Source organism: Photobacterium sp. OFAV2-7 (genome assembly GCF_022347985.1).
In the GTDB taxonomy this organism is placed as follows: Bacteria; Pseudomonadota; Gammaproteobacteria; order Enterobacterales; family Vibrionaceae; genus Photobacterium.
On the sequence record NZ_JAKRFQ010000005.1, the window covers coordinates 1 to 54,252 of the forward strand.

Annotated in this window: 51 protein-coding genes and 1 pseudogene; 18 read left to right on the plus strand and 34 right to left on the minus strand. The window is 51.6% G+C overall.

What is annotated here, in order from left to right; genetic code table 11:
- On the minus strand, positions 1-249 hold a 249-nt coding region (gene zapE, locus MHN01_RS01230), incomplete at its 3' end, for an AFG1/ZapE family ATPase (RefSeq protein WP_239409669.1).
- Positions 250-487: 238 nt separating this feature from the next.
- Between zapE and zapG the strand changes: the two genes are divergently transcribed.
- The 3 genes from zapG to degS all read left to right on the plus strand — a co-directional run bounded on the left by zapG (position 488) and on the right by degS (position 3,729).
- Positions 488-907 (plus strand): Z-ring associated protein ZapG, encoded by a 420-nt coding sequence (gene zapG, locus MHN01_RS01235; protein WP_239409670.1) that lies wholly within the window; start codon positions 488-490, stop codon positions 905-907.
- A gap of 133 nt (positions 908-1,040) precedes the next feature.
- The gene (locus tag MHN01_RS01240) at positions 1,041-2,408 is read left to right on the plus strand and encodes a Do family serine endopeptidase (RefSeq protein ID WP_239409671.1); all 1,368 of its coding nucleotides are present in this window, start codon (positions 1,041-1,043) and stop codon (positions 2,406-2,408) included.
- Between the two features lie 253 nt (positions 2,409-2,661).
- Positions 2,662-3,729, plus strand: coding sequence for an outer membrane-stress sensor serine endopeptidase DegS (gene degS / locus MHN01_RS01245; protein WP_239409672.1), 1,068 nt, complete (start codon positions 2,662-2,664; stop codon positions 3,727-3,729).
- 81 nt (positions 3,730-3,810) lie between these two features.
- Here degS and murA read toward each other — a convergent pair whose 3' ends face one another.
- The 7 genes from murA to mlaF all read right to left on the minus strand — a co-directional run bounded on the left by murA (position 3,811) and on the right by mlaF (position 8,502).
- Positions 3,811-5,067 (minus strand): UDP-N-acetylglucosamine 1-carboxyvinyltransferase, encoded by a 1,257-nt coding sequence (gene murA, locus MHN01_RS01250; protein ID WP_239409708.1) that lies wholly within the window; start codon positions 5,065-5,067, stop codon positions 3,811-3,813.
- A 10-nt stretch (positions 5,068-5,077) separates the two neighbouring features.
- Positions 5,078-5,335, minus strand: a complete 258-nt coding sequence (gene ibaG, locus MHN01_RS01255; RefSeq protein ID WP_239409673.1) for a BolA family iron metabolism protein IbaG — start codon at positions 5,333-5,335, stop codon at positions 5,078-5,080.
- Between the two features lie 19 nt (positions 5,336-5,354).
- A complete protein-coding gene (locus MHN01_RS01260) occupies positions 5,355-5,666 on the minus strand; it encodes a lipid asymmetry maintenance protein MlaB (protein ID WP_160652260.1) in 312 nt (103 codons plus the stop codon).
- Positions 5,659-6,303: a phospholipid-binding protein MlaC gene (gene mlaC / locus MHN01_RS01265; RefSeq protein WP_239409709.1), complete on the minus strand. Its 645-nt coding sequence runs from the start codon at positions 6,301-6,303 to the stop codon at positions 5,659-5,661. Before mlaC ends, MHN01_RS01260 begins: the two co-directional genes overlap by 8 nt.
- Before the next feature lie 11 nt (positions 6,304-6,314).
- Entirely contained in the window at positions 6,315-6,791 is a 477-nt protein-coding gene (gene mlaD / locus MHN01_RS01270) for an outer membrane lipid asymmetry maintenance protein MlaD (protein WP_239409674.1), read from the minus strand.
- A 33-nt stretch (positions 6,792-6,824) separates the two neighbouring features.
- On the minus strand, positions 6,825-7,607 hold the full coding sequence (gene mlaE / locus MHN01_RS01275) for a lipid asymmetry maintenance ABC transporter permease subunit MlaE (protein WP_239409675.1): 783 nt from the start codon (positions 7,605-7,607) through the stop codon (positions 6,825-6,827).
- Positions 7,608-7,692: 85 nt separating this feature from the next.
- Entirely contained in the window at positions 7,693-8,502 is an 810-nt protein-coding gene (mlaF, locus tag MHN01_RS01280; protein WP_239409676.1) for a phospholipid ABC transporter ATP-binding protein MlaF, read from the minus strand.
- Positions 8,503-8,904: 402 nt separating this feature from the next.
- On the opposite strand from mlaF, the gene MHN01_RS01285 reads away from it, so the two are divergent.
- The 12 genes from MHN01_RS01285 to mgtE all read left to right on the plus strand — a co-directional run bounded on the left by MHN01_RS01285 (position 8,905) and on the right by mgtE (position 18,394).
- Complete coding sequence (locus MHN01_RS01285) at positions 8,905-9,870, plus strand: calcium/sodium antiporter (RefSeq protein ID WP_239409677.1); 966 nt, start codon at positions 8,905-8,907, stop codon at positions 9,868-9,870.
- Positions 9,871-9,884: 14 nt separating this feature from the next.
- Complete coding sequence (locus tag MHN01_RS01290; protein ID WP_239409678.1) at positions 9,885-10,856, plus strand: KpsF/GutQ family sugar-phosphate isomerase; 972 nt, start codon at positions 9,885-9,887, stop codon at positions 10,854-10,856.
- Positions 10,856-11,407 carry a 3-deoxy-manno-octulosonate-8-phosphatase KdsC gene (kdsC, locus tag MHN01_RS01295; protein ID WP_239409679.1) on the plus strand — a complete coding sequence of 184 codons (552 nt, stop codon included), beginning with the start codon at positions 10,856-10,858 and terminating at the stop codon, positions 11,405-11,407. The genes MHN01_RS01290 and kdsC overlap by 1 nt, the downstream gene beginning before the upstream one ends.
- Entirely contained in the window at positions 11,404-11,967 is a 564-nt protein-coding gene (lptC, locus tag MHN01_RS01300; protein ID WP_239409680.1) for an LPS export ABC transporter periplasmic protein LptC, read from the plus strand. The genes kdsC and lptC overlap by 4 nt, the downstream gene beginning before the upstream one ends.
- A complete protein-coding gene (gene lptA, locus MHN01_RS01305; protein WP_075762393.1) occupies positions 11,948-12,451 on the plus strand; it encodes a lipopolysaccharide transport periplasmic protein LptA in 504 nt (167 codons plus the stop codon). Before lptC ends, lptA begins: the two co-directional genes overlap by 20 nt.
- A 9-nt stretch (positions 12,452-12,460) precedes the next feature.
- A complete protein-coding gene (gene lptB, locus MHN01_RS01310) occupies positions 12,461-13,186 on the plus strand; it encodes an LPS export ABC transporter ATP-binding protein (protein ID WP_239409681.1) in 726 nt (241 codons plus the stop codon).
- Positions 13,187-13,296: 110 nt separating this feature from the next.
- Complete coding sequence (locus MHN01_RS01315; RefSeq protein ID WP_239409682.1) at positions 13,297-14,784, plus strand: RNA polymerase factor sigma-54; 1,488 nt, start codon at positions 13,297-13,299, stop codon at positions 14,782-14,784.
- A 27-nt stretch (positions 14,785-14,811) separates the two neighbouring features.
- A complete protein-coding gene (gene hpf, locus MHN01_RS01320) occupies positions 14,812-15,099 on the plus strand; it encodes a ribosome hibernation promoting factor (RefSeq protein ID WP_075762396.1) in 288 nt (95 codons plus the stop codon).
- 2 nt (positions 15,100-15,101) lie between these two features.
- A complete protein-coding gene (ptsN, locus tag MHN01_RS01325) occupies positions 15,102-15,551 on the plus strand; it encodes a PTS IIA-like nitrogen regulatory protein PtsN (RefSeq protein WP_239409683.1) in 450 nt (149 codons plus the stop codon).
- Positions 15,552-15,591: 40 nt separating this feature from the next.
- Complete coding sequence (gene rapZ, locus MHN01_RS01330; RefSeq protein ID WP_239409684.1) at positions 15,592-16,443, plus strand: RNase adapter RapZ; 852 nt, start codon at positions 15,592-15,594, stop codon at positions 16,441-16,443.
- Entirely contained in the window at positions 16,440-16,715 is a 276-nt protein-coding gene (locus MHN01_RS01335; RefSeq protein ID WP_239409685.1) for an HPr family phosphocarrier protein, read from the plus strand. The genes rapZ and MHN01_RS01335 overlap by 4 nt, the downstream gene beginning before the upstream one ends.
- Positions 16,716-17,035: 320 nt before the next feature.
- A complete protein-coding gene (mgtE, locus tag MHN01_RS01340; protein ID WP_239409686.1) occupies positions 17,036-18,394 on the plus strand; it encodes a magnesium transporter in 1,359 nt (452 codons plus the stop codon).
- A 154-nt stretch (positions 18,395-18,548) separates the two neighbouring features.
- On the opposite strand, the gene pmbA is transcribed toward mgtE, so the two are convergent.
- Entirely contained in the window at positions 18,549-19,892 is a 1,344-nt protein-coding gene (gene pmbA, locus MHN01_RS01345; protein WP_239409687.1) for a metalloprotease PmbA, read from the minus strand.
- A gap of 228 nt (positions 19,893-20,120) precedes the next feature.
- Between pmbA and yjgA the strand changes: the two genes are divergently transcribed.
- The gene (yjgA, locus tag MHN01_RS01350; RefSeq protein WP_160652297.1) at positions 20,121-20,645 is read left to right on the plus strand and encodes a ribosome biogenesis factor YjgA; all 525 of its coding nucleotides are present in this window, start codon (positions 20,121-20,123) and stop codon (positions 20,643-20,645) included.
- An 84-nt stretch (positions 20,646-20,729) separates the two neighbouring features.
- Here yjgA and tldD read toward each other — a convergent pair whose 3' ends face one another.
- The 24 genes from tldD to csrD all read right to left on the minus strand — a co-directional run bounded on the left by tldD (position 20,730) and on the right by csrD (position 50,957).
- Positions 20,730-22,175: a metalloprotease TldD gene (gene tldD / locus MHN01_RS01355; RefSeq protein ID WP_239409688.1), complete on the minus strand. Its 1,446-nt coding sequence runs from the start codon at positions 22,173-22,175 to the stop codon at positions 20,730-20,732.
- A 22-nt stretch (positions 22,176-22,197) separates the two neighbouring features.
- Positions 22,198-23,016 (minus strand): carbon-nitrogen hydrolase family protein, encoded by an 819-nt coding sequence (locus MHN01_RS01360; protein ID WP_239409710.1) that lies wholly within the window; start codon positions 23,014-23,016, stop codon positions 22,198-22,200.
- A 39-nt stretch (positions 23,017-23,055) separates the two neighbouring features.
- Positions 23,056-26,961, minus strand: coding sequence for a YhdP family protein (locus MHN01_RS01365; RefSeq protein WP_239409689.1), 3,906 nt, complete (start codon positions 26,959-26,961; stop codon positions 23,056-23,058).
- 21 nt (positions 26,962-26,982) lie between these two features.
- Positions 26,983-28,452 carry a ribonuclease G gene (gene rng, locus MHN01_RS01370; RefSeq protein ID WP_239409690.1) on the minus strand — a complete coding sequence of 490 codons (1,470 nt, stop codon included), beginning with the start codon at positions 28,450-28,452 and terminating at the stop codon, positions 26,983-26,985.
- A gap of 8 nt (positions 28,453-28,460) precedes the next feature.
- A complete protein-coding gene (locus tag MHN01_RS01375; RefSeq protein WP_239409691.1) occupies positions 28,461-29,039 on the minus strand; it encodes a nucleoside triphosphate pyrophosphatase in 579 nt (192 codons plus the stop codon).
- 89 nt (positions 29,040-29,128) lie between these two features.
- A complete protein-coding gene (gene mreD / locus MHN01_RS01380) occupies positions 29,129-29,617 on the minus strand; it encodes a rod shape-determining protein MreD (RefSeq protein WP_075762407.1) in 489 nt (162 codons plus the stop codon).
- On the minus strand, positions 29,607-30,467 hold the full coding sequence (mreC, locus tag MHN01_RS01385) for a rod shape-determining protein MreC (RefSeq protein WP_239409692.1): 861 nt from the start codon (positions 30,465-30,467) through the stop codon (positions 29,607-29,609). Before mreC ends, mreD begins: the two co-directional genes overlap by 11 nt.
- 40 nt (positions 30,468-30,507) lie before the next feature.
- Positions 30,508-31,551, minus strand: coding sequence for a rod shape-determining protein MreB (mreB, locus tag MHN01_RS01390; RefSeq protein ID WP_075762409.1), 1,044 nt, complete (start codon positions 31,549-31,551; stop codon positions 30,508-30,510).
- Between the two features lie 117 nt (positions 31,552-31,668).
- Positions 31,669-35,604 carry a polymer-forming cytoskeletal protein gene (locus MHN01_RS01395; RefSeq protein WP_239409693.1) on the minus strand — a complete coding sequence of 1,312 codons (3,936 nt, stop codon included), beginning with the start codon at positions 35,602-35,604 and terminating at the stop codon, positions 31,669-31,671.
- A complete protein-coding gene (locus MHN01_RS01400; RefSeq protein ID WP_239409694.1) occupies positions 35,597-36,040 on the minus strand; it encodes a hypothetical protein in 444 nt (147 codons plus the stop codon). Before MHN01_RS01400 ends, MHN01_RS01395 begins: the two co-directional genes overlap by 8 nt.
- Positions 36,030-36,749: a PilW family protein gene (locus MHN01_RS01405; RefSeq protein ID WP_239409695.1), complete on the minus strand. Its 720-nt coding sequence runs from the start codon at positions 36,747-36,749 to the stop codon at positions 36,030-36,032. Before MHN01_RS01405 ends, MHN01_RS01400 begins: the two co-directional genes overlap by 11 nt.
- Complete coding sequence (locus tag MHN01_RS01410) at positions 36,749-37,459, minus strand: prepilin-type N-terminal cleavage/methylation domain-containing protein (protein WP_239409696.1); 711 nt, start codon at positions 37,457-37,459, stop codon at positions 36,749-36,751. Before MHN01_RS01410 ends, MHN01_RS01405 begins: the two co-directional genes overlap by 1 nt.
- Positions 37,446-37,967, minus strand: coding sequence for a Tfp pilus assembly protein FimT/FimU (locus tag MHN01_RS01415; protein ID WP_239409697.1), 522 nt, complete (start codon positions 37,965-37,967; stop codon positions 37,446-37,448). The genes MHN01_RS01410 and MHN01_RS01415 overlap by 14 nt, the downstream gene beginning before the upstream one ends.
- Positions 37,968-38,060: 93 nt before the next feature.
- Entirely contained in the window at positions 38,061-38,567 is a 507-nt protein-coding gene (locus MHN01_RS01420; protein ID WP_239409698.1) for a type II secretion system protein, read from the minus strand.
- Between the two features lie 13 nt (positions 38,568-38,580).
- Positions 38,581-39,159, minus strand: a complete 579-nt coding sequence (locus MHN01_RS01425; protein WP_239409699.1) for a type II secretion system protein — start codon at positions 39,157-39,159, stop codon at positions 38,581-38,583.
- Between the two features lie 406 nt (positions 39,160-39,565).
- Positions 39,566-40,786, minus strand: coding sequence for a type II secretion system F family protein (locus MHN01_RS01430; RefSeq protein WP_075762418.1), 1,221 nt, complete (start codon positions 40,784-40,786; stop codon positions 39,566-39,568).
- Positions 40,787-40,807: 21 nt separating this feature from the next.
- The gene (locus MHN01_RS01435) at positions 40,808-42,553 is read right to left on the minus strand and encodes a GspE/PulE family protein (RefSeq protein WP_239409700.1); all 1,746 of its coding nucleotides are present in this window, start codon (positions 42,551-42,553) and stop codon (positions 40,808-40,810) included.
- 5 nt (positions 42,554-42,558) lie between these two features.
- Positions 42,559-43,809 carry a tetratricopeptide repeat protein gene (locus tag MHN01_RS01440; RefSeq protein WP_239409701.1) on the minus strand — a complete coding sequence of 417 codons (1,251 nt, stop codon included), beginning with the start codon at positions 43,807-43,809 and terminating at the stop codon, positions 42,559-42,561.
- A 2-nt stretch (positions 43,810-43,811) separates the two neighbouring features.
- Positions 43,812-44,654 (minus strand): ExeA family protein, encoded by an 843-nt coding sequence (locus MHN01_RS01445; protein ID WP_239409702.1) that lies wholly within the window; start codon positions 44,652-44,654, stop codon positions 43,812-43,814.
- Between the two features lie 3 nt (positions 44,655-44,657).
- Complete coding sequence (gene mshL / locus MHN01_RS01450) at positions 44,658-46,325, minus strand: pilus (MSHA type) biogenesis protein MshL (RefSeq protein WP_239409703.1); 1,668 nt, start codon at positions 46,323-46,325, stop codon at positions 44,658-44,660.
- 18 nt (positions 46,326-46,343) lie between these two features.
- Complete coding sequence (locus tag MHN01_RS01455) at positions 46,344-46,718, minus strand: MSHA biogenesis protein MshK (RefSeq protein ID WP_239409704.1); 375 nt, start codon at positions 46,716-46,718, stop codon at positions 46,344-46,346.
- A complete protein-coding gene (locus MHN01_RS01460) occupies positions 46,711-47,346 on the minus strand; it encodes an MSHA biogenesis protein MshJ (RefSeq protein ID WP_239409705.1) in 636 nt (211 codons plus the stop codon). The genes MHN01_RS01455 and MHN01_RS01460 overlap by 8 nt, the downstream gene beginning before the upstream one ends.
- Positions 47,343-48,860, minus strand: a complete 1,518-nt coding sequence (locus tag MHN01_RS01465; RefSeq protein WP_239409706.1) for a PilN domain-containing protein — start codon at positions 48,858-48,860, stop codon at positions 47,343-47,345. Before MHN01_RS01465 ends, MHN01_RS01460 begins: the two co-directional genes overlap by 4 nt.
- Positions 48,861-48,989: 129 nt before the next feature.
- Positions 48,990-50,957, minus strand: a complete 1,968-nt coding sequence (csrD, locus tag MHN01_RS01470; protein WP_239409707.1) for an RNase E specificity factor CsrD — start codon at positions 50,955-50,957, stop codon at positions 48,990-48,992.
- 264 nt (positions 50,958-51,221) lie between these two features.
- On the opposite strand from csrD, the gene MHN01_RS01475 reads away from it, so the two are divergent.
- Positions 51,222-52,103 carry a LysR family transcriptional regulator gene (locus MHN01_RS01475; protein ID WP_239409711.1) on the plus strand — a complete coding sequence of 294 codons (882 nt, stop codon included), beginning with the start codon at positions 51,222-51,224 and terminating at the stop codon, positions 52,101-52,103.
- Positions 52,104-52,185: 82 nt separating this feature from the next.
- On the opposite strand, the gene MHN01_RS01480 is transcribed toward MHN01_RS01475, so the two are convergent.
- A complete protein-coding gene (locus MHN01_RS01480; RefSeq protein ID WP_075762426.1) occupies positions 52,186-52,746 on the minus strand; it encodes a single-stranded DNA-binding protein in 561 nt (186 codons plus the stop codon).
- A gap of 326 nt (positions 52,747-53,072) precedes the next feature.
- On the opposite strand from MHN01_RS01480, the pseudogene MHN01_RS01485 reads away from it, so the two are divergent.
- A pseudogene (locus MHN01_RS01485) lies at positions 53,073-54,252 on the plus strand (excinuclease ABC subunit UvrA); the annotation flags it as partial.

Genomic DNA, 54,252 nt, shown 5'->3' on the forward strand with positions numbered 1-54,252 from the left:
AAAAGTATCAACCAGGTAGGTCTTGCCCCGTCCGACACCGCCCCAGAAATAAATCCCCTTCACCGGGGTAATAGGTGCTTGCGGCTCACGCTTCAATAACCGTTGCAGCAAAGAGGTTTTCACTTCCGGCTTAGGGGCCAGCATTCGGTGGTAGAGCGCTTCGAGGTAAGAGACCGCCATGGCTTGCGCCTGATCGGCGATAAAGTCAGGCTGCTGAAGATCGCGTTGATATTGTTGTTGTGGAGTCATCCTTTACTGTTGCCCAATTCATCCCATCTTTGGCATCAGATAGTACCATGGCAACGTTTGTGCATGTATAGTAACTATACGAAACAAATTTGTTGGCGGGTATTCAGCGCCAATTAAACAAACTGGGTTACAAAAGAGAGACCACAGGCCTGAGCATGCCATAACCAAGCGGCATGCCGCCACACTGTCTTTGACCGACACAAACAACTTGGTATTCATAAAGTCACAAGGAGTTTTCATGGCTTGGATCTATGCGCTACTCATTTTTGCCGCAGGTGCAATTGTAGGGGCCTTTGCTGCCCGCCTCGGTAACAAGAGTCTCAAACAACAAAAAGAGCTAAAGAAAGACCTGGATAAGTCAAAATACGAGCTGGAACAGTACCGTCAGGAACTTGTTGACCATTTCGCCTGTAGCTCGGAGCTACTCGATAACATTGCCAAAGACTACAGCAAGCTCTATGAGCACATGGCAAAAACGTCCAGCGAGCTAATGCCGAACCTGCCGGATCAGGACAACCCGTTCGCGCGCCGGATCAGTACGCTGGAAGCCGTCACAGATACTGGTGACATCCAGGATCAGCCACGCGATTACGCCAACGGCGCAACAGGGCTGCTAAAGGACGAACCAGAAAAAGTCGAAGAGCCAAAAGCGAGCTAATTCTTTTTTCTGGAACTAAACCCCGGTTTTCAAGTCAGAGCTAATACCGCTTTCCAACATTGGTTATTGATTCTTAGGTGTTTATAACTGCAATGGAATGGTACTACTACTTGTAAACCGGAGTTTAGTAATAATGAAAAAACCTTTGCTTGTATTCAGTGCACTGGCACTCGGCATCAGTTCTGTTATTACCCCAATCACGGCAACTGCTGCATTACCTCTATCAACGAATAGCCAACAGCTACCTAGCCTCGCGCCGATGCTAGAACAAGTCACCCCGGCAGTTGTCAGTATTGCCGTCGAGGGCAAGCAGGTTTCCAGGCAACGTCTTCCTGAGACCTTCCGCTTTTTCTTTGGCCCTGAATTTCCAGAAGAACAACTGCGTGAGCGCCCATTCCGCGGGCTGGGTTCCGGTGTGATCGTCGATGCGGACAAGGGCTACATTGTTACCAACCACCATGTCATCAACGGTGCCGATAAGATCATGGTTCAGCTCCATGACGGCAGAGAGCTTTCGGCCGAGCTGATCGGCAGCGACGAGATGTCCGATATCGCACTGCTCAAACTCGACAAGACCAAAAACCTGACTGCAATCAGCCTGGCTGACTCCGACAACCTGCGGGTAGGTGATTTCGCGGTTGCCATCGGTAACCCGTTCGGACTGGGCCAAACCGTCACCTCGGGCATTATTTCCGCCCTTGGCCGCAGCGGACTCAATATCGAAAACTTCGAGAACTTCATTCAGACCGATGCAGCAATCAACAGCGGTAACTCGGGTGGTGCACTGGTTAACCTCAACGGTGAGCTGGTCGGTATCAATACCGCCATTCTGGGTCCTAACGGCGGTAATGTCGGCATCGGCTTTGCCATCCCGGTCAATATGGTGAAAAACCTGACCGAGCAAATCATCGAGTTCGGTGAGGTTAAACGAGGTATCCTGGGTGTTCAGGGCGGCGAGCTAACCTCCGAGCTGGCAGAAGCCTTCGGCTATGAAACCAACCATGGTGCCTTCATCAACCAAGTCATGCCTGACTCCGCGGCAGAAAAGGCCGGGCTGAAAGCCGGGGACATCATTGTCTCGGTTAACGGCAAGCAAATCCGTACCTTCGGTGAGCTCCGCGCTAAAATCGCCACACTGGGTGCAGGCAAGAAAACAACCTTGGGTATCGTACGCGACGGCAAAGAACAAACCGTATCGGTGGTCCTGCAGGAAGCTAGCCAGAGCAAGGTCAAGGCTGAAAACCTCCACTCCGGTCTGGCCGGCGCTGAATTTGCCAATACAACCGCCAATGACGGCGTCAAAGGCGTGAAGGTCACCAGCATTGACGAGAAATCCCTGGCAGCACGTTACGGCCTTCAGAAGGATGACATCATCCTAGGCCTCAACCGCCAGCCAATTCGCAACCTTGGTGAGCTTCGCAAGGCACTGGAGCAAGAGCCGAATGTATTGGCGCTCGAAGTGAAGCGTGACAACAATATCCTGTACCTAATCATCCGCTAACGCCGTATATCGGGCCAGCAATGGCCCGATTTCCCGCCCTATCGCCTCACAATATATCCTCTGTATGAAACAACTATTCCCAACACTACTTCCCTTTGAAAAGAAATACCATCACAGTACAACATTGCCAGTACCGCCGTCTAAGTGCCTGGTAGGGTTTGGTATCTAGTCGTTGTAGTGATATCCTCGTGCGAATAATTCATAGAATGCACGCTTCGTGCACAGGCGCTATTTTCATTTCAGGGGAGCAAGCATGCTGGCTTTTATTCGTCGGTCCATTTTACTTGGCGTCGTGACAGCTATTGCCTTACTCGTTGTTTTCCCTGAACTTCGTACCCAGATGATCCAGCCGCCGGTATCACTGGCCCCAGCTCCGACTGATCAGATCCAGCTGTCCTATAACTTTGCGGTTCGCCGGGCTTCCCCTGCCGTCGTCAATATCTATAACCGCCGCTACAATGCAGAGGACCGACTCAAGCTGAGCACCCAGGGACTGGGCTCGGGCGTGATCATGAGCGACAAGGGATACATAGTAACCAACTATCATGTTGTAGCCGAAGCCGATCAGGTTATTGCCGCCCTGCAGGACGGCCGCATTTTTACCGCCCAGCTCATCGGTAAAGATCAGCGAACTGATCTGGCCGTGTTGAAAATCCAGGCTGAAAACCTGCCGGTTATTCCGCTGAGCCCGGATTACAAGCCCGCTGTCGGGGATGTCGTGCTGGCCATTGGTAACCCGTACAACCTGGGCCAGACGACGACCTATGGGATCATTTCTGCTACTGGCCGCGCTGGCATGAGTTTCTACGGCCGCCAGGATTTTCTCCAGACCGATGCCGCAATCAACGAGGGCAACTCCGGCGGAGCACTGGTCAATACCCGTGGCGAGCTGGTCGGCATCAATACCGCCTCTTTCCAGCAGGCAACGGATATCGAAACCTACGGCATCTCCTTTGCGATCCCTTACGAGCTGACCCAGAAGATCATGAACAAGCTGATCGCCGACGGCCGGGTGATCCGCGGCTATATCGGCATTGAAGCCAGGGATATCAATCCGGTGATGGCTCGCCTGTACGATGCCGATCAGGTCAGCGGGATCATTGTTATGGGGATGGATCCGAATGGCCCGGCAGCCAAGGCCGGATTCAAAGTGCAGGATATTCTGATCGAGATTGACGGCAAGAAGGTAACTGACCGGCGCAATGTTCTGGATATTGTGACCGAACTTCGCCCAGGCAATGCCGTCGAGATGAAAGTACTGCGAAACGGTGCGCCAATAACGCTGTCTGTCATGATTGCCGATGAGCCCAACCAGTACTAGTTATTCTCACAACGAGTTACGGACAACAAAAAAAACCTCGCAATGCGAGGCTTTCTTCCAGCAATTAAACGCTAGCAAACTCTATTCGCTAAACCGCTCAATCTTCATACCCAGCGCACTGAACTTGTCTTCAATGTGCTCATAGCCACGATCAATGTGGTAGATACGGTCAACAATCGTTTCGCCTTCGGCAATGCTGCCGGCAATCACCAGGCTGGCAGAGGCACGCAAGTCTGTTGCCATTACCTGGGCACCACTAAGACCATCGGTGTCACCGCAAATGGCCGTATTGCCTTCGATTTCGGCATGAGCGCCCATACGGATCAGCTCAGGAATATGCATAAAGCGGTTTTCAAAAATCGTCTCGGTGATAATACCCGTGCCCTTGGCAATAAGGTTCAGCAACGAGAACTGCGCCTGCATATCAGTCGGGAAACCCGGGTGCGGAGCCGTGCGGATGTTTACCGCTTTCAGCTCTCGGTCTGTCATATCCAGGCTGATCCAGTCTTCGCCGGTTTCGACAAGCGCACCCGCCTCTTCCAGCTTGGCCAGCGCCGCTTCCAACAGAGACGGCCTGGTATGACGACACATGATCTTGCCGCCGGAGACAGCTGCGGCTACCAGGAATGTACCAGTTTCAATACGATCGGCAACCACTTCGTGGTAACCACCACCCAGTCGTTCAACACCTTCAATCGTGATTGTATCGGTGCCGGCTCCGGTGATCTTGGCACCTAGCGTATTCAAGAAATCGGCGGTATCAACAATCTCTGGCTCGCGGGCAGCATTTTCAATGACGGTTTTACCGTCCGCCAGCGTTGCCGCAGACATAATGGTCACCGTCGCGCCAACACTGACCTTGTCCATCACGATATGCGCGCCTTTCAGGCGACCGTCTACCGACGCTTTGACATAGCCTTCTTCCAGTACAATCTGGGCACCCAGCTGCTCAAGGCCATGAATGTGCAGGTCAACCGGACGGGCACCAATCGCACAACCACCAGGCAGAGAAACCTGCCCTTCACCAAAACGCGCCACCAATGGCCCCAGCGCCCAGATAGACGCACGCATGGTTTTTACCAACTCGTACGGGGCACAGAACTCATTCACACCACTGGCGTCAACATGCACCGAGCCATTGCGGCTTACCTTGGCGCCCAGACGGCTAAGCAGCTCCATCGTGGTATCGATATCACGGAGCTTGGGTACATTGGCGACTTCAACAGGCTCTTCAGCCAGCAAAGAAGCAAACAAAATCGGTAATGCTGCATTCTTAGCACCAGAAATGGAGACTTCGCCACTTAATGGGCCACCGCCCTGGATTCGAAACTTTTGCATCATTAACCTCTTAGGACAGCGACATCAGCTTTTTATCACGCGCCCACTCTTCCGGCGTGAATGTCTTGATGCTCAGGGCGTGAATATCATTCGCCGCAATCTGTCCCATCAGCGGGCCATAGATAGCCTGCTGTTTCTTAACGCGGCTCATGCCTTCAAACATGGCACCAATAGCAATCACTTCGTAGTGGCTGCCCTCGCCTTTAACAATGATTTCATCAAGTTCTAAGGCATTTTCAAGAATTTGTTTAATTTCGGAGATTTCCACAAGCTATCCTCTCTGCCACTTAGTCAATACAAGCAGCTAACATTGATTCGACATGGCTCAAGCGAAGCAAGGTAACCAGCTGTTCCGGCACGTTCAATAACGTCAGTTCACTGCCATTACTGCTGAGCTGTTGATATACATGAAGCAACATCACCATGCCCGCCGAGTCTACCCGCGATAAAGCAGCAAGATCGAGCTTTACCCTGGCATCCTGTGGCATCCATTCATGTCTTTGCTGCCAAAAGGCTGGAACTGTGTCACGTTCCAGTGCCCCTGACAAGCAATAATACCCATTTTCCTGAGCTCGCCACTCAATCTTAGGCTTACTCATTGTTTTTGTCCTCACGGCGTATTGGTTTCGCCGCAAGTTCTTTCAAGTTCGCTGTTACTGCATCAATCCCTTCGCTACGTAGCTGACCGCTCCATTCACTCTGTTTGGTCGAGATCATGCTGACGCCTTCGGCCACCATATCGTAACCCTGCCACTCGTTGGTCTTCTTGTTCTTGCGCAGCTTGAAGTCCAGACGGATCGGCGGGCGCTTGGTATCAAGAATGTCGACCCGAACCGACACGATTTTGCGACTGGCCGGCACCGACTTCGGTGACTCTATCTTGATATCCTGATCGGTATACTGAGTCAGCACTTGGGCGTAGGACGCAACCAGATAATTGGTAAACGCGCTGACAAAGTTGTTTCGTTGCTCTGCTGTCGTTTTTTTCAGCTGTGGTCCCAGCACTTTATAGGCCGCATAGCGGGTATTGATATACGGCAGCAGTTCCTGCCGGACAATACTGCGCAGCAATTCCGGGTTGCGCTGGATCTGATTCTTTTCCGCTTTCAGGCGATCAAACGTATTCTGGGAGACCGTCTGCATCATCAGATAAGGATCCGTTCGATTTACCGTATCAGCCTGGGCAACCAGTGGAAGCGATAGCAGCATTACCAATATATATCGAAAGAGTTTCATCATATCCCCTATTAATTACTGTCACCGCCGATGCTGTACAGCACCTGGCCAATCATATCTTCCAGAACCAATGCCGACTTGGTGTCTTCGATCAAGTCACCGTCGCCGAGCATATCGATATCTTCGTCAATAAACCCAGGCTCAATGCCCAGATATTGCTCGCCCAGCAGCCCTGATGTAAGGATGGCAGCCGAACTGGTTTCTGGAAAGTAACCGTACTTTTTCTCGATAGACAGCGTGACGACCGGAACATAGCTTTCCGTATCTAGCGTAATATCGGTGATCTTGCCGACGGTCACGCCACCGACTTTGATCGGCGAGCGAACTTTCAAGCCGCCGATATTATCGAAATGCGCTTGCAGGGTATAAGACTCATTGCCGCCGATGTTCTGCACATCCGCTACTTTGAACACCAATACCAACAAGGCAGCAAATCCGGCCAGTACAAAGCTACCAACCCACAATTCTAATTTTTTTATCTGTTGCATCCGTTTATTCCCAACGTTCCGCTGATCGCTTGCTTAATTGCCAAACATCAATGCTGTCAGCACAAAATCCAATCCCAATACCGCCAGTGACGAGTTCACCACCGTGCGTGTTGTTGCCCGGCTGATCCCTTCCGATGTCGGTATCGCATCATAACCATTGAACACCGCAATCCAGGTCACCGTGATCGCAAACACGACTGACTTGATGATACTGTTGCCAATGTCATAGCCTAACTCGACCGATGACTGCATCACCGACCAGAAACTACCGTGATCGATACCCTTCCAGTCCACACCAACCAGCTGCCCGCCCCAGATACCCACGGCACAAAATAGCAGCGACAACAGCGGCATCGAAATCACACCGGCCCAGAAGCGAGGGGCAATCACCCGGCGTAACGGATCCACGGCCATCATTTCCATGCTCGATAGCTGCTCGGTTGCCTTCATCAAACCAATCTCAGCCGTCAGTGCCGAACCGGCCCGGCCGGCGAACAACAGTGCCGTTACCACTGGCCCCAGCTCGCGCAGCAGCGACAGGGCGACCATTTGTCCCAGGCTCGTTTCGGCACCGAAGTCAATCAGCACAATGTAGCCCTGCAGGCTCAGTACCATGCCGATAAACAGGCCGGACACCAAAATAATGGCAACCGACAGTACCCCGACCGAATACAGCTGCTTAATCAGCAGCGGCAGCATTTTCCTCGGCTGTGGCTTGCTGACCAAGGCCCCGTACAGCAACAAACTCGCACGCCCGACAGCCTGACATTTATCGATGCCCCGCCGTCCTTGCCGTGCAACAAAATCCGCTATCATTCTTGATAATTACCTTATTTGTTATGTTATTCCCGTCACGTTCTCACGCATCACGGCCACCAGGTAGCGATGGCACTTTCTCGCTTTATTCCGTCATGCCAAACAGATCTTCGCTCAGAGCCTGAGCCGGGTATTTGAATGGCACAGGCCCGTCGGCATCCCCATCCAGAAATTGTCGGATCTGCGGATCAGGGTTTGCCCGCAGCTCGTCAGGGGTCCCCTGGCCGATGACTTTGCCTCCCGACAACAGATAGACATGATCGGCAATACTCATCACTTCCGGAACATCATGAGAGACGATCACCGAGGTGATCCCCAGCGCCTGGTTCAGGCTCCGGATCAGCGTCACCAGCACACCCATGGTGATCGGATCCTGGCCAACAAACGGCTCATCATACATGATCAAGTCAGGGTCAAGGGCAATAGCTCGTGCCAATGCCGCCCGGCGCGCCATCCCACCAGACAGCTCATTCGGCATCAGTTGCGCGGCACCGCGCAGGCCAACGGCCTCAAGTTTGAGCAATACCAGCGTGCGCAATAAATCTTCCGGCAGATCCGTATGTTCCCTTAGCGGAAAGGCAACATTGTCAAACACCGTCATGTCCGTGAACAACGCCCCGGACTGAAATAACATGCTCATCTTATTGCGAGCCTGATACAGTTCGCGGCGGCTCAGCGTCGGTATATTCCAGCGCTCAAACCACACCTCGCCGCTATCTGGCTGGATCTGTCCGCCGATAAGCCGCAGCAAGGTGGTTTTCCCAATTCCGGACGGCCCCATTATGGCCGTTACTTTTCCCTTGGGCACATCCAGAGACACATCATCAAAAATTTTGCGTTCACCACGCGAAAACGTCATATTTTTGATCGAAACGAGTGCTTCAGTCGGTTCCATAGCCATCCTGTCGGCCTATCCGGCCTTAATTCGAAATCCACGTCCCCTGCTTTGGGACAATATGGTTGATATAATTCATGATTTAGACGCCAAGCATCGATCATAGGTACATTACGCAACCAACTCAAGACGAGAACTGTAAGATCTGTGCAATTTCATTGTCTCGCCCTAAGTTCATAATATGGCGCCCAACATATTGTTTTTTGCTATTGCTGGCAACTATATAAGACATATTGCGACATTCGCTTACCCGGCTATTTTGGGTGAATAATGGGACAAGGTACGACAAGAACTTCTTGCTCGGCTCAATTTGTCGCGGCTTTTCCTTTCTTTTTAGTCAACGAACCGTCAAAATTGCCCCCTTAACCTCTTATATAAAGATTGACGAAAAAAGGGATAAGAATGCTCGAAGCCATTGTGTTGCTCTGTATCGGTTTGGCTCTACTGGTATGGAGTGCAGACCGACTTGTTTTTGGCGCCGCTGCGTTGGCAAGAAATCTCGGTGTAGCACCATTAGTCATAGGGATGACCATTCTTGCAATGGGCTCTTCGGCACCTGAAATGATGGTTTCGGCAACAGCAGCACTTGACGGTAAAACCGACACCGCCGTCGGTAATGTGCTGGGATCAAACATTGCCAACATCGCACTTATCCTTGGTCTGACAGCTATTCTTAAGCCACTGGCTATCAGTTCCGGCATTATCCGTCGCGAGCTTCCTCTGATGATGGTGGTCACTCTATTGGCGGGTGCTTTGCTATGGGACAGCCACCTTGGCTTCATCGAGGGTGTCCTGCTCGTGGTGCTGTTCGTCATCTTCCTGCTGGTAATGCTAAAAATCAGCCGAAACGCCAAAGACGCCGGTGACCCGCTTGCCGATGAGCAAGAATCAGAAATCCCGGAAGGCGTCAGCAACAAAGCCGCAATGGTTTGGGTTGCGATCGGCCTAGTACTGCTTCCTTATGCGGCGAGCATGCTGGTCGACTCTGCCGTCACCATTGCCAAGTACTTCGGCATGAGCGATCTGGTCATCGGTCTGACCATCATTGCAATCGGCACCAGCCTGCCGGAACTGGCCGCGTCTATCGCCAGCATCTACAAAGGCGAGGACGACATGGCCGTCGGTAATATCATCGGCTCCAACGTATTCAATATTCTTGCCGTCATGGGTATCCCGGGGCTGCTCAATCCGTCCGTCCTCAGTCCGCTGGCGATGGGGCGCGATTTTTACGTCATGCTTGGCGTATCTGTTCTTTTGGTGTTGATGGCATTAGGAAAACGTCGCAGAATCAACCGAGTGGAAGGCGCTGTGCTGGTTTGTTGCTTTGTCGCCTATCAAGTTTATCTGTTTTATAATCTAGCGGCTTAACGGAGACCCGAGCTATGCCTGATACGTTTGATTATTGCGATTTTGGCCGCAAAGTTATCGACATCGAAACCAAAGCCTTACAGAACTTGGCCCAATACATCAACGGCAGCTTCAGTGAAGCCTGCCACCTCATTGCCAGCTGTACCGGAAAGGTCATCGTGATGGGAATGGGCAAATCTGGCCACATCGGCAACAAAATTGCCGCAACGCTGGCCAGTACCGGCACTCCGTCATTCTTTGTTCACCCGGGAGAGGCCAGTCACGGCGATCTGGGTATGATCAAAAAAGGCGATGTCGTGCTCGCGATTTCCAACTCGGGCGAAGCATCAGAAATTCTGACCCTGCTGCCGGTTATCAAACGTTTAGGGATCCCGTTAATCAGTATGACGGGCAAACCTGAGTCCAGCATGGCCAAACTGGCGCAAACCCACCTGCAAATTACCGTTGAGCAGGAAGCCTGCCCGCTGAACCTGGCCCCGACATCCAGTACAACCGCGACACTGGCCATGGGGGATGCTCTGGCAATTGCCCTGATGGAAGCCCGTGGCTTTACCGCCGACGACTTCGCGCTGTCCCATCCGGGCGGTGCTCTTGGCCGAAAGTTGCTGCTGCGGATTGCCGATGTGATGCACACCGGTGAGATGCTACCAATTGTCACCGAGCAGGCGACAATTAAAGACGCCTTGCTGGAAGTCTCCCGCAAGGGGCTGGGAATGACGGCGATTATCGACAGCGAGAACAAGCTCAGCGGCGTATTTACCGATGGTGATTTGCGTCGCCTGCTGGATAACCGAGTCGACATCCACAATACCACCATCGGCGAGGTTATGACCCGCAACCCGGCAACAATCTCGCCCCAAGTCCTGGCCGCAGAAGGATTGAAGCTCATGGAAGATCGTAAAATCAGCGGTCTGCTGGTTACTGAAGACGAGCGCCTTGTTGGCGCCTTTAATATGCACGATCTGCTAAAAGCCGGAGTCATGTGATGCAAATCGAAACTATTTATGGTCCGGTCTGTCAAACCGTCTATCAGCAGGCAAAAAATATCCAGTTATTGATCTGCGATGTCGACGGTGTCTTTTCCGATGGCAGGATTTACATGGGCAATGACGGCGAAGAGTTGAAAACGTTCCATACTCGTGACGGATACGGCATCAAATCGCTAATGGCCGCCGGGGTCGAGATTGCCATTATTACCGGCCGCAAGTCAGCCATTGTCGAAAACCGTATGTCGGCACTGGGTATCAAGCACGTATACCAGGGGCAGGACAACAAACTGGCCGCCTATGCCGATATCGAGAAAAACCTGGGTATAGACCCGGCCCATACCGCCTATATCGGCGATGATCTGATAGACTGGCCGGTCATGGAAAAAGTCGGATTGTCAGTGTGCGTAGCAGACGGACACCCGCTGCTCGCTCGCCGGGCTGACTTTGTCACCCGGATCCAGGGCGGATTTGGCGCCGTACGAGAGGTCTGTGACTTGATCCTTGAAGCAAAAGGCGATTTAGATAAACATAAAGGCTTAAGTATATGACCTTGAAAAGGCTATTCTATGCATTGCTATTGCTTTCATGTGCATGGACTGGCTACTACCTGCTGGAAAAGCAATGGCGGGATGATGTTCAGGTGGAGCCCGACGCAGAAAAGCCGCTGTTCACCGGCAATGCCGTCGTCAACACCTCGTTTAACGAATCTGGTCTGCGCAGCTATCAGATAGATTCTGAGTATTTGGAACATTTTAGCAAAAGTGGCGATACCGACTTTGTCGAACCCGTACTGTGGGTGTATCGCGATGGTACCGAAACCGAATGGCGTATCAGCTCAAACACCGCCAGGCTGGACAAGAACCAGGTACTGCAAATGACGGGCAATGTCCGTATTTTTAACCTGTTGCCAGAATCTGCCGTCAAGACAATCCAGACGGAAACCCTACGGCTTGACCTGATCAGCAAAGATTTCGACACTCCCGACCCAGTACTCATTACCGGTACGGCCTTCCAGAACCAAGGCACGGGGATGAAGGGAAACATTGAGCGCAGTGTGGCGACCTTATTAAAAAATGTAAAAGGTAGATATGAAGCTTTACAAAATTAGTACCCTGCTCTGCCTTTGTATCAGTGCATCAAGCTGGGCATTAAGTAACGATACAGAGCAGCCGATTTATATTAACTCGGACAATCAACAGCTCGATATTCAGAAAAATATCGTTACCTTCACCGGCAATGTGGTGTTACGCCAGGGCAGTATTGATATCCGCGCCGACAAGGTCGTGGTAACACGTCCGGCAGGCACCGAAGGCAAAGAGACCATCGATGCCTATGGCAACCCTGCAACCTTCCACCAGGTGATGGATGACGGCAAGCCTATTGACGGTGCCGCCCGTAAAATGCGCTACGAAACGGCGACCGAATTTCTCAAGATGACTGACGAGGCTATCTTGATCCAGGAAGGCAGCGAAATTCAGGGCAAAGTCATCAGCTACAAGATTGACGAACAGAAGCTCGTTGCAGAAAGTGGCAAGAAGAAGCGCGTTACCACCATTTTGCAGCCTAACCAGCTGAACAGTAACAAGAAATAAGCGACAATTATGGCAACGTTAAAAGCAGAACACTTAGCTAAAAGCTATAACGGCCGTAAAGTCGTTTCAGACGTCAGCCTGGAAGTGCATTCAGGCAAGATCGTCGGCTTGCTGGGCCCGAACGGTGCAGGTAAAACCACGTCTTTCTATATGATCGTCGGCTTGGTTGCGCGTGACGAAGGCACCATTACCATTGATGGCAACGACATCAGCCTGCAGCCGATGCACAACCGCTCGAGAATGGGGATTGGCTACCTGCCGCAGGAGGCCTCTATTTTCCGCAAGCTGACGGTTCACGATAACCTGATGGCCGTCTTGCAGACACGCAAGGAGCTCAGCAAGAGCGAGCGACAAGATAAATTAGAAGAATTGTTGGATGAATTCCACATCCAGCACATTCGTAATAGCCTAGGCATGGCATTATCAGGGGGTGAGCGTCGTCGGGTTGAAATCGCCCGAGCTCTGGCCGCCAACCCTAAGTTCATTTTGCTTGATGAACCTTTTGCCGGGGTCGATCCGATATCTGTGATCGACATCAAAAAGATCATCGAACATTTACGTGATCGCGGGCTAGGTGTACTGATCACCGATCATAATGTCAGAGAGACACTTGATGTCTGTGAACATGCCTACATCGTTAGCCAGGGCCAGCTTATCGCCCACGGTTCGCCGAGTGATGTTCTTAACGATGAGCACGTAAAACGAGTCTATCTGGGCGACCAGTTCCGTCTATAGTTATTTATAAGGACGTACCAGGGGCCAATGGGTAAAGGCTTGATGACTGCAGGTGTTAAAGCCGTCGTTGGCACCACAACAAAAGATAACAACAAGGTACATACGCATATATGAAAACCTCGCTCCAGCTCAAACTAGGTCAACAACTGGCAATGACGCCACAGTTGCAACAAGCCATCCGCCTGTTGCAATTATCCACCTTGGATCTCCAGCAGGAGATTCAGGAAGCACTGGACGCAAACCCGCTGTTGGAGCTGGATGAGAATAGCAATGAAGCCACGCCGACCACCGAGGAAAGCAAGGCGGACGGACAGGACAGCGGTGAGATCTCAGCTCAGGAAGGGGAATCAGGCAACGATCCGGAGCCTTTTGATACCTCGGAAGTCATTGAGCAACGCGAAATGCCGGAAGATCTCCCTGTCGATACCACCTGGGATGATGTCTACAGTGCCGGCACCGGCAGTACCGGCATCGCCATCGATGATGATATGCCCGTCTACCAGGGCGAAACCACCGAGAGCCTGCAAGACTACCTGATGTGGCAGGTACAGCTGACACCTTTCACCGAGACCGACTTGACTATCGCCACGGCAATTATTGACGCGGTTGATGACAAGGGCTATCTCACCTGCTCCGCCGACGAGATCCTCGAAAGCCTGGGCAATGAAGAGGTTGAGCTTGATGAAGTCGAAGCCGTCCTAAAACGGGTACAGCAATTTGACCCGCTCGGGGTTGCCTCGCGCAACCTGCAGGAGTGCCTGTTGCTGCAGCTCGCCACTTTCCCTGAAGACACTCCCTGGTTGAGTGAAGCCAAAACCCTTCTCAACCAGCATATCGATTTGCTGGCAAACCGAGACTATCGCCAGTTGATGCGCGAGACCAAGCTCAAAGAAGCCGAGCTGAAAGCGGTCATGCAGTTGATCCATGATCTGGACCCTCGTCCGGGCAACCGGGTTGTTGCCTCCGAAACCGAATATGTGGTGCCGGATGTTTCCGTCTTCAAGGATCACGGCAAATGGATCGTGACCATCAACCCCGATAGCGTGCCGCGTATCCGTGTTAACCAACAGTATGCGGCCTTGAGCAAAAACACCCGCAACAGTGCTGACAGCCAGTTCATTCGAACGCATCTGCAGGATGCCAAATGGCTGATCAAAAGTCTGGAAAGCCGCAATGAAACACTGCTGAAAGTCGCCCGCTGCATTGTTGAACACCAGCAGGACTTCTTTGAATATGGCGAGGAAGCCATGAAGCCGATGGTGCTCAATGATATTGCACTGGCAGTGGACATGCATGAATCGACGATCTCCCGTGTGACGACGCAAAAATATATGCACACCCCACGCGGGATCTTTGAATTGAAGTATTTCTTCTCAAGTCACGTTAGTACGGATAATGGTGGAGAGTGCTCTTCGACCGCTATTCGGGCACTGGTGAAGAAACTGGTTGCCGCTGAAAATCAGGCGAAGCCACTAAGTGACAGTAAAATTGCGACATTGCTGGCGGAACAGGGCATCATGGTAGCGCGGCGAACTATCGCCAAATACCGTGAATCGCTAGGTATTCCGCCGTCTAATCAGCGAAAACGTCTGCTCTAGCCAGACGCCAACAGAAGGAAGATGTCTATGCAAATTAATCTCACAGGGCACCATGTCGAAATTACCCCGTCTTTACGTGATTACGTAAATACCAAGTTCGATAAGCTGGAACGCTTTTTTGATAAGATTAATAATGTCCATGTGATTCTGAATGTTGAAAAATTGCAGCAGGTCGCAGAAGCGACCTTGCACATTAACGCAGGGGAAATCCACGCGAAAGCGGATTCAGAAAATATGTATGCCGCTATTGACGCATTAACTGATAAACTGGTCCGTCAATTAAATAAACACAAAGATAAACTCAATAGCCACTGATCATGCAACTGAGTACTGTATTGAGCCTGGACTGCACCAAGAGTGCAGTTCACTGCTCCAGCAAAAAACGCGCTCTGGAAATCATCAGCGAAATTGCCGCCGAGCATCTAGACCAAAATCCCCAGCCACTGTTCGAGTGTATGCTCAGCCGTGAAAAGATGGGGAGTACGGGCATCGGCAACGGTATCGCGATTCCCCACGGACGGATCAACAACAGTGATCAGGCCATTGCCGTCCTGATCCAGTGCCAGGATCCGATCCAGTTCGATGCCATAGACAACCAGCCGGTCGATTTGCTCTTTGCCCTTCTCGTTCCGGATGCCCAATGCAAAGAGCACCTGAAAACCCTGTCTAGCATGGCTGAAAAGCTAAGTAACAAACAAGTCTGTAAACAGCTACGCACCGCAAAAAGCGATGAAGAGCTTTATCAAATCCTCACCTGTGATTCATAATGATCACCACTTCACTCCCGTTATTTAAGGTATGCCAGCCATGAAGTTAATGGTCGTAAGCGGACGTTCCGGCTCAGGAAAATCTATTGCCCTGCGGGTATTGGAAGATCTGGGCTATTACTGTGTTGATAACCTACCAGTCAACCTGCTGCCCCAGCTTGTCAGCACGGTGAATAGTGACCAGCAGGATATCGCAGTGAGCATCGATGTTCGCAATATGCCCGATGAGCCTGAAGAAATCCGTAAAACACTGGATTCTCTCGGTGACAAGCTGGACGTCAATGTGATCTACCTGGATGCCGATGACAAAGAGCTGGTTAAGCGCTACAGCGAAACCCGCCGCCTGCACCCGTTATCCCGGGACAACATGAGCCTGGAGCAGGCCATTCAATCGGAGAGTGAGCGCCTGGCTGAGCTCAAGGCACATGCCGACCTGGTCATAGATACCACCAACCAGTCCATTCACGATCTCAGCGAAACCGTTCGTTCCCGTGTCCTGGGCCGCGATGCGCGTGAGCTGATCATGGTATTTGAGTCGTTCGGCTTCAAGCACGGTATACCGACAGATGCCGACTACGTCTTTGATGTGCGCTTTTTGCCCAACCCCCACTGGATCCCCGAGCTCAAACCTTTGACCGGCCTGGATCAGGGCGTAAAAGAGTATCTCTCCGGGCACCCGGAGGTGACCCAGCTGACTTATCAGATACGTAACTTTATTGAAACTTGGCTACCGATGCTGGAAAAGAACAACCGTAGCTACCTGACGGTTGCCATTGGTTGTACCGGCGGTCAGCACCGTTCTGTCTATATCGCCCAGCAGTTAGCAGAGCATTTTCGCTATGAAGGCCACCAGATCCAGATTCGCCACCGCACACTGGAAGCAAAGTCATGACCGTCCTAAGCCGGCAGTTATTTATCAAAAACCGCTTGGGCCTGCATGCGCGGGCCGCTATCAAACTGGTTGAGCTGGCACAAAGCTTCGAGTCCACTGTCACTATCAGCAATGACGAAAAAAGTGCGACCGCCGACAGTGTGATGGGACTGTTGATGCTCGAATCGGCCCAGGGCCAGCAGATCTGCGTCAGCGCTGATGGCGATGATGCTGAAGCCGCATTATCAGCGGTTTCCGAGCTAATAGAAGCAGGCTTTGACGAAGAAAGCTAGTTGCCCCGGTGAAGTTAACTTCGCCAATTGGGCTGTGAACAAGAATGATTGTGAGTGCATTTAATCCGAACTAAACCATAATCATTCTTTTCCTGCCAATCCCTGCTATTCCTCCTGCAGATTAAATCTTTATTTCCTCTCAGATCTGGTGAGACAACCACTACACTATTACGTTAAAATTCAGCTTATTGCGCCGTCAGACCAAACTAAGCAGACCAAGCTAAACAGTCAGCAATGCCCTCTTGGCATTCTCTGTTCACCTCAATCACCAGTTCAGGGTATGGCGGCCGGCATCAGAGTAATTTGGGGTACCACGACCAATGGCGGATGTATTAGAACAAGATCAGACGCATCAGACGCTGCAAGAAGTTAATCAAGCGCTTGAAAACGGCATGTTTGTCCATGTCCGCCGAATGCTCCAGGATATGGAGCCGGAGGATATCGCTCACCTGCTGGAAGCCTCTCCGCCCAAAGAACGCCAGGTCTTATGGCAGCTGACCGATCCCGAAGAGCAAGGTGAAATCCTCGATGAACTGTCGGAAGATGTAAAAGACGGCATCGTCGCTCAGATGGAGCCAGAAAAACTGGCGGCCGTCACCGAGGGGATGGAAACCGATGACGTTGCCTATGTCCTGCGTAGCCTGCCTGATGACAAGTATCAGGAAGTACTGGCGCAAATGGATGCCACCGACCGTCACCGGGTAGAAAAGGCCCTTGCCTACCCGGAAGAAACGGCCGGCGGTATGATGAGCACCGACTTTATCACCATCCGCGGCGATGTTACCGCCGATGTCGTCTTGCGCTACCTGCGCATGAAGGGAGAACTCCCTGAAGCCACAGATGCCCTGTATGTTGTTGACCAAACTGAACAGCTCATCGGTAGCCTGTCGTTATCAACGCTGATCACGACCCAGCCGGATACTGAGATTCAGGAAGTCATGGATGATGCCGACGAGGCCATCTCGGTCGAGATGGATGACAGCGAAGTAGCCAATCTCTTTGAACGTCGTAACTGGCTGTCAGCCCCGGTCATCGATACGGACAACCACCTCGTCGGTCGTATCACCATTGATGACGTCGTCGATATCATCCGTGAAGATGCCGAACATACCATGATGAGTATGGCGGGTATGGAAGATGACGAAGACACCTTTGCTCCTGTTATGAAGTCCGCCCGGCGCCGTAGTATCTGGCTGGGCGTCAACGTACTGGCAGCTCTGGCCGCGGCTTCCGTGTCCAATATGTTCGAAGACACGCTGGATAAAATGGCAGCCATCGCGATCCTGATGACAATCGTACCGTCAATGGGCGGTGTCGCCGGTAACCAAACCGTCGCCCTGGTGATCCGGGGCCTGGCCGTCGGCCATATCGGTGAAACCAACACCCGCTGGCTGCTCAGCAAGGAAGCCCGCGTCGGCTTGATTAACGGTGTGCTCTGGGCTGCCATCATTGGCGGTGTGGTAGTGTTATGGAAAGGCAACCTGATACTCGGGGTCATCATTGCCGGCGCGATGATGACCAACCTGCTGGTTGCAGGCGTTGCCGGTGTGTGTGTACCGATCTTACTGAAAAAACTCAATATCGACCCGGCGCTAGCAGGTGGGATGGCCCTGACCACCATCACCGATATTATCGGCCTGTCGGTCTTTTTGGGGCTGGCGACAATTTTCCTTGTCTAAAGGTATTAAGTCGCGAGTGACGAGATAAAAGAAAAGCGAGAGTTTTGGCTCTCGCTTTTTCGACCCTGGGTCCTGGGGGACAGGGATTCTGAGTTTTGAAGCTTAGTCTCGCTTCTTGTCTTCCCTAGAACCGACTCTTCCCAGTGAACCGTTCTTACTCGCCTGCGACTTTCATCGTATCCAGCAACATAGAACCGGTCTGGATCTGGCTCCGGGTTTCAGTATCGGTACCAATGGCAACGATATTCTGCATCATATCCTTCAGGTTACCGGCAATCGTCACTTCACTGACCGGGAACTGGATTTCACCGTTTTCAACCCAGAAACCTGCCGCACCGCGCGAATAGTCACCGGTGACTATATTAACGCCCTGCCCCATCAGCTCTGTCACCAGCAAGCCGCGGTCCATTTTCTTCAGCATCTGGCTGTAGTCTTCACCCGTGGACTTAACCTGCCAGTTATGGATACCACCGGCGTGCCCGGTTGGTTGTCGGCCCAGTTTACGCGCGGCGTAACTGGTCATCAGGTAGGTCTGTAAGATCCCGTCTTGAATGATTTCGCGATCATGTGTCGCCAGACCTTCGCTGTCGAAAGGCGTACTTGCCATCCCTCGCAGGATATGTGGCCGCTCGCTGATGTTCATCCATTCCGGAAAGATCTGCTCACCCAAGTTATCCAACAGGAAAGAAGACTTGCGATACAGGTTCGAACCGCTGATCGCCATTACCAGATGGCCAAATAGCCCTGTCGCGATATCGGCCGCAAACATCACCGGTGCCTCGCGCGTCGACAACTTCTGCGGATCTATCCGTCCTACCGTACGTTCTGCTGCATGTTGACCGACCCTCTCAGGCAGCCACAAGTCAGAGGCACGACGGGCCGTGGTATAGCTGTAATCTCGCTCCATCTCACCATTCTTGCCTTCGGCAATCACACAGCAGCTGGTGCTGTGACGGCTTGAGGCATAGCTGGCCAGCATACCGTGGCTATTGCCATAGACACGGACACCGTAGTGGCTATCATAGCTTGCCCCGTCACTCTGTTTGATACGGGGATCATAATCAAGCGCAGCCTGCTCGGCCTGAATTGCAATCGCCGCAGCATGATCGGGCTCCGGCTCGTCAGGGTGGAACAGATCAAGATCGGGAATGTCCTTGGCCATCAGTTCTTTCGGGCCCGGCCCTGCAAACGGGTCTTCAGACGTATAACGAGCGATATCAAGCGCTGCTGCGACAGTTTGGGCTATCGCACTCTCGCTGAGATCCGAGGTTGAGGCACTGCCCTTACGCTGACCGCGATAGACGGTGATCCCCAATGCCCCATCACTATTAAACTCCACATTTTCGACGTCACACATGCGTGTCGACACACTGATACCCGTCGTTTTGTTAATAGCAACCTCGGCAGCATCAGCTTGTTTACCTGCCAGCTCCAACGCTTTGGCAACCGCCGCTTCAAGTTCTACACGCTGCTGCGCAACCTGTTCTCTTACGTCCATATCTTTACTTACTCAGAGAATGACAACCATTTCATGGCGTTACTTTAAGCACGCTAATGTGGCTTAATGAAATGAAGATCATGAAAATAATCAGCAGCACAACAGCAAACGCTGATAAGTGCCCTATTTAGTATTACATATAGGATAACACCGCCTGTAAGGAATTTGCGCCCCAAATCATGTTTAAACTGATAAAATAGAGTCATTACCTTCTTTAGTGAGCCTATTATGAGCCGTAAAAACCAAAAAGCCCCTTGGGAAGAGGAAGAAGAAATCATCTGGGTAAGCAAGTCCGAGATGAAACGCGACATGGAAGCCCTGCAAAAAGTCGGGGAGGAGCTTGTCGAGCTTAAACCCAATGCTCTGGCGAAAATTCCGCTAGACGAAGATCTCCTGGAAGCTGTCAAAGATGCGCAGCGCTTCAAAAACGAAGCCCGCCGCCGTCAATTACAGCGAATTGGCAAGCTGATGCGTCAGGTCGATGTCGAGCCTATCCAGGCAGCATTGGACATGCTGCGCAACAAGCACTCGCAGGCAACCGTTGCCCTGAAAAAGCTGGAGCAAAAACGCGACAAGCTGATCGAGAATGGTGACAGCATGATCAATGCCATCATGGTTGACCATCCGGACGCCGATCGCCAGCGCCTGCGCCAGCTAGTTCGTCAGGCAAACAAAGAAAAAGCGCAAAACAAGCCGGCCAAAGCATACCGTGAAATCTTCCAATACCTCAAAGCGCTGTACCTGGAAGACTAGCAATACCACGGTTCAAACCGGTACCATAAAAAATGCCAGCACTTCCGTGCTGGCATTTTTATATTTTCCTTTCCCGCTGCAGTGCTACTGCGTACCACCGACAGTCATGGAGTCCACCTTCAGCGTCGGCTGACCGACACCGACCGGCACACTCTGGCCCGCTTTGCCGCAAACGCCGACACCGCGGTCGATATCCAGATCATTACCAACCATAGAGACCTGCTGCATGGCTTCAATGCCGCTGCCAATCAGGGTCGCTCCCTTGATTGGCCGTGTCACCTTGCCGTTCTCTATCAGGTAGGCTTCCGAGGCCGAGAAGACAAACTTGCCCGAGGTAATATCTACCTGGCCGCCACCGAAGTTAGGGGCATAGATCCCCTGCTTGACGCTGGCAATGATCTCTTCCGGCGTATGCTGACCCGGCAGCATATAGGTATTGGTCATACGAGGCATCGGCAGATGGGCATAGGACTCGCGGCGACCGTTCCCCGTCGGCGCAACGCCCATCAGGCGCGCATTGAGCTTGTCCTGCATATAGCCTTTCAGCTTGCCGTTTTCTACCAGTACATTGTACTGGCCCGGTGTGCCTTCATCATCAATGTTAATCGAACCCCGGCGATCCACCAGCGTACCGTCATCGACGATGGTACAAAGCGGCGAGGTCACCTGCTCACCCATATGGCCGGCAAACATAGACGAGCCTTTACGATTAAAGTCACCTTCCAGACCATGGCCCACCGCTTCATGCAGCAGTACGCCAGGCCAGCCCGCACCAAGTACTACCGGCATGGTGCCTGCAGGTGCGGCGTCAGCATCGATGTTGACCAGCGCCTGACGAATTGCCTCATCGGCATAATTCAGTGCAATGGATTTACCATTTTCTTCACTGAGGAAGTATTCATAACCATAGCGGCCACCGCCACCGGCACTGCCGTGCTCACGCTTGTCACCCTTCTCAATCAGGATGCTAATGGATAAACGAACCAGCGGGCGAATATCCGCCGCATAGGTACCGTCTAATGCTGCAACCAAGACCTGCTCGTAAACGCCATTGATACTGACGGACACTTCCTTGACCAGAGGCTCTTTGGTTCGAATATAACGGTCAATCTCTTCAAGTAAGGCAATCTTCTGGTGCTTGTCAAAGCTACCCAACGGATTAACCGGCGCATATATTCCAGAGGCGGTAACAGGGCTAAAGGCCTGAATTTTGCCATTCCCGCCAGCGCGGACAATGCCCCGAGCAGCCTTGGCACTTTGGTTCAGCGCCAGCTGGTTGATCTGATCAGAATAGGCAAAGCCGGTCTTCTCGCCAGCAACGGCTCGAACCCCTACACCACGGTCAATGTTGAATGAGCCATCTTTGATAATGCTGTCTTCCAGCACAAGCGATTCATGCCAACAGGACTGAAAGTAAATGTCCGCATAGTCCACATCTCGGGCTGCAATCAGCCCCAGCGTTTGGCTTAATTCATCACGTCCCAGGCCTGACTGCGTCAGCATGGTATTTTCTACTGTTTCCAGAGTCATTTACTTTGCTCTTCTAAGATACCTACCGCTGATGCACGCCCAGACGAGCATGCTTCAGCACTGGCATATTTGTTCTGATGGTCTGGCTTAAATTTAAATCCAGATCGGCTGTCAATACACCGGTTCCCTGTTGTTGACAGGCGACTACCTGCCCCCACGGGTCAATAATCATCGAATGACCCCAGGTTTCCCGGCCTTCATTGTGCTCGCCCCACTGAGCTGCTGCGACAATCCAGCACTGCGTCTCCACAGCTCGAGCACGTAATAGTACATCCCAATGCGCCTTGCCGGTCACCTTGGTAAACGCGGCAGGGACCACAATGATATCGGCCCCCTGCTCTCTCAAAGCGGTATATAGCTGCGGAAAGCGAATATCATAACAGATTGATAATCCAATATTTCCAAAAGGCGTCGGCACGACTTTGATTTCTCGTCCCGGCTGGAACGTATCAGATTCGCGGTAGCTATGATGTTGATCTTCAACCTCGACATCAAACATGTGCAACTTATCGTAAGATGCCTGACACTGCCCCTCATCATCAAACAGCAACGCGGTTGTGGTGATGGCCCCGTCAGTTTGCCGGATCGGCATTGAACCTATCAGCAACCAAATCCCGAGCTGCCGGGTCAGCGCCGACAGGGCTTCCTGTAAGGGCCCTTCGCCCAGAAGCTCGGCATGGCGTTGATAGTCCTCACGGGAACCAAAGACCAGACAGTTCTCCGGGGTTACGACCAACTTTGCCCCTTGTAGCTGCAACCCTTTAAGCTTTTTCTTCAGCTGCCGCAAATTGGCTTCAGGATCCGCGCCTGAATTCATTTGTACAACGCCCACTTTTGCCATCATTTACTTCCTTTTCCGACAAAGACCACTATTCCATTATTACTTTGACTGATTCTGTTGTTCCTTCAGTTTTTCCGGCACGGTGTATTCCCCGGTAAAACGAGACTTCTCGGTGACCGTCGGTGAATCAATCGGCCCTGTGACCGCATAGTTAATCTGGGTAAAGACATCCAGCACCGGCGATAACGCCGTTGAAATGGCAAACACAAAAATAGCGGTTTGTGGTGCCACCGCAAACGCCGTCAGCACCGGTATTCCAGACGTAAAGTCAGGAAGGAACTTCACTTTCGCATCGACCGTTTCATTAACAAGGTTAGCACTTCCGGTAATATACATGTCACCCGCCAGTGCCTGCATTTTTATATCATCACTTTCGAACTGACCATTTTCAATCCTGCCAGAGCCCCTGATATAGTTGAAGGCCAACCCGTCATCAAACACCCCCGAGAAGTCGAGCTGCATTTTTCTCACAATCGAATCTAAGCTGAACAGGCCTAGCAAGCGACCGGCACCGCCGACATCACTGATCACTCCCTTGCCGGTTTCTGATTTCATTTCTCCGGTCAAGGTTTCACGGTGCATCGCCCATGGTGCGCCCTGCCACTGAATAGAGGCATAGCTACTGAACTTCGCCCCCTGGATCCCGCCGGAAACTCCGAACCGCCCCATCAAGTCTGAGCTGTTGTCACCTTCAATGTCGAAAGCAATATGGGTTTCGTTCTGATCATGATCCAGCATCCAGTGGCCGTCCAGGCTCAGCGAGGTCGTGCCGGAATCAATCAGCAGGTTCTGTAGCTCCAGCATAGTGCCTTCCCGGCGCAACTTCCCGGTTACCTTGCCGAGTCGATAGCCCTGTAGCCAGGCATCCTGAAGCGTAAGATCGATCTCCGGGATATTCGCCATCATAGAGCGGTCAAAATCAGTCGCCGGTGGGATATCCTGCTGCGGCTTGTACTTGCTACGCGGCAGCTCTTCGACATCATCCAACCCTGGCAGGTTCAGGTGCATTTTCTCCAGCGTCACCCTCAACGGTGCGCCATCAGGCCAGAACGCCTCGCCGGTCATTTCCCGGCTACCCAGAATAATATGCCACTGCGCAGGCTGTCTGCGCATCGCAAGGTCAACCTCATTCCAGTTCAACGTCGCCAGTTTCAGCTTCTTAACGCGCGCATTTATCCGAGTTGGGTTGGGGATCTCTGGCATGACTGTTTGCTGCCCGGCCTGAGCCATTTGTGCCGTCTTATCATCAACCTCTTCAATTAGCTCTACCCAGCGATCACCGTCTAGGTAGTCACTACGGATTCGAAGCGAGTGGCTCCCCCGTGCGAGAGAGCGTAATTTCCCTTTCCCGACTAACAGCTCGCTGGCCTCTATCTTCAAGCGCTCAGGCACTAAATTGATTGTCGCCTGGTAAGTGGCATCAGGCACAACGATATTACCGGTCAACGATTCTGCATTACCGTGTACAGCCAGTTTTGCCTGCTGCTTAGTCCCCGGCGACACTTGCAGCGGATACGGCAGCTTGCTGTTAACGCCAGTCAGCCCGGCCAGCAAGTCGACATTGTAGTCAAATCCAGTATCGTGCAGATTAACGCCGACCTTGGCGTTCCAACGGCTGTGGCCGCTCACATGGGCCAGCAGAGGATCATCAACCTGCTGTTGCAGGGTAGCAACATCCCAGTTTCCATCCAGTTTAACCCCCACCTGATAGCCCGTGTCCACGCTCTTGCCATCAAAACCGAAGGCAACAGGCTGCGCGAGTAACATGCCCTGGATACCCTCGGCCTTAATAACATCATTATCAAAACTCAGGCTGCCACTGACCTTATCCAACTGAAGTGGCGGGGCCTCCATGGCAACCCGGTTGTCTTTCAGACTCGCCGAGCCCCATGCCCGCACATCGCTGCCGTCAAAAGGAATATCCAGTTTAAACTGCGAGCTTACCGGACCGCTGACCTGGACCGTCGTCAGCGCCGCCCCGACCGATTCAACCAGCGGTGTCGCCAACATATAATCACGCACCTGCTGACCATCGGCACCCACACCAATAGCCAACTTGAGGTGGCCATCTTCGCTAAGCTCGGCTTCACCGGTAACCTTGGATGCCGTCGCTCCCATGGTTTTCGCATGGCTGGCATCGAGATACATAAAATCATTTTCAAACAGTAGATCCAGCTTCAGCTCGGTCAGCTCAGGCCATGCTGTATCGAAACTGAAGCGCCCCTCACGCAAAGGTACCTTGGCCTGAAAGACCCCCTCGCCTTTGCTGTAGGGGAAATCATTGAGCTCACCGTACCATAGCAGCTGGGCTCGCTCTGCCTTACCGCCTCGAATAGCCGTCGACAGGTAATCTGTCAGTTCCCGCCCCAATGCCAGCGTCGGTAAATACCGCCACGTTTCACCGGCATCATAGGCCGTCGCTTCACCGTAAAATGACAACCAGGCAGGTGCCTCAGCAGGAAAGTCCAGACGGAACTGACCATCAGCAGTTAAATGCGGCGTCGATACGGACAGGGCATCACTCCACAAGCGCCAACCGTCATCGCCGACCTGCCAGTAAGCGGTCACTTCACTTGTAGTGATATTTAGCGGGGCCTGAAAGACTTCTCCATAGGGAAGTACAACATCATTTAGCGCCAGCCTGGCTTTTCCGCCAGCCAGGCTGCCTGATAGCTTTGCATCAAGCTTGTTCATGCCAGGCAGCAGTTCCCACTGCTTCATACCAAACGCTTTAAGATCGGCCGAAAAACGCGGTGGCTGATCGCCGTCAGCGGCGATTCGGATATCATCCAACTGACCGGACGGCTGTAGTTTGGCGAGTATCTCAGCAGCTGTATTGTCTTCCGGCAAGAAGCTGACAAACGGCAGCAGCTGGTCAAGAGGCAGGCTGGTCAATGCAACTTGCCAGCGCTCAGGCTCCCACTGCGCCGCGATATCAAAGGCTGGCCACAATCGCTGGTCGGTTTGCAGAAGCATCTGATCACTGTCAATCCGCCAGCCGGTTTTTCCCTCGGCCAGAGCAACCGGGGATAATCCTACCCGGCCCTTAGAAATCCTGAACTCATGTTTTTCATCGCCCTCACGCCAGCGCAGGTAGCTGTTATCCAGCCTTGCCAGGCTGTTCAATACCTTGCCGTCTTGCAAATTCAGCCACAACTCGGCATTGATATTACTGCCGGTAATATCAGCGCCACCCAACATACGCTTGTTAAGCCACGGCGTGATCGACAGGTTCCGGGACTGGACATAAATACTGCCCGACAGCTCAGGCAGGGAGCGCCTGGCAGATAAGTTAGCAATCACTCGCATCTGGCTAAAGTGGGTATCGGCAATACTGATCACCCCTTCAGCCAGGTGCTGGCCGCCGGTACCGTCCCACTTCAGCTCGCTGATATCAATACGCTTTGTATCCCCAGCAGGAGAGAGCAAAGTGATATCGGCATTACGCAGCGAAAACTTGCCCAACTGGACAAAAAACAGCTCTTCTAGCAGTTTGATCGTTGCGGCTTGATCGGTCGTGTCGGCGGCGGGCTGTGACGAGGTATCCCGGCCAAACATAGAACTGGAAAAACGTGTTAGATCCAGGCTGAGCTGATCAATACGCACATTTTTAAACACAGGCCGCATCTCGAACGCCGAACGGAGCATATCAAACTCCATTTCAACATCACCGACCCGAACAATGGAGCCCGGATCATCACTTGCGTCAACACTCACCCCCTTCAACACCAGGGAAGGGCCAAGGTTTTGCCATCGCCCTTCTACATGGGCCACCTCCAGGCGCATTTCCGCCTGCTCAGATGCCCACTGGCGGATAGGTTCGCGATATTCGTTTAGCTGGGGAAGGAAAAAACGCAGACCACTAATCGCAATAGCGGCCAGTACCAACACTATCAGTACCAGCCACATTAATCCACGTGCCAGACGAACTGGAACTGTTGTCACTCAATAGCCTCGCATTCGTAATTACATCATTACAACGTCAAATTGTTCCTGGATATATAATGGCTCAGCTTTGATTTTCACCTGCTTGCCAATAAACACTTCCAGCTCAGCCAGAGCATGGTATTCGTCACCCGCCAAGACTTCAGCAACCGCAGGCGCGACATAGACCACAAAACGGTCAGCGTCATAAGCTCGGTTGACCCGGGTAATTTCACGCAAGATCTCGTAGCAGACACTTTCAACGGTTTTGACCGTACCTCGACCTTCACAGGTCGGGCAGGTGCCGCATAGCACATGCTCGATACTTTCACGGGTCCGCTTACGGGTCATCTCGACCAGGCCCAGCTGAGTAAAGCCGTTGATATTGGTTTTTACCCGGTCGTAGGAAAGTGCCTGCTCCAGTGCCAGCAAGACACGACGCTGGTGATCTTCCAGTGCCATATCAATGAAATCGATAATAATGATCCCGCCCAGGTTGCGTAACCTAAGCTGACGGGCGATCGCCTTGGTGGCCTCAATATTAGTATTGAAGATGGTCTCTTCCAAGTTACGGCGACCGACAAAGGCCCCGGTATTGATATCGACCGTCGTCATCGCTTCAGTCTGATCAATAATGAGGTAACCACCCGACTTCAGCTCAACCTTGCGATCCAACGAGCGCTGAATTTCACTTTCCGTATCATATAGATCAAATATAGGCTGCTCGCCAGCGTAATACTCAAGCTTCTCGCTCAGCTCCGGCACAAATTCATCGGTAAATTCTTTCAGCTTTTCATAACCGAGGCGTGAGTCAACCTTGATGCAATCCAGTTCGGTGCCAACGAAGTCACGCAGGATCCGCTGTGCCAAACCGAGTTCGCCATACAGCATCGACTTGGGCTTATGCTTGGCCCGGCGCTCCAGCACTTTACGCCACAAATGTTTGAGGAAGGCGGCATCCTGGGCAAGCTCTTCCGCCGTTGCCCCTTCGGCAGCGGTACGAATAATAAAGCCACCCAGCTCGTCACAGTGCTTATTGACGACCTTCTTCAGGCGCTCTCGCTCACTTTCGCTTTCGATACGCTGAGAGACACCGACGTGGCCGGCGCCCGGCATGAAGACCAGATAACGCGACGGCAGCGTCACGTCTGTAGTGAGGCGAGCTCCTTTGGTTCCCAGGGGATCCTTGACCACCTGAACCACCAGATCCTGTCCCTGACGGACCAGCTCGGAGATATCCCGAACCTGAAACTGCTGCTTTTCGTTCTCGGCCACACATTCAGTATGAGGCACAATATCGGAGGCATGCAGGAATGCCGCTTTCTCCAGTCCGATATCAACAAATGCCGCCTGCATACCCGGCAATACCCGGCTTACGCGGCCTTTGTAAATGTTGCCGACAATTCCACGTTTTGACTCTCGCTCTATATGTACTTCCTGAAGGGTCCCTCCTTCAATCATTGCAACGCGCGTCTCACTTGGCGTCACGTTAATCAGCAGCTCTGTGCTCATGGTTGCCTCTAAATTGATAAACTTAAAAAGTCCTGAACCATGATGTCGGTTTCCATTAACGGTAACCCCACCACAGCATAATAACTGCCATCGATGCGCTCAATAAACTTGCCGCCGATCCCCTGGATGCCATAGCTGCCGGCTTTATCTTGCGGCTCGCCGCTTTGCCAATATGCTTCTATTTCTTTTTCTGACAAAGTCTTGAACCAAACGTTCGTAGTCACCAGGCAGGTTTTGCTACGCGTTGCCGTGGCCAGAGTCACAGCCGTCATCACCTGGTGTTGGCGACCGGACAGCAGGGTCAGCATGCGCCTGGCATCGGCAAAGTCTTTGGGCTTTTCCAGAATTTCATCATCTACTACAACAATAGTATCTGAACCCAGCACCGGCGTCTGGCCATCGGTTTCTTTCACCCCGGCCTGTGCCTTATCCTGCGATAGGCGCTGAACATAATCAGCCGGTGCCTCATCCGGCTGATGGCACTCTTCGACGTCTACGACAACCCGTTCAAAGGTATAACCCAGTTGAGCCAGTAGTTCTTTTCGCCGGGGAGATCCCGAAGCCAGATACAGTTGCAATGCAGGCATGACGATACCATTTATATAAATATCAAAAAGATCCATTCGATGTCATGCTTTACAACCTAACACCGAACAGACCTAGTTGGGAAAGTAATTTAACGAATTGAGAACTTACGACGCATTCGCCGTAGCAACAAAAACAGCCATGGCCAGAGCAGGAAGTTCAGCAGCACGGCCCAAAGTCGTTCCGGCTCGAAGGTGATCACCGAGACCAAGTATTCGGCCCAAAACTCCACCAGCTTGCCGGCCAATGTCAGCAAGGCAACCAGAATCGCCTGCTGCCACAGAGAGAGGTTGCGCAGTACCTGGAAGTTCAGGGCAACGACATAGCACAGCACCGACATCATCAGGCCCCGTACCCCGAGCGTCGAGCCCAGCATCAAATCCCACAGCAGTCCCAACAGCAATGCGGTACCGACATTGACCCGGTGCGGCAATGCCAGCACCCAGTAAAAGGCCACCAGCAACACCCATGAGGGCCTGAACAGCTCCAGTTCGCCGGGCCATGGCGCGGCCTGTAGGATCAGTGCCACGATAAAAGATAGCCAAATCAGCAAGCGGCCACTTGGTCGACTATTCGCCACTATTGAGTTCTCCTACCATCAGCGTTTCCCGCGATGTCGGCCATACCAGCAGCAAATATCGCAGGCGGTCGAACTGTACCGTCGGTTTTGCCTTTATCTGGGCAAACGGGCGCTTGTTATCAAACGAAAACTCGGTGACATGTCCAACCGGATAACCCTCCGGATACCGGCCGCCCAGGCCGGATGTCACCAGCAAGTCGCCGACTTCGATATCGGTACTGCTCGGGACGTGTTCAAGCTGGATCTGGTCGATCTGGCCGCTGCCCGAGGCAATTACCCGTATGTCATTGCGCACAACCTGGATCGGAATTGCATGGGTCGGGTCAATCAACAGCAGCACTCGGCTATTATGGGCACCAACATAGGACACCTGGCCGACAATCCCTTTTTCATTGATCACCGGCTGGCCTTCATAGACACCGTCAACCCGCCCCTTATCAATCATCACCTGGTGACTGTAGGGATCGGAGTCCACCGCCATCACCTCCGCGATCAGTTTCTTCTCGTCGCGGACGAAAGGTGAGCCCAACAGCTCGCGTAAACGCTGGTTTTCCTGCTTTAACTGGTCCAGCAGCAGTACATCACTCTGCTTTACCAGTAAATCACGCTTAAGTGCTTTATTCTCTGCCAACAAACGCTGATGGGAGCTCAACTGACCTGACATACCATCTAACAAATCGCGAGGTAAGTTAGCAGCATACTGGAGTGGTGAAATCGCTGAGTTCAGCAAATAACGTACATTGGCGAAGGCATCTAGGCGGCTGTCGGCCAGCATCAGACCAACCGACAGTAATATGGCAAGAAACAGGCGTAACTGCAGAGAAGGCCCTCTGCCAAATATAGGTTTCATCTAACGCTATAACCTGTTCTGTCTATTGCCGAAGATGGCATTATTCTTCGCTGAAGAGATCGCCGCCGTGCATGTCGATCATTTCCAGTGCCTTACCACCGCCACGTGCAACACAGGTTAGCGGATCTTCGGCAACAACAACTGGGATCCCGGTTTCTTCGGTCAGTAGGCGATCAAGATCGCGTAACAGCGCACCACCACCGGTTAGCACCATGCCGCGCTCAGAGATATCTGATGCCAGTTCTGGCGGACACTGTTCAAGTGCAACCATCACCGCCGACACGATACCGGTCAGAGGTTCCTGCAGGGCTTCTAGAATTTCGTTGGAGTTAAGGGTAAAGCTGCGAGGTACACCTTCAGCCAAGTTACGACCACGCACTTCAATTTCGCGCACTTCATCGCCCGGGTAAGCCGAACCGATTTCATGCTTGATACGCTCGGCCGTTGCTTCACCAATCAGGCTGCCGTAGTTACGGCGAACATAGTTAATAACCGCCTCATCAAAACGGTCACCACCAATGCGTACCGACGAGGAGTAAACCACGCCGTTTAGAGAGATAACGGCAACTTCGGTAGTACCACCACCGATATCGATCACCATCGAACCGGTCGCTTCCGATACTGGCATGCCGGCACCGATCGCTGCCGCCATCGGCTCGTCAATCAGATACACTTCGCGGGCACCCGCACCTTGTGCAGATTCACGGATAGCTCGACGCTCAACCTGAGTAGAACCACAAGGAACAGCAACCAGTACGCGTGGGCTAGGACGTAGAATGCTGTTGTCGTGGACCTGCTTGATAAAATGCTGAAGCATTTTCTCGGTCACGTAAAAATCGGCAATTACGCCGTCTTTCATCGGACGGATAGCAGCGATATTGCCAGGTGTACGACCAAGCATTTGTTTGGCGTCGTGACCTACGGCTGCAACACTTTTGGTTGCGCCAGCTCGGTCCTGACGAATAGCTACTACTGATGGTTCATCGAGTACGATGCCCTGTCCTTTGACATAAATAAGGGTGTTGGCAGTACCCAGGTCAATAGACAGGTCATTAGAAAACATGCCACGAAGTTTTTTAAACATAGTCTTCGGCTAATTCCTGCAAGCTTACAAAATTCGTTAAATTGCGCTAAATGTACCAAGGGGCACGGATCGAGACAAGGTAAGCTTTGTCAAACCTGCCACAGATCCGCATTTTATTTAGTTGAGCAGCTGATTCATCCCCTTTTCTCCACGATAAATGATGCGATCGTTGCCTCGATAAACACCGAAGGTCACAACGGCGGATGGGCTTTCATCACCAAATTGACGCCAGTTGTACTGCAACCAGGGCTGATTTGAATGACTACCCGTACAATCACTCGCCTTGAGCTTGGCAGGTGTTGCCGATGTCAGCCGCTGCCAGAACTGAACCTGCTCTCGGTAATTGGTTTTGGAGTGAGGCTGTGCCACAAACTCACCGGAGCTTATCTCTCCGGCAGTAACACTTCCTTGCCCCGAGGTCTGGGACGTGCTGTCTGTCACCGTGGAATCGGACTGGGCAATGATCTGCTTACAGTAATTATCTCCGTCAAATGTCGATAAGCTGTCATCCGTATTGGTTTCAAAATCATTGCCGTCCCAATATTCGGCCCGAAGCGGAATCGCTATCTTGCTGTCGGCACGTCCGCCAACATCCTCCAGTACCATACGTCCGTAGCGGATATCCGTCCTGTCGACATAAGCCCCGACAGCATTCTGATTTTTCTCAGTTGCAGTCAGGACAAAATCAACGCCATCGGCAAACTTGCTGACATTGACCCTGAAATCGAGGGCCTGATAGGGACCGTCTGCTTTGGTCGCATGGGCACAACTATTTGGGTCATCCAGCGGACAGGTAAAACCGGTATCAGTGAGACGGGCGATCGTCATTCTCGGCTTGTCAGAACCGGTCGCATCAAAGACCCGCCCGCTTTGTGGCGACACCGAACCTTGAGAAGCGACATTGCCCCAACTTTGCCAAGCCAAATCCGCCTGACATTGTTGGGTGTTACATACGTGAAGCCTTGCCAGATCTAAAGATTCATACTGACCGCTAACCAGGCTTCCCAGCCATAAACCAAAGTCCGCTTGTAACGACGAGGCAAAAAGATGATAGTTACCGACCGGTGCCGAGGTATTCATGGCCTTGACCGTAAACTTGCCGGTAAATGGCTGCTCCATATAAGAGAAGGATCCATTGGCCGGAAGGATCCCTTCACTGCCTCCCGGATTTACAACGACGGAAAAATGATCCGGGTAGAAGCGGCCGACAGGTCGCTGGCCCATATTGATATCCATATCCAGGTACTTGGCCTGAGTATCAGCCTGTAGCCAGATGCTGCCTACCTCACTCCAGCTGGCAGAAAAGGCACTGTCTTTAATTTGCACATTGGATAACGAGGAACTCGTCAGGCTTCCGGGTATCGCACCATCCTTGTCAGGGGAGTGTGGCCTGATCCCGTCACCAGAGGGAATACTCAGCACCACACTTGCCACCGGAGCATTCTCGGAATAAAAACTTGGCGTGATCACACGCCCGCACATACCCGAAGAATCAACAGCGGCTATTGCATTCTGACTAGTGTCAATCGTGCTATTACCATCACTCTCCATCCAGACGACAGGCTTGACCTTCAAACCAAACGCCTCTCCGGCTGCAACAAAGGCATTTCCTTGCTCAGAGGTTCCCGTCGCATCTTGGATTGACTTGGCAGTACCATCATTACACAGTGCAAAGGTAAAAGGGCGTGTCGCCACAGACTGAACGCCCTCCAAACGTTCCCAGCTACTCAGCGACGTTTGTTCGGCAGCCATCAAACGGGAAATCGTATCGATGTCGCATTTTGTCCGGGTACAGTTAGGATCATAAAGGATGAGTTTGGTTCTGCCCGCATCGGCATATTTTAGTGCAGTGCGGGCCCGGACGGTTTCTGTATTGTCTGCATTTATCTCAACCTTAAACTCAAACTTGCCCTCACTGGCCTGCCATTTTCCATCTTTGTCTTTCAGTAACAGACTCGCCGCGCCAGCGCCTTGCAAAGCTGTAGGCGCTGTATACTCCGTACCGAATTTAAGCGTTCTCACGCCGGTATAACCGTTAGCAATGGAGTCATCATTCTTATCGTCCGCACAAGCTTTGGCTACGATCGAAATATCCTGAGGCTTGTTCGCAACCGATTTTAGCTCTCCTTGCTGGATTTCCAGCTTAAAGGGAACGAACTGAAAATTTCCCGTCTTCGGATCGGCTGTGTCTGTCGACAAGTTGCCAGTTACCCCAATCGAGCCGACAAAGTCACTTTTCAGCCAGAGCTTCACCTTGCCACCGCTAACAGCAAAAGACGTGTTATTACCCATGATATCCCGCTTGGTATTTTCCCCCCCAGTTTCGGACAAATACCAAAACGCCTGACCAGACGGAAACGCATCTGGTGCGGTAATCGTGACCTGACCACTATAGTCTGTGATCAATGACTGCGTGCTCTTGTCCTTCACCTGAAACTCGACAGACTGACGCTCACACACCAACTGGAGATCATCGTCAGGCACTAACTCTAGTAGGTACTCTTGCGGAACAGGATCGAAACACTGGCTATCACCAACAACTTTGGCCGTATTACTCATTTGCAATTGGCAAGCTGTTACTGCGCCAATCACAGTTGTCGCATTAGATAAGGCAACCGGCCCCTGCGAATAGATCCGACCGTTAAACTCACCGGAAACATTAATATTCACCGCATAATCGACATTCACCTGAGGCGGTCCACTCGGGTAGTTCCCAGGAAGTGGACAGGCTTCGCCGGAGTTATAGGCAAAAATCGTCAGATTATCGGCAGGATTTAAGGTATTCACCGCCCCGCCAATATTCAGCTCATCCTTAACGTGCAATGTAACCTGACCATCAATAGTCAGCCCGCCTCGAATATCAGCAGCATCCACCCAATATTCACCGGAAGGCAACGTCAAGTTACCGGTAGGCTCAACGGTTAAACCATAAGTCCATCCCAAGCCTGCATAATAATAAGTACCTGGACTTGCTGTCTGAGTATCCGTGATCACGGTATTTTGCAGTGATTGTGACGCCCCTGAGCTACTCCAGCTCAGCGTTTTCTTCTTTGCGAAGGTCCCGTTGAGCTGACACGCCTGACCATCACACTTACCGAGCGCTGGTGTACTTGGCGGGTGATAATCCGAAGGGTAACTGGTGATGATTTGGTTTGAGAAACCTATCTGGTAATTATTTGTCTTGGTGATTAAGTTAGTGCTGTCTGTCGTAATCAGGTTGTTCGTATTTCCTTCCCACGTTTGCACTGGACCGGGAAACAACTCACAGTGATCCAGTTCCGGCGGCGGTTCAACACTATCACAACCACTAAGATCTGAGGTCAGCATCCCTTGCTTGTCTAGCTTGAGCTTATAGGCAATAACAGCCCCTTTGATCTTGGTTTTTTCGGATATCAAGACATCCTTATAGGCTGCAATATAAGCATTGAATTCATGATCTTTTTTCTTCGATTTCAGCTCAATCGTACCGTCATTGATATGCCCGATTATTAATAACTCAGCTGGTGCGCCAGTGTGATTGATTGACGCTTTATCATCAAGCGTCAACTTATTCACATTAAGAACAACCGGCCCCGTTATATTGATCTCACTGTTTTCCTTAATTGCGAATTCATCGATCCAGTACTCCCCTGCAGATAAGGTGACTGTAGCCTTTTTCAGCACTTCTACTTTTTTATAGCTATCCGGAGTTAGTGAACCACTGGATTCAAATTTCTTCTCGTTACTATTCACCTGAAATGAGACAAACGAAGGCTGGCTAACAAGCAAATCTTTTCCCGGATAATCTTGCTTATACTGGGTATTGCTAAGGCATTTGGTGTGCTTTCCGCAGCTGTGTGACTTGGTACTAACCTTGTTAAAACCGAGATATTGGCCTTCAACAGCACCCGAAATTTCACTGGAAGATGTAATATCAGCTTCACCGCTTGAACTCCACGTTTGGGCCGGTCCAGTAAATGGGCACTGAGTAAAGCTAATCGCCGCTTGCGCCATGGCTCGACCAGAAAACATAGCAATGACAAAAAAAATTAAACTCGCGAGCTTATTATTCATTTGGTAGATCCTTTGCCCAAGTTTCCTGAATACGAGTTGTCGCAAACTTGCCATTGCCGCAGGTCGCACTGCTTTCCAACCGATATTTATAGGTGCCTTGTGATTCCGGGCCATATTTAAAGCGGGTACAAACAACGGTCACTTTCTGACATTGAAACAAGCTGGCATCCACTGTATAAGTTTTGGTATCACTGCTTCCCCCTTGTGAACATGCATCAGGATCAGATACTTTCTGACCCAGCGGAAACAACTTACTCAGTACAATCTCATTGCCCGAGTGCGCCGCAAACCACGCCCGGGTCGCAAACACTTCCCGTGATGTCGTTTCCTGGCCTGACCAATCAATACGGATCATGGCGGCTGCAAAGCCCGCCATCACAGTGATGATAAACACCGAAACAATCAGGGCGCTGCCACGTTGCTTGCTATAGGACATTGATCACCTGCACTGTATGGTTGTAAGAGAAAGTGTCATCGGTATTGGCTTTCTCAATCACCAGTGAAATGTGCACCATACCGTTATTCTGCAACCCCGCCCCTTCTGCGACGAATTCAACAGACTTCACGTCCTCGGCAATCCGATTCCCTTGTCGGGTCAGCAGGCTCCCCGTCAGACAATATTCGACTTTATCGCCATAGACATAGGCTCGCTTCGCTGGTGAAGAATATAAGGGCGAGGCAGCAAGGTTAACGGTCAGTTCACCTTGCTCGGTCCCGTCGGCGACAGAGTTTATCGTATTACGTTTTGCCTCGTACTCGGTGGCCGACGGCAAGCCAATCGCCAGGGCTAAGTCAGCCTGCGTATTAATCGCTTTCCATTCGGTGGCCGAGCCTATTGCCGGAACAAGGCTCATTGCTGCGCTATCGGGATCCCCCTGATAAAAGCCGGAGTACCTGACCGGATAGAACGATAAACAGGCCCCATAATTGGATGTCGATATACTGTTAGGCGCGGCATGACGCACCTCCCGGGTTATTTTTTCCAAGGCAAAACGCGCAATCGACTGGGCCCGATCACGATTTACCGTGTCGACATATCCCTGCGTTCCCAACTGCAGGTAACTACCAATGGCCAGTGAAATAATGCCCAGGATCACCAAGGCCATCACCATTTCAACCAGGGTAAAGCCTCGTTGCCACCTCATCAGTAATTACTCCTATAGGCAACAAAGTCATAGGTGCCATAGCGACCGGTATCGACCTCGACATCAATCCGTTTGTGCTGATGGAGAAAAGCGTTATTTGGATAGCTGGTATTAAGGGACGTATCGTAGCTGACCGCAATTTTTACCGTCATATTCAGATAACGCTCATTTTTCCCCTGTTCGTCTGCCAGCAGGTTCTCAATAAATCCACGCCAGGGAAACTGGTTGCTGCTATAGCGCTTGCCACACAGAGAAAAATCCCCCCAGCAACCGTGAAAATCATCGATATCATCTGCCGCTGATACCATCAGCCCCCAGCCCAGTCGATTACCGCTAATCGGATCAACATAGGCAAAATACTCTTTGCTGGTCCCATCCTGCTGGACATCATCCCGTGGCCAGCTACCCGAACTTTCCGGCGTCGTACATGCCTGTGCCCCGGCTTCACCACAGCGCACCGCACTGTCTCCGAAAGGATCGCTATTCTCATCAAACTTGCGCGACAATACTTCATTAAGAAAGGCATTGCCGATTGCAGAAGCACGGGCCTGATAATATGGGGTCGCCGAACGTTCGGCCTGAGGAAACAGAAAGCTGGTGAGAGTGATCATGGCAATGCCCAGGATCACAATGCTGATAATCCCTTCTATCAGGGTAAAACCTGCCTGCCTGACTGTTAGCCTTGAGCACGGACCACTAGCAGTCGGCATAAATATACCCTTCCTGATTGATGCACATGGTGGTTGTCTCATTGGCCCCCGAGCGGAATGTGAGCTTGCAGCCCGAGTTGCTTCGGCAGGCATAGACTCGCGCCTCATTGGCTCCAGAGCCGGTAAAATAGAAAGGTTGTCCCAGCATATCAAAATACAGATTGGTGACAGTTAGACCTTCGGCGGACAGGCTCAGGTTATTATCAGCAGCCGTCAATGCCGGCGGCATGCTCGGCAGAACGCTATCGCATCGAGGACTGCCAAAATAATCAGATGAGATTTGCAAGGTATAACAGGAGGCATTGGGATCTGTGGCAGATGAGATCGACTGGTTCATCGACAGGATCTGGACTTGTCTGGCAATGGAGATAGCCTGATCGCGGTTCAGGTATGCATCAAAGCTGCTGGGGCCGATCATTTTCGAGGTTGCAGTGACCCCGAGTATGCCAATAAGAATAATGACAACCACCAGCTCAACCAATGTAAAACCTAGCTGGCGATTATTCATTGAACCTCCATATGCATTCGCGTCTACTATTTTCCGAGTCGCACTCATGAAGAAAGCGACTCGGAAAATAGGGCTCATGAGAGCCCTATTTGATCATTTATTACAATCGGTCGTTACGATTGTCGTTTTAGCCGCTTTATCTGCAGAAGAACCCGTTGCTTCACTGTATTTGACAAAGCACTTAGTCGCGATAATGTTGTCATAATCTACAGTATCAGGCTTCTTACCTGTCAGTGTAAATGCACCATGATTCGTCGTATTTGGAGCAGTACCTTCAGTACCAAAAGCCATAACCCAATCAGCGGAATCAAGGCCAGTTACAGCAAGCTGGATACCAGTTGTTGATGCTGCAGGATAACCATACTCAGTCGCAATACCTTCAACCGTAACACCTGTTTTAGAATCCTGGCCGGTTAATGCTGCTTTTCCGTATACGATAGATGCACCGCCATCGATACCGCCTTTCAGGCCCTGTAGCGATGCGATACGTGCATCATCCTGGAAGTTCATAAACTTAGGTGCAGCGGTTACCGCCAGAATACCCAAAATTACAATCACAACCACCAATTCAATTAGCGTAAAACCGCCTTGACGTTTCATAACTTACTCCTATTTATCTTATTGTTACTTTTACCTGGCCTTTGGCTGGTAGATATGAAAAATAATGCCCAGAGGTAATGTTATTCGTTGTCCCCTTAGTATCTGCCGATGCTAACTGATAATAACGACATTCTTTATTGACACCCGAACCGTTAGCCGTGGTATAAAATAAGTTGCTGCCATTAACAGCTTCGGTACTATCTTTGGTCACTAGCGGCGGGTTTTGTAGAAGGTTTTCCATCAACCACACACAGTCATCATTAACAACTTCATTTACTTGATGCTGGCTTTGAGATACTGGGTAACCTTCACCAACCAAAAAGCTATCTTTTGCCTTAGTTGAAAGGTAAAAATCTGTACCGTCATAATTAACACGGTTAAATCCACTTTGAACAGGGCGGCCATAAGCCTCCCACTGTGCACGTGCCGACATTACAGCTGTCGCAAAACCACCAGCAACACCTTCAATCGAAGCTTTCTTCGCTTCGTCTGTAATATTAATAAAGCGTGGTAATGCGGCAACCGCCAGCAAACCTACAACGATGATCACAATCATCAGCTCGACCAGGGAAAAACCCGCTTGTCTTTTCATATTTTTATCCTCTCGTCAGATCATCGTCACTAACATGTCAATTTACGTCAAAAAACCGTCAATACATATTGTCTCATTTTCTTAAAATAATGCTAGCCATTTACTGTCAGATACTTGTAATAGCAGCAATTTAGTTACGCCGATCTCATATCTCTTTTTGAAAGCAATATACGACAAGTTTCTACTCCTACCCTGAAATTCAACAGCTCTTGTATTTTCCTTTAACCAGCTTGCCCATTACTCATGATTTTGATCAACCAAGCCGGGAAAACAACGCCTCGTCTCACCCAGCTCAAACAACTTAGGCTTATCCTTAATTTTCAATCACTAGCGAGAAGCCAAAGGGCTTTTGAAAAGATTTACACCAACACTTCAATTCAATCTACTTAACTTTTCCATTAATCAATTAAACGCCTCTAGCCACATCAAGCAGACTCCACATCGGTAAGAAAATCCCCAACGCCAGCAATAGAACCATAATTGCCACAATCAGCAACAACAGCGGCTCTATCCGGGCTGTCAGTGTTTTCAGGTCATAATCGACCTCGCGATCATAAAAATCGGAGACTTCGAGCAATAAGTCATCAACCTGGCCGGTTTCTTCGCCCACGGCAATCATCTGCAATACCAGTGGCGTAAACACCCCTGACTGGCTGGCCGTACTGGCAATGGTATTACCGCCCTCGATACCGTTTTTCATCTCTATCAGACGATTTTCGAGAAAACGGTTACCCAGGGCCTCTGCTGCCATCTGAATCGCCTGATTCAAAGGCACACCGGCACGGATCATCAGGGAAAAGGTGCGCGAAAAGCGCGATAACTGGGCCCGGTTGACGATATCACCGACAATCGGCACTTTCAGCCGCCACCGGTCCCACTTTTCATTACCAGCCGGTGTCTGGCGCCACATCCTGATCCCGATCCAGCTCGCCACCAGTCCACCTAGCAACAGTGGCCAATAATTAACAAAAAAGTTCGAACTGGCGATCAATATTCGGGTCGGTAAGGGGAGATCCACCCCGAACCGGCTGAACATAGAGGTAAATTGCGGGATCACCTTAACGTTCAGCACGACCATCGCCAGCATAATTGCCGAGATCACAAAGGTCGGATAACGCATCGCCGATTTGATCCGGCGCCGGGTCTCCATTTCCTGCTCGAAATAGTTCGCCAGTTGCAGCAGCGACTCATCCAGTCGACCGGTATTTTCGCCGACATGGATCATCGACACATACAGCTCCGAAAACACCCGTGGATGCTGCTTCATCGAGACCGACAGTGAGCGACCATTGGTCAGCTCATCCGTAACGGCATCTAATGCTTCCTTCATGAGTGGATGTGACGAGCTCTGACTCAAGCCTTTAATGGCCCTTAGCAAAGGCACGCCTGCCTTGGTGAGGCTGTAGAGCTGGCGACTAAATATCACCAATATCTCCAACGGTACCCGGCTTTGGAACATAGATTGAAGATCCCAACCTTGTCCCTCGGCTTTCCCCTGACGGATCTCCAACGGGATTATGCCCTGTCGCATCAGCAGATCAGCCGCTGCATCCTGGCTGGCCGCTTCGATTTGGCCACGCTTCAGACCGCCTTGGTTATCCCGTCCGCGATAGTTAAATACCGGCATATACTAGCTCCTACCGCGCAATCACAGCACATGGCCGTCATTGAGATCAGCGGCTATAAAATCAGTGGTATTCAAGTCGCCTTCGCCCAGCAACAACACTTCCTCCAGGCTTGTACGCCCTTCAAGCGCCAGCTCCATGGCTGACTCAATCAGTGGTTTGTAGCCAGAGGCATTACGGGCTATCTGGCTAAACAACACCGCATCATTGGCACGCAGTGCATCCATCATCGGCTGATCCAGCTCAAGCAGTTCAAAGACCCCAATACGCCCTTTATAACCGGTAAAGTTGCAGCTTTGGCACCCTCTCCCCCGGTGGAACTCCCGGTGAAGATGCAGCGGGAAGCGCGCCTTGAGCCATTGCTGCTTAGCCCCGTCAAGCTCTTCACGTTCGGTGCAGTCTTTACACACCCGGCGCACCAAACGCTGTGCCAACACGGCACGAACAGCACTGGCCACTAAGTAGCCCGGAGCCTCCATGTCCATCATTCGCAATGCACTGTCAATTGCATCATTGGTGTGCAGGGTCGACAATACCAAGTGACCCGTCAGCGCCGATCGCAGGCCGATTTCAACGGTTTCCTGATCGCGCATCTCACCGACCAGAATAATATCGGGATCCTGACGCAGAAAGGTTCGCAGGATTGACGAAAATGTCAGGCCAATCTTGCTGTTTACCTGAACCTGGTTAACTCGGGGCAGGCGATATTCCACCGGATCTTCTGCCGTGATCAGTTTTTTGCCCGGCTTGTTCAGCTCACTGAGGGCACCGTAGAGAGTGGTGGTTTTACCTGATCCCGTCGGACCGGTCACCAGAATCATCCCATGAGGCCGCTTGAGCTGACGACGAAAACGCGGCAGCAAGTCAGCAGGCATGCCGATCTCTTCCAAGCTCAGGATACCGGCCGACTGATCAAGCAAGCGCATAACCACAGACTCACCGTGCTGAACCGGCATCGTAGACACACGCACATCCACCGAGTGGCCGCGTACCTTGACGTTAAATCGGCCGTCTTGCGGCAAACGCTTTTCTGAGATATCCAGTCCGCTCATCAACTTCAGGCGCAGCACCAAAGCCGCCGACACACTGGCCTCATTAAGCAAGGTTTCATGCAATACCCCATCGATACGCTGGCGAATACGCAGCACATCAGCATCGGGCTCGATATGAATATCCGAAGCGCCAACCTGGATCGCATCCTCAAACAAGGAGTTGATCAGCTTAACAACGGTCACTTCGTCATTGTCAGAATCATCAAACCCAAAACTATAATCCGTTTCGCTTTGATGCTCGGCCTGCAACTGCTCGGCAAACGAGACAATTTCCTGGGTCCGGCGGTAATAGCGGTCAAAAGCGGCAATCAACTGGCGCTCGGGCGCGATAACCAGTTCAACCCGGTATTGTGCCAGTTGATCATAAACCGCCTCCTGCGCGGCCAGATCTGCCGGATCGCTCATCGCCACCCGAGCAGTATCGCCACGCACGCCAATAACCAATGCCCGCAGGCGACGGGCATGAACCTCGGAGAGCAATGACACCGAATCGGCATCAACCGATACCCGAGTAAGATCGACCAAGGGAATATCCAGCTGGCGGGACAGGAAAGAAAGCATCTGCTGCTCACTCAGAAAGCCCATGCTGATCAGAGTATCCCCCAGCTTGCGGCCGGTCGTCTGCTGTTTGCCCAGCGCCTGCTCTAGCTGATCCTGGGTGACAATACCTTCTTCTACCAACAGGTCGCCAAGGCGCTTTCTTAATCTTATTTGCATTGCGCTTAGCCCTCCTGAGCCTCAAGCAGCGCCAGGCGCTGTTGGATAAACTGTTGTGACTGCGATGAAATACGTCCCATCAACAAGGCCTGTTTATAGGCATCCAGTGCTTTCTCAGCCTCTTTGCTGCGCTCCAGGGCAATCCCCAAACCCAGCCACCAACGACCATCGTAAGGTTCTTCTGTGACCAGCAGTTTATAGCTGCTCATCGCCAGATCGTTGTTATTCAACTGCTGAGCAAGGGCACCGCGCATGGCGAGATAGCCACTGTGACGCTGCTTGGGCATACGGCTTAACACATTCAAAGCCGCCTGCTGCTGAGATTCGTTAACCAGCAGCTTTGCCATCGTCAAACGTAAATCAGGCTGATCACCATCAAGTACCAGTCCGTCCTGTAGAGTGGCAATCGCCTTGCGGGTATCCCCCCGCCCGTAATACAAGGCCGCAAGTTTTTGCCGGGCCTTGACCCATTCAGGCTGATACTTCAGCGTCTGCGTCAGAAAACCAATGGCCTTGCGGCTATCACCTTCCTTTAGGGCTTTCTGCGCTTTTTTATACTCCACATTGGCAAGCTGTCCGGCATCAAGTTCAACGGTTTCAATCATTAACTCTTCCGCTGGCGCTTCATCATCTCGCTCCACCGCTTGAGTCGTTGAATTCTCTCGCGCCATTTCTTGACTGGAACCTTGCTCTGACTTGAGCTCTTGCTTTGGTTTGAGCGGTTGCCTTGGATTAGGATCTTGCTCTGCGCTTGATTTCACCTCTGGCTTCGGGGCCGGTTGAGGCGCTTTTTTTATCCTTGGTCTATCCTCACGCACGACCCTCGGCACTGTCTTGGCCTCAATCACCGGGAGCGGCTCTGTTGTCGGCTTTGCCTCTTTATCACCCTGTTGCTCTAAGGCTTGAGTTACAACTGGCTCAACATCGGCTCTCGCCTCGACTACTTCAACAGCCGTATTCGGCGCTGGTACTACATCATGCTCTGTGCCTGAGATCACATGTTGGGGCTCCGGCACAACAGGGGCTGACAGCACAGCAACTGTTGCGGGAGCTGGACTATCTGCATGACTATTCGCACCCAGCCACCAGCCTGCACCTCCCGCTATCAACGCTGCACATACACCAAGCACCGCCCATTTCGGTCCATGATTTTTCGGAACCGGTTTAACGACCGCAGCCTGTAAAGGTTGTGCGGCGACTGAGGAAGGTTTTTTTTGCTGATTCAGCGCATTAAGCTTTTTATTTATCTCGCTCATATTCAGTGCCATCCCCACAGCACCGGGTACGTCCATTTAGGCTGACGTGCCCCTAATGTATCTTTTACTGCCATCAAGACTTCTTTCCGACCTACTGACTGCGCATTACTGCTGCTTGCTGCGATTAATGCTTTATGACAAAGCTGATTGATAAGCCGAGGGATCCCCTGACTGGCTTTCCAAAGCTCACGATATTGCGCCAGCTCGAACAACTCCCGCTGGCAGCCTGCACTGTTTAGGCGAAATTCGATATAGGCAATGGTCTCGGCCAGATCCAACGGGCGCAGACAGGCCCTGAATGTGATGCGTTGCCTGAGCTGTCGCATATGATGCTGGTCGAGCCGCTGATCCAGCTCTGGCTGACCCAGCAAAACGATATGCAGCAACTTCTCTTGTTCTGTTTCCAGGTTTCCGAGCAGACGGAGTGTTTCCAGCGCATCATCAGGCAGTGCCTGTGCCTCATCGAGCAGTACTACCACAGATTTTCCGGCGGCTTTACGTTCAATCAGTGCTTGCTGAAGCTGCTCTGTCACGGCGGTATTATCGCCCTCGACCGAAATGGCCAACTCTCGCGCCAGCGCCAGACGGAGCTCATCCCCACAGGCTGCAGGGGTGGGCAAGTACGCCAACTCAAACTGCTGCGGCAACTGCTTTATCAGCATTCGGCAAACCAGGGTTTTTCCCGTCCCAACCTCACCAGAGATTTGGATGATACCTTCACCCATTTCCAATGCCGCCAGCGTCGTCTGGATCGCCTCCAGGTGAGGAGGCAATGCGTAAAACAACGCAGTATTAGGGGTCAGCGAGAAGGGCATTTCCTCAAGGCCAAAATGTGACTGATACATGGCTTAGCCCTCTTCAGGGAACCATTCAGTGATCAACGCCCGGGAACGTTGGATTTCCTGCTGCCAAGTCTGCTCGCCGACCACTGTCGGCTTCAGCAAAATCACCAGTTCCGTTTTGGTCTGGAGCTTACTCACATTCCGGAAAAGGTGACCAAGCATAGGGATATCACCCAACAAAGGCACTTTGGAGACCTGATCATTGGTTGACGATTTCATCAATCCGCCAATCACCACCACATCACCGGTACGTGCATGGATCACCGAGTCAGATTCTCGTACTGAGCTTTTGGCTAAAGGAAGCCTATAAGTACCAAAGGTTTCACCCAGTTCGATACTCTGAATTTCGGTTTCCACGTCGACGACTGTCGGGTGAACATGCAGCAGCACCCCGCCTTCATTGTCGATTTGTGGTGTCACATCTAACGAGATTCCGGAGAAAAAGGGCGTCAGCTCAATATCCGGTGACGCCGTTCCGCCATCACTGTTGACTTCCCCGCCTGAGATATCGGTAACAAAGTACTGATCACCGCCCACTTTGATCACTGCTTTTTGATTATTGGCAGCCGTTACCCGAGGACTGGACAAGACATTCAAATCGCCCTGGGTATCGAGGAAGCTCAGTACCGCATCAAAGTGGCCATCTGAAATAGTTATATTGGTCTGCCCGCCCAGCAGGTTAGAAATCGCATCGCCGGGCAGTGACGGGATCGGATCGGTCGTCGGACGACCAAATATAATTTCGGTGCCGCCAATCGTCTTGGTGATACTGCTCCAGTTAATTCCCTGCTGATAGCCATCACTCAGGGTGACTTCCATGATTTTTGCTTCTAGCACAACCTGTCGTTTCAGACGCTGCTGGGACACTCCGAGAAACTCCTTCACTTCACGCAATTCGTTAGGAAATGCACGCACCGAGATCAGGCTAGCCTGCGGAGAGACGACAATGCTTCTTCCCTGTCCGCTGCCGATCATTGCCTGAACGGCTTTCTCCAACTGCTGCCAAAAATCACTTTCGGATGTAGTTTCGATCGTTGTGCCACCAGTAGCGGTACTCGAGGAGTTGTTATTACCACTGTTATTGTTGCTATTTGTACTGTTGTTACTGTTACTCGTTGTACCGCTGGAAGAAGATGAATTCGAATCACTATTAGTGATAGAGCCGGTTGTCAGGGAAGTCAGCGACACCCCACGGCGTTTAAGCTGCAGGTAGTCAACTGGGATCACCTCGGTACGAAGCGTTGCCGGGAAAATCTGAATAATATTGCCCTTGCGGGTGGTGTTATAGCCATAGATGTCCGAGACCACCTCCAGCACCTCATCCAGCGTCACATCTTTTAATGTCAGGGATATACGCCCTTTGACATCCGGGTGCAGCACCATATTGAAAGGTGTCCCTTTAACCAGGCTACCAAAAAAAGCACGGGCATCGACATTACGGGCATTAACGCGAAAACGCTTTTCCAACGCCGTATTAGAGACATAATCACCACCGTCCAACGTCGGCATCAGATCCGCACTGACAGCCGAAGGCAACTCCACCAGCGGACGACTGTTGGCTTCATTAACCGCTTCGTTCAGCGCACCTTTGACTTCCACGGGATCACGATGTCCCATATTGGCCGAACAACCGGCCAGAGACGCCATCACGATCCCAACTATTAATCCACGCATGTTAACCACTTTATTCTTTTAATTTGCTTTCACAATGTCGGCAAATAGCTCCAGACGCCATTTTTTACCGCCGCGTGTTACCGTGACATAATCGTCCTGAATATCCGTCAAGGTGTAGCCGCTGACTCTTCCGCCAAGTTCAACGGGCACATTATTCAAAATCACCGTACAGGCGCTCAATTCACCACAAACAATCCCCTGCAATTGAGGGAGTCTGGCCTTGGTTACAGTGGGCTTTTTCGTCGGAGTTTGCCAGCCTAACGGTGCCGTCGGATCCTGGCTTGCCTGTACATGGCCAGCAAGCAGCCCACACAGGGCAACAGCGATAGCTCCATGCTTAATAACCAAGCTTGATTTACCCAGCCCTAAACTAACCATCTCAGCTTTAACCACCGATAAAATCCTTACTCTCGCCCAAGGTATAAACGTCCAGCTGAATATCAGCCCAAGGGTACTTATCCACCTGATAGTTCAAGCTCCGCCAATAATACTTAACCGGCAGCGCTTCAAGCTGGGCCAGATAGTTCACAACATCAAAATAGCGACCGCGAAGATTAAGGCGAACCGGGTGAATATAATACCCTTCGTCTTCGCCACTGATTAGCTGCACAGAAGGCAGCGACTCCAGCGACTCCAACTTCAAGCGTTCCGAACGCTGCAGAACCTGCTCCATCAATCCCGACATCTGGATTGGCGTTACCAAGCTGGCTACGCGGCCCTGCAATTGATCGTCAAGAGTTGAGTTCTCTCGCTCCAGCTTGTCGATTTTGCGCTCGACATCCTGGTTCGGATCACTCCTGAGCTTGCGCTCAATTAAAATGAGCTGGTTGGCGTTGTTGGTGATCTCATTAGCCACAGAGACAACCTGTTGCCTGGCTGAGGCCAGCGCCTTGACTTGCGGCTCGATAAACATCACGAAACCGACAAATAACAAAGCAATCCAGCCTGATAGCAAAATCAACCATTGTTCGCGGCGAGTCAGTAACTCGAACCGATCGCTTAATTTCTGCCAGCCGTTCATCGGATAACCTCGCTCGCGGGTAATTCAGGTTTTTTCGCTATTGCCGCTCCACGCTCAGCCAACAATTTAAACGTCACCACATTTTGTTCATTGCGTCCGAGCGACATCAGTTGAAAACGCCGATCGGACAAATCAGGGTAGTTTTTGAATGCCTTAACCCAGGTTGGTACTGACTCCGGTGTACGGGCCACCCCTTCCAGGTCCAGTTGCCTTCCGGTTACCCGAATACGATTGACAGAGATGTTCCCGCTTGCCGCGTCCGATAATTGACGCAACAATCCGGCATAACCAACCTGCAAACTCACATCATGCATTTCAATGGCCTTCAAAGTGGCCTGTTTAGCCGCCAAATGTTGCTCCAACTCTCCGGCTAACTCGACTTTTAATGGGCTGGGAATATGCTCGGCAAGCGCTGCTTTGGCCCTGTTAAGCTCTGATTGCTTACTGTCCAGGCGGCTTCTCTCGGCAGCCAGCTGTTGCTGCTGCTGGTAATTCTGCCAGCTATACCAGCCAGCCATTGAGACCATCACTACCACGGCCAGCGCCCAGCTAAGCACTACATTCTGCAGCGTCATAAGTTGAGTGTGCGGCTTGAGTGCATCGCTATATAAATTAATGCTGTTTGCCCCGTCGGGCTCTATCAGCGCGGCAAAAGCAACACGGGCTGCATTCGTCGTCAATACCGGGTGTGGCGGTGTGACAGCGGCAACAGACACACTCAGGCGCTGGCTCAGTTCGGCAGCCAACGCACTGTCATCGTCATCGTCACAGGAGATTAACAGCTGGGTGATCGGCGTATCGCGCAACTGAGCACTCAGAAAATCAAGCGATCGCTGCAGCTCAAGCGCCAGGCTGTCTAACTGCAAAGCATGGTTCATCTCTCCTGGCGCCTTGCTATCCAACAAAGGGGACGGAAAACCACGCAGCTGGCGCTGAAAGCACATTTCCTGCTGTTTAAAAGCCGTTAATTGCAGGCTGGCATGACGGCGACGATGCAATACCAACTGACTCAGGGACGAGGCGGTTAATTGTCCCCATACCACTTCCTCCGCCGATATCGAGACCACTTCACAACCCGCCTCGTTACAAATTCGGATCAGCTGCTCGACCTGATTGCGATTCGTGACAACAACCTGCAAACGATCTTTTAGCGGAGCCTGAAAGCCATCGGCCACCAGCTCCAGCGGGGACTCATTAACCAGATCTTTGACCAGAAAAGGCAGTGCCGTCGAGTACTCCTCACGAGGCAGCTCCGGCTTCTCAATAAGCATGCTCTGATAGAGGCCATGGCCTAATACCAAACGTAAGCTACTGCCCCCCAGCTGGTGCTTGGCAAGCAACGATACTATGACCGAATCCCAGTCTCCGGCATTAGAAACAGCTTGAGTCTCTGTTATCCATTCCGGCTCAGATTCATAAACTACTGTGATGGAATCAGCAAAGATGGCCAAACAAGCCTGTTTATTACGGCTTTTCTTTTTTAAATACCGACTAAGCAAAGATTTAGATTTCATGAAACTCCAACACCGCTCACAAAATACACAGATTTTGCTACTGAAAAGCACTAACAACTAGCAGCTGTCAATAATTTGACCATTATAACGAGCTTTTATTGATTACATAGTTTTTTTTTCTGCCAGTTGTTACCGCCCAAACAAAGTTTTACCTGACTGATTGTTTTCTTTTGGCGTCTGTCTAACAGAAAGTTCTGCCGCAAAAAAACGTCCCTGCCCCCCTTGTACACCCAACTGCTTAAGCACCCGCCATTCCTTCTCGTTTTCCACACCAACGGCAATCACCTGGGCATTTGAGTTTGCGCAGGCTCCCAGCATACTTCTGACAAAGAGCTGATTTTCCTGTCGCTGGTCGATCTCACGGACTAACCCACGGTGCAGCTTGATATAATCAGCCTTGATATCCTTGATATAGTGGGTACTGACAATAGTTCGGCCGGCCTGATCCACAACCAGTTTACATCCCAGCCCCACGATCATCCTGACCACAGGACGCATGGCGTCAAGGTGTTTGACCAAGCCGCTTTCTGCAATTTCAATCGACAGCCGGTTGAGCACCGTGCGGGGTGTTTGCAGCAACTCATCGCGAAGCCAGCGAACAAACTCTTTTTCCAGCAAGGCCTCGACACTCACATTCACCGATAAAGAGTCATTGACCGGGCTGTTTTTCAATAACTCGATAGCCTGGCCTAAAACCTGCCTGTCCATCCGGGCGCTGAACCCAACCTGCTCAACCGCCGTCAAGAAACGTGACGCTTTAATCAGGACGCCATTTTCATCCTGGATCCGGGCCAGCAACTCTCGATGGACAATCGTTTCACCATCCAATGCCAAAGCCGGCTGCTGGTAAAGTATTGGGCCGCCGCTGTTAAACACGGCATCCAGCAAAGTACGCCAGCGCACGCTGCCACGGGCATCTTCATACTGCTGATCTTTCTGAAAGGCATACCAGTTATTGGTGCCCTGAAGCTGGGCGCTTCGCAACGCCATATCGGCTTCATCCATCACCCGGCCACGACGCTCGCCGCTCGAGCAGAATGTCACGCCGATATGGCACCAGTTATCCGGCTGCAAGGGCGCAACCGGGGTCAATCTTTCCAGGGCTTTGAGTAGCTGATTGGTAAACTGCTTAACCTCTTTTGCCGACTGCTGGGATAGCAGGATCGCAAACTCGGCGTCAAAGTACCGTGATAACACCGTATCGGGATAACGCTGGATCTGGTTTGACAGGATCATACCGACATCCTGGACCAGCTCATCGGCGACATCTTTTCCTTTCTCGGCCAATAGCTCATCCCAGTCAGAGATCCGGATCAGGATCACCGCACCGTGCGTCTCCTGATCTTGCACCATAGATTGCAGGCGACTATCGAAAAGCACCCGGTTCGCCGCCCCGGTTAACTGATCCAGGAAAGTGTGGGTACGAATAAAGGTATCAAACCGGCTCCGTTCCTGACGGGCGTCCTTAAGCTCGGCAATCATCTGATCCAGAGCGAGACTAGCCGTCGCAGGCCACTCTTGCTCATCTCCGACCGCATTGTCATCAACCTTTCCGGCCAGAATCAGCCGGCCGCGATGCTCCAGCAATTCCGAGCCATAGAGCTGCTGGCGCAGCCAGTTCACTCCCCACACTAGCCCCATGATAATAATTGCGATGGCCAGACTAATGGATGACATGGCACCGATGGAGTACGTAAACTCCGTATAGGGAGGGATCGATTTTAAGTTAATATAAAAGCCGGGGTTGTGGTTAAGCGTGTAATGGCTCTGCTGCAATATCGTCGGATCATTGACGGTCTGAAGCCCTTTAAAGGCATAGATTACCCCTGACGAACTCCCCACCTCCAACTCTACGACATTGCTGGCCTTCAACAACTTGGGCAGCCAGCGCGACAGAGACTGTGCCCCCTGCGGATCAGCAAGCTCCTGATCGATCACCTCGACAATGCCATCGATGTAATGAGTCAGGTAGTCCTGTCCCAGTTTTCGAAAACTAACGGCACCGCCGATAAAAATCACGAAGATGGCACAAATAACGATGAGCGTAACGAAGGCAACCAGACGGTTGGTTAACTTCATGCCGGAGGCTTTTCTCATAAGAATCCAATTCTAGCTAAATTAATGATGTTCCAATGACTCACCACAGAGTCAATCCATGCAAATTCATACAGGTCTAATGAGCAAAATATCACTCCCTCAGCCACAGTGTTAGCGCTCAGGTCGACAATTTAAAAAATTGTTAACCCAAGCCAAATCGTTCAATCCCCAAAAATGGATTGACTGCTAATGGTTCAGATCATCGCCCCGTTTGTTATCATCACCTTACCGGTTTGGGTAACAGTCTACGGATACTATCAATATATGGATTGGATAACGTGTACCACCAGCTTTGTCACGGTTGTCGACCAAGGCTCTCTGGCCCTGGCTGCGACCAAGCTCAACACCTCAAGCTCAGCCCTGTCCAAGCGCCTGTCTTGGTTGGAAAAACAGCTAGGTGTTCAGTTACTTAAGCGAACCACCCGTAGCCTGACAATGACAGAAGCCGGCAAGCTCTTCTACCAGCGTAGCGCCCGCCTGCTTGAGGACTGGCACCAGATGCTTGCCGAAACGACTTCAACCTACGGCGAGGTCAGCGGCATCCTCCGGATCGGTGCCCCGCTGGCAACCGGCAGCCGTTTGCTGGTTCATTACCTGGCCGAGTTTATCGAGACCTACCCCAATATTCAGGTCGAGCTGCACACAATAACACCGGGCCAGCTGCCTGATCTGAACCTGGATGTATTCATCAGCCGGGAGCTGACCGATTTCAACTCCTCCAGCTATATTGCGACGCGTTTATTTAACTTCCAACCCAGTTTTTATGCCTCTCCCGGCTATCTGGAAGACAAATCACAGATAGAAACACCAGAACAGCTGACTCAGCACAACTGTCTGCTTTTCGGGACTCACGGCCATGAACAAGAACATGTGTTTGAAAACAACCTTCGTCTGCGACTTCGCGGTAACTTCACCACTCAGAACCCGGAAGCTCTGGTGGCCGCAGCCGTTGCCGGAATGGGCATTATCCTGACCGGCGAGAAAATGGTAAGAAGAGAGCTCAGCAAGGGGTTGCTGGTGCCGGTTCTGCCAGAGCTAAAGCAGCCCGTCAGCTCGGCCTATGCCTACTACCCGAAGCTAGACTACAACCATGTGAAGACCAAGCTGTTCATTGACTTTATTAAAGAAAAATCAAACTCAGTGTAGCGGGGGCAACACGCAGCCAGCCTAAATTCTGGCAATAAAAAAGCAGCGACAGGCGCTGCTTTTCTCTGACATCTCAGTTTAATTAAAACGGAATGTCATCATCGAAATCCATTGGCGGCTCATTGTACTGCTGCTGTGGCTGCTGAGGAGCCTGCTGCTGCGGTGCCGACTGTTGCTGCTGAGGCGCAAAATTCTGCTGAGGTGCTGCAGCTGGTTGCTGAGGCTGTCCCCAACCACCTTGTTGCTGCTGACCGCCACCCATAGGTGCGCCCATACCCTGACCGCCGCCCTGACGACCGCCAAGCATTTGCATTACACCGTTGAAGCCCTGAACCACAACTTCTGTTGTGTAACGATCCTGGCCGTTTTGATCCTGCCATTTACGCGTTTGCAGTTGACCTTCGATGTATACCTGTGAACCTTTGCGCAGGTACTCACCGGCAACTTCTGCCAACTTGCCAAATAGCGCTACACGGTGCCATTCAGTCTTTTCACGCTGCTCGCCAGTAGCTTTATCACGCCATGATTCAGAGGTAGCAATGGTAATATTTGCTACTGCACCACCACTTGGCATATAACGGATTTCTGGGTCATTACCTAAGTTACCGACTAAGATAACCTTATTTACGCCACGACTGGCCATACTTAACTCCAAATCTGTTCGCGTGCTATTCTAACTCCAATAGCCGCTAGTCAAAGTTTATACTTAATCGCGCAGTTTATCATGCAGACACGGCTCAGGCATAGGGCCGAAACCGTGTTATCTGACGCAATTTTTACGCTTTTCCCATGAGTGCCTGATACGCCACGGGAAACTCCCATTCGCATTTATTTCACCAATCCCTAAGTCGAACACCGCTCAATAAACACACATTATACTGTATCTTTATACAGCTTTTGCTTTCAAGCTTTTCCTTGCTATGCGATAATGCCGGTCCAATTATTAGTCAGCCAAAAAGCTCGCATACCATGGATAAGATCGAAGTCAGGGGTGCCCGGACCCACAACCTTAAAAACATCAGTCTTTCTATTCCCAGAGACAAACTGATTGTGATCACCGGCCTGTCAGGCTCAGGGAAGTCCTCACTGGCCTTTGACACCCTATATGCCGAAGGCCAGCGACGTTACGTTGAGTCTCTGTCGGCCTATGCCCGTCAGTTCTTGTCCCTGATGGAAAAGCCCGATGTCGATCATATCGAAGGACTTTCACCAGCGATTTCTATCGAGCAAAAATCCACATCCCACAACCCGCGCTCAACCGTCGGTACCATCACCGAGGTATACGATTACCTTCGTCTGCTCTATGCGCGAGTCGGTGAGCCGCGCTGTCCGACACATAACGTAGAACTGGCAGCCCAGACAGTCAGCCAGATGGTTGACAAGGTGCTGGAGCTTCCTGAAGGCAGCAAGATGATGCTGCTCGCGCCTATCGTCAAAGAGCGTAAAGGTGAGCACGTCAAGACACTGGCAAACCTGGCAGCCCAGGGATATATTCGGGCCCGGATCGATGGCGAAGTCTGCGATCTTTCCGATCCACCGACCTTGGAGCTTCATAAAAAACACACCATCGAGGTCGTTGTCGATCGCTTTAAGGTTCGCGACGCTCTCCAGCAACGCCTGGCCGAATCATTTGAAACCGCACTGGAGCTATCCGGCGGTACAGTGGTGATCAGCCCGATGACGGCAGGCGAGATCGATGAGATTGTTTTTTCAGCCAACTTTGCCTGTCCGCATTGTGGCTACAGCATGCAGGAACTGGAGCCGCGTTTATTTTCGTTCAACAACCCGGCCGGCGCCTGCGGCACCTGTGACGGTCTGGGCGTTCAGCAGTACTTTGATCCAGAGCGCGTGGTACAGAACGGCGAGCTTAGCCTCTCAGGCGGTGCTATCCGCGGCTGGGACAAGCGCAATTTCTATTACTTCCAGATGCTCAAATCCATGGCCGAGCATTTTGAGTTTGATATCGAAACACCGTTTAACGAGCTACCGAAGAAAATCCAGAACCTCATTCTGAGCGGTTCAGGTAAGAAAGAAATTGAGTTCAAATACATCAACGACCGTGGCGACATCACGGTACGACGCCATCCGTTCGAGGGGATCCTCAACAACATGGAGCGCCGCTACCGCGAGACAGAATCCAACTCCGTAC

What these genes read in the sequence shown, in the direction of transcription:
- zapG (WP_239409670.1), top strand. Translation starts at nt 488, where the DNA reads ATGGCTTGGATCTATGCGCTACTCATTTTTGCCGCAGGTGCAATTGTA.
- MHN01_RS01240 (WP_239409671.1), top strand. Translation starts at nt 1,041, where the DNA reads ATGAAAAAACCTTTGCTTGTATTCAGTGCACTGGCACTCGGCATCAGT.
- degS (WP_239409672.1), top strand. Translation starts at nt 2,662, where the DNA reads ATGCTGGCTTTTATTCGTCGGTCCATTTTACTTGGCGTCGTGACAGCT.
- murA (WP_239409708.1), bottom strand. Translation starts at nt 5,067, where the DNA reads ATGCAAAAGTTTCGAATCCAGGGCGGTGGCCCATTAAGTGGCGAAGTC.
- MHN01_RS01260 (WP_160652260.1), bottom strand. Translation starts at nt 5,666, where the DNA reads ATGAGTAAGCCTAAGATTGAGTGGCGAGCTCAGGAAAATGGGTATTAT.
- mlaC (WP_239409709.1), bottom strand. Translation starts at nt 6,303, where the DNA reads ATGAAACTCTTTCGATATATATTGGTAATGCTGCTATCGCTTCCACTG.
- mlaD (WP_239409674.1), bottom strand. Translation starts at nt 6,791, where the DNA reads ATGCAACAGATAAAAAAATTAGAATTGTGGGTTGGTAGCTTTGTACTG.
- mlaE (WP_239409675.1), bottom strand. Translation starts at nt 7,607, where the DNA reads ATGATAGCGGATTTTGTTGCACGGCAAGGACGGCGGGGCATCGATAAA.
- mlaF (WP_239409676.1), bottom strand. Translation starts at nt 8,502, where the DNA reads ATGGAACCGACTGAAGCACTCGTTTCGATCAAAAATATGACGTTTTCG.
- MHN01_RS01285 (WP_239409677.1), top strand. Translation starts at nt 8,905, where the DNA reads ATGCTCGAAGCCATTGTGTTGCTCTGTATCGGTTTGGCTCTACTGGTA.
- MHN01_RS01290 (WP_239409678.1), top strand. Translation starts at nt 9,885, where the DNA reads ATGCCTGATACGTTTGATTATTGCGATTTTGGCCGCAAAGTTATCGAC.
- kdsC (WP_239409679.1), top strand. Translation starts at nt 10,856, where the DNA reads ATGCAAATCGAAACTATTTATGGTCCGGTCTGTCAAACCGTCTATCAG.
- lptC (WP_239409680.1), top strand. Translation starts at nt 11,404, where the DNA reads ATGACCTTGAAAAGGCTATTCTATGCATTGCTATTGCTTTCATGTGCA.
- lptA (WP_075762393.1), top strand. Translation starts at nt 11,948, where the DNA reads ATGAAGCTTTACAAAATTAGTACCCTGCTCTGCCTTTGTATCAGTGCA.
- lptB (WP_239409681.1), top strand. Translation starts at nt 12,461, where the DNA reads ATGGCAACGTTAAAAGCAGAACACTTAGCTAAAAGCTATAACGGCCGT.
- MHN01_RS01315 (WP_239409682.1), top strand. Translation starts at nt 13,297, where the DNA reads ATGAAAACCTCGCTCCAGCTCAAACTAGGTCAACAACTGGCAATGACG.
- hpf (WP_075762396.1), top strand. Translation starts at nt 14,812, where the DNA reads ATGCAAATTAATCTCACAGGGCACCATGTCGAAATTACCCCGTCTTTA.
- ptsN (WP_239409683.1), top strand. Translation starts at nt 15,102, where the DNA reads ATGCAACTGAGTACTGTATTGAGCCTGGACTGCACCAAGAGTGCAGTT.
- rapZ (WP_239409684.1), top strand. Translation starts at nt 15,592, where the DNA reads ATGAAGTTAATGGTCGTAAGCGGACGTTCCGGCTCAGGAAAATCTATT.
- MHN01_RS01335 (WP_239409685.1), top strand. Translation starts at nt 16,440, where the DNA reads ATGACCGTCCTAAGCCGGCAGTTATTTATCAAAAACCGCTTGGGCCTG.
- mgtE (WP_239409686.1), top strand. Translation starts at nt 17,036, where the DNA reads ATGGCGGATGTATTAGAACAAGATCAGACGCATCAGACGCTGCAAGAA.
- pmbA (WP_239409687.1), bottom strand. Translation starts at nt 19,892, where the DNA reads ATGGACGTAAGAGAACAGGTTGCGCAGCAGCGTGTAGAACTTGAAGCG.
- yjgA (WP_160652297.1), top strand. Translation starts at nt 20,121, where the DNA reads ATGAGCCGTAAAAACCAAAAAGCCCCTTGGGAAGAGGAAGAAGAAATC.
- tldD (WP_239409688.1), bottom strand. Translation starts at nt 22,175, where the DNA reads ATGACTCTGGAAACAGTAGAAAATACCATGCTGACGCAGTCAGGCCTG.
- MHN01_RS01360 (WP_239409710.1), bottom strand. Translation starts at nt 23,016, where the DNA reads ATGGCAAAAGTGGGCGTTGTACAAATGAATTCAGGCGCGGATCCTGAA.
- rng (WP_239409690.1), bottom strand. Translation starts at nt 28,452, where the DNA reads ATGAGCACAGAGCTGCTGATTAACGTGACGCCAAGTGAGACGCGCGTT.
- MHN01_RS01375 (WP_239409691.1), bottom strand. Translation starts at nt 29,039, where the DNA reads ATGCCTGCATTGCAACTGTATCTGGCTTCGGGATCTCCCCGGCGAAAA.
- mreC (WP_239409692.1), bottom strand. Translation starts at nt 30,467, where the DNA reads ATGAAACCTATATTTGGCAGAGGGCCTTCTCTGCAGTTACGCCTGTTT.
- mreB (WP_075762409.1), bottom strand. Translation starts at nt 31,551, where the DNA reads ATGTTTAAAAAACTTCGTGGCATGTTTTCTAATGACCTGTCTATTGAC.
- MHN01_RS01395 (WP_239409693.1), bottom strand. Translation starts at nt 35,604, where the DNA reads ATGAATAATAAGCTCGCGAGTTTAATTTTTTTTGTCATTGCTATGTTT.
- MHN01_RS01400 (WP_239409694.1), bottom strand. Translation starts at nt 36,040, where the DNA reads ATGTCCTATAGCAAGCAACGTGGCAGCGCCCTGATTGTTTCGGTGTTT.
- MHN01_RS01405 (WP_239409695.1), bottom strand. Translation starts at nt 36,749, where the DNA reads ATGAGGTGGCAACGAGGCTTTACCCTGGTTGAAATGGTGATGGCCTTG.
- MHN01_RS01410 (WP_239409696.1), bottom strand. Translation starts at nt 37,459, where the DNA reads ATGCCGACTGCTAGTGGTCCGTGCTCAAGGCTAACAGTCAGGCAGGCA.
- MHN01_RS01415 (WP_239409697.1), bottom strand. Translation starts at nt 37,967, where the DNA reads ATGAATAATCGCCAGCTAGGTTTTACATTGGTTGAGCTGGTGGTTGTC.
- MHN01_RS01420 (WP_239409698.1), bottom strand. Translation starts at nt 38,567, where the DNA reads ATGAAACGTCAAGGCGGTTTTACGCTAATTGAATTGGTGGTTGTGATT.
- MHN01_RS01425 (WP_239409699.1), bottom strand. Translation starts at nt 39,159, where the DNA reads ATGAAAAGACAAGCGGGTTTTTCCCTGGTCGAGCTGATGATTGTGATC.
- MHN01_RS01430 (WP_075762418.1), bottom strand. Translation starts at nt 40,786, where the DNA reads ATGCCGGTATTTAACTATCGCGGACGGGATAACCAAGGCGGTCTGAAG.
- MHN01_RS01435 (WP_239409700.1), bottom strand. Translation starts at nt 42,553, where the DNA reads ATGCAAATAAGATTAAGAAAGCGCCTTGGCGACCTGTTGGTAGAAGAA.
- MHN01_RS01440 (WP_239409701.1), bottom strand. Translation starts at nt 43,809, where the DNA reads ATGAGCGAGATAAATAAAAAGCTTAATGCGCTGAATCAGCAAAAAAAA.
- MHN01_RS01445 (WP_239409702.1), bottom strand. Translation starts at nt 44,654, where the DNA reads ATGTATCAGTCACATTTTGGCCTTGAGGAAATGCCCTTCTCGCTGACC.
- mshL (WP_239409703.1), bottom strand. Translation starts at nt 46,325, where the DNA reads ATGCGTGGATTAATAGTTGGGATCGTGATGGCGTCTCTGGCCGGTTGT.
- MHN01_RS01460 (WP_239409705.1), bottom strand. Translation starts at nt 47,346, where the DNA reads ATGAACGGCTGGCAGAAATTAAGCGATCGGTTCGAGTTACTGACTCGC.
- MHN01_RS01465 (WP_239409706.1), bottom strand. Translation starts at nt 48,860, where the DNA reads ATGAAATCTAAATCTTTGCTTAGTCGGTATTTAAAAAAGAAAAGCCGT.
- csrD (WP_239409707.1), bottom strand. Translation starts at nt 50,957, where the DNA reads ATGAGAAAAGCCTCCGGCATGAAGTTAACCAACCGTCTGGTTGCCTTC.
- MHN01_RS01475 (WP_239409711.1), top strand. Translation starts at nt 51,222, where the DNA reads ATGGATTGGATAACGTGTACCACCAGCTTTGTCACGGTTGTCGACCAA.
- MHN01_RS01480 (WP_075762426.1), bottom strand. Translation starts at nt 52,746, where the DNA reads ATGGCCAGTCGTGGCGTAAATAAGGTTATCTTAGTCGGTAACTTAGGT.